Origin of the sequence: Cyclobacterium xiamenense, from assembly GCF_900109255.1 — a bacterium.
GTDB classification, from domain to species: Bacteria; Bacteroidota; Bacteroidia; order Cytophagales; family Cyclobacteriaceae; genus Cyclobacterium; species Cyclobacterium xiamenense.
Map to the genome: position 1 here is coordinate 1 of NZ_FNZH01000006.1, position 57,671 is coordinate 57,671.

General features: G+C 46.9%; 43 protein-coding genes and 1 pseudogene (1 of these 44 running past the window's edge). 5 read left to right on the top strand and 39 right to left on the bottom strand.

Going from position 1 to position 57,671, the window contains the following annotated elements; translation table 11 throughout:
• Positions 1 to 592: 592 nt before the first annotated feature.
• From BMW71_RS17305 to BMW71_RS17320, 4 genes are read right to left on the bottom strand one after another with little or no spacing between them, the layout of a single operon-like run.
• Positions 593 to 2,176, bottom strand: coding sequence for a 3-keto-alpha-glucoside-1,2-lyase-like domain-containing protein (locus BMW71_RS17305; protein WP_092176906.1), 1,584 nt, complete (start codon positions 2,174 to 2,176; stop codon positions 593 to 595).
• Positions 2,177 to 2,217: 41 nt separating this feature from the next.
• Positions 2,218 to 4,410 (bottom strand): outer membrane protein assembly factor BamB family protein, encoded by a 2,193-nt coding sequence (locus BMW71_RS17310; protein WP_092176909.1) that lies wholly within the window; start codon positions 4,408 to 4,410, stop codon positions 2,218 to 2,220.
• Positions 4,411 to 4,430: 20 nt separating this feature from the next.
• Positions 4,431 to 5,039, bottom strand: a complete 609-nt coding sequence (locus tag BMW71_RS17315; protein WP_092176912.1) for a Uma2 family endonuclease — start codon at positions 5,037 to 5,039, stop codon at positions 4,431 to 4,433.
• A gap of 25 nt (positions 5,040 to 5,064) precedes the next feature.
• Complete coding sequence (locus tag BMW71_RS17320; RefSeq protein WP_092176915.1) at positions 5,065 to 5,385, bottom strand: hypothetical protein; 321 nt, start codon at positions 5,383 to 5,385, stop codon at positions 5,065 to 5,067.
• 669 nt (positions 5,386 to 6,054) lie between these two features.
• Here BMW71_RS17320 and BMW71_RS24145 point away from each other — a divergent pair.
• From BMW71_RS24145 to BMW71_RS17335, 3 genes and pseudogenes are all read left to right on the top strand, one after another.
• Positions 6,055 to 6,189: pseudogene (locus BMW71_RS24145) on the top strand (T9SS type A sorting domain-containing protein); the annotation flags it as partial.
• Positions 6,190 to 6,230: 41 nt separating this feature from the next.
• Positions 6,231 to 6,821, top strand: a complete 591-nt coding sequence (locus BMW71_RS17330; protein ID WP_092176921.1) for a hypothetical protein — start codon at positions 6,231 to 6,233, stop codon at positions 6,819 to 6,821.
• On the top strand, positions 6,821 to 7,261 hold the full coding sequence (locus BMW71_RS17335; protein WP_092176924.1) for a transposase: 441 nt from the start codon (positions 6,821 to 6,823) through the stop codon (positions 7,259 to 7,261). Before BMW71_RS17330 ends, BMW71_RS17335 begins: the two co-directional genes overlap by 1 nt.
• A gap of 193 nt (positions 7,262 to 7,454) precedes the next feature.
• Here BMW71_RS17335 and BMW71_RS23760 read toward each other — a convergent pair whose 3' ends face one another.
• From BMW71_RS23760 to BMW71_RS17435, 20 genes are all read right to left on the bottom strand, one after another.
• Positions 7,455 to 7,724 (bottom strand): PIN domain-containing protein, encoded by a 270-nt coding sequence (locus BMW71_RS23760; protein ID WP_177179693.1) that lies wholly within the window; start codon positions 7,722 to 7,724, stop codon positions 7,455 to 7,457.
• Positions 7,725 to 7,803: 79 nt separating this feature from the next.
• The gene (locus BMW71_RS17345; protein WP_092176930.1) at positions 7,804 to 8,412 is read right to left on the bottom strand and encodes a Uma2 family endonuclease; all 609 of its coding nucleotides are present in this window, start codon (positions 8,410 to 8,412) and stop codon (positions 7,804 to 7,806) included.
• Positions 8,413 to 8,672: 260 nt separating this feature from the next.
• The gene (locus BMW71_RS17350; protein ID WP_092176933.1) at positions 8,673 to 8,942 is read right to left on the bottom strand and encodes a PIN domain-containing protein; all 270 of its coding nucleotides are present in this window, start codon (positions 8,940 to 8,942) and stop codon (positions 8,673 to 8,675) included.
• Positions 8,943 to 9,021: 79 nt separating this feature from the next.
• Positions 9,022 to 9,630 carry a Uma2 family endonuclease gene (locus BMW71_RS17355; protein WP_092176936.1) on the bottom strand — a complete coding sequence of 203 codons (609 nt, stop codon included), beginning with the start codon at positions 9,628 to 9,630 and terminating at the stop codon, positions 9,022 to 9,024.
• 192 nt (positions 9,631 to 9,822) lie between these two features.
• Positions 9,823 to 11,748, bottom strand: a complete 1,926-nt coding sequence (locus BMW71_RS17360) for a sulfatase family protein (protein WP_092176939.1) — start codon at positions 11,746 to 11,748, stop codon at positions 9,823 to 9,825.
• Positions 11,745 to 13,379, bottom strand: coding sequence for a sulfatase family protein (locus BMW71_RS17365; RefSeq protein ID WP_218145600.1), 1,635 nt, complete (start codon positions 13,377 to 13,379; stop codon positions 11,745 to 11,747). Before BMW71_RS17365 ends, BMW71_RS17360 begins: the two co-directional genes overlap by 4 nt.
• A gap of 99 nt (positions 13,380 to 13,478) precedes the next feature.
• Positions 13,479 to 15,188 (bottom strand): RagB/SusD family nutrient uptake outer membrane protein, encoded by a 1,710-nt coding sequence (locus BMW71_RS17370; RefSeq protein ID WP_092176942.1) that lies wholly within the window; start codon positions 15,186 to 15,188, stop codon positions 13,479 to 13,481.
• A gap of 18 nt (positions 15,189 to 15,206) precedes the next feature.
• Entirely contained in the window at positions 15,207 to 18,530 is a 3,324-nt protein-coding gene (locus BMW71_RS17375) for a SusC/RagA family TonB-linked outer membrane protein (protein WP_244891209.1), read from the bottom strand.
• 159 nt (positions 18,531 to 18,689) lie between these two features.
• Positions 18,690 to 19,796 carry a FecR family protein gene (locus BMW71_RS17380; RefSeq protein WP_092176945.1) on the bottom strand — a complete coding sequence of 369 codons (1,107 nt, stop codon included), beginning with the start codon at positions 19,794 to 19,796 and terminating at the stop codon, positions 18,690 to 18,692.
• Between the two features lie 153 nt (positions 19,797 to 19,949).
• Positions 19,950 to 20,555 (bottom strand): RNA polymerase sigma factor, encoded by a 606-nt coding sequence (locus BMW71_RS17385; protein ID WP_092176948.1) that lies wholly within the window; start codon positions 20,553 to 20,555, stop codon positions 19,950 to 19,952.
• A gap of 701 nt (positions 20,556 to 21,256) precedes the next feature.
• On the bottom strand, positions 21,257 to 22,264 hold the full coding sequence (locus tag BMW71_RS17390; RefSeq protein ID WP_092176950.1) for an amidohydrolase family protein: 1,008 nt from the start codon (positions 22,262 to 22,264) through the stop codon (positions 21,257 to 21,259).
• A gap of 196 nt (positions 22,265 to 22,460) precedes the next feature.
• A complete protein-coding gene (locus BMW71_RS17395; protein WP_092176953.1) occupies positions 22,461 to 22,838 on the bottom strand; it encodes a hypothetical protein in 378 nt (125 codons plus the stop codon).
• Between the two features lie 60 nt (positions 22,839 to 22,898).
• Positions 22,899 to 24,317, bottom strand: coding sequence for a sulfatase (locus BMW71_RS17400; RefSeq protein ID WP_092176956.1), 1,419 nt, complete (start codon positions 24,315 to 24,317; stop codon positions 22,899 to 22,901).
• Between the two features lie 49 nt (positions 24,318 to 24,366).
• The gene (locus BMW71_RS17405; RefSeq protein WP_177179694.1) at positions 24,367 to 26,970 is read right to left on the bottom strand and encodes a DUF4962 domain-containing protein; all 2,604 of its coding nucleotides are present in this window, start codon (positions 26,968 to 26,970) and stop codon (positions 24,367 to 24,369) included.
• Positions 26,967 to 27,419, bottom strand: a complete 453-nt coding sequence (locus BMW71_RS17410) for a DUF1961 family protein (protein ID WP_092176962.1) — start codon at positions 27,417 to 27,419, stop codon at positions 26,967 to 26,969. The genes BMW71_RS17405 and BMW71_RS17410 overlap by 4 nt, the downstream gene beginning before the upstream one ends.
• A gap of 272 nt (positions 27,420 to 27,691) precedes the next feature.
• Complete coding sequence (locus tag BMW71_RS17415) at positions 27,692 to 29,494, bottom strand: RagB/SusD family nutrient uptake outer membrane protein (protein ID WP_092177327.1); 1,803 nt, start codon at positions 29,492 to 29,494, stop codon at positions 27,692 to 27,694.
• A gap of 29 nt (positions 29,495 to 29,523) precedes the next feature.
• Positions 29,524 to 32,847: a SusC/RagA family TonB-linked outer membrane protein gene (locus tag BMW71_RS17420; RefSeq protein WP_177179695.1), complete on the bottom strand. Its 3,324-nt coding sequence runs from the start codon at positions 32,845 to 32,847 to the stop codon at positions 29,524 to 29,526.
• A 147-nt stretch (positions 32,848 to 32,994) separates the two neighbouring features.
• Positions 32,995 to 34,089, bottom strand: a complete 1,095-nt coding sequence (locus BMW71_RS17425; RefSeq protein ID WP_092176969.1) for a FecR family protein — start codon at positions 34,087 to 34,089, stop codon at positions 32,995 to 32,997.
• A 76-nt stretch (positions 34,090 to 34,165) separates the two neighbouring features.
• Complete coding sequence (locus BMW71_RS17430; RefSeq protein ID WP_092176972.1) at positions 34,166 to 34,762, bottom strand: RNA polymerase sigma factor; 597 nt, start codon at positions 34,760 to 34,762, stop codon at positions 34,166 to 34,168.
• A 145-nt stretch (positions 34,763 to 34,907) separates the two neighbouring features.
• Positions 34,908 to 35,234, bottom strand: coding sequence for a hypothetical protein (locus BMW71_RS17435; RefSeq protein ID WP_092176975.1), 327 nt, complete (start codon positions 35,232 to 35,234; stop codon positions 34,908 to 34,910).
• Positions 35,235 to 35,267: 33 nt separating this feature from the next.
• On the opposite strand from BMW71_RS17435, the gene BMW71_RS17440 reads away from it, so the two are divergent.
• Both BMW71_RS17440 and BMW71_RS17445 read left to right on the top strand, forming a co-directional pair.
• Positions 35,268 to 36,314, top strand: coding sequence for an amidohydrolase family protein (locus BMW71_RS17440; protein ID WP_092176977.1), 1,047 nt, complete (start codon positions 35,268 to 35,270; stop codon positions 36,312 to 36,314).
• 36 nt (positions 36,315 to 36,350) lie between these two features.
• Entirely contained in the window at positions 36,351 to 37,670 is a 1,320-nt protein-coding gene (locus tag BMW71_RS17445; protein WP_092176980.1) for a Gfo/Idh/MocA family protein, read from the top strand.
• Positions 37,671 to 37,854: 184 nt separating this feature from the next.
• Here the strand turns inward: BMW71_RS17445 and BMW71_RS17450 are convergent, their stop codons facing one another.
• The 15 genes from BMW71_RS17450 to BMW71_RS17520 all read right to left on the bottom strand — a co-directional run.
• Complete coding sequence (locus tag BMW71_RS17450; protein ID WP_092176983.1) at positions 37,855 to 38,988, bottom strand: DEAD/DEAH box helicase; 1,134 nt, start codon at positions 38,986 to 38,988, stop codon at positions 37,855 to 37,857.
• 898 nt (positions 38,989 to 39,886) lie between these two features.
• On the bottom strand, positions 39,887 to 40,999 hold the full coding sequence (locus BMW71_RS17455) for a hypothetical protein (RefSeq protein WP_143057668.1): 1,113 nt from the start codon (positions 40,997 to 40,999) through the stop codon (positions 39,887 to 39,889).
• Positions 41,000 to 41,025: 26 nt separating this feature from the next.
• Positions 41,026 to 42,390 (bottom strand): FAD-dependent oxidoreductase, encoded by a 1,365-nt coding sequence (locus BMW71_RS17460; RefSeq protein WP_092176989.1) that lies wholly within the window; start codon positions 42,388 to 42,390, stop codon positions 41,026 to 41,028.
• A 66-nt stretch (positions 42,391 to 42,456) separates the two neighbouring features.
• Complete coding sequence (locus BMW71_RS17465; protein ID WP_092176992.1) at positions 42,457 to 43,902, bottom strand: RagB/SusD family nutrient uptake outer membrane protein; 1,446 nt, start codon at positions 43,900 to 43,902, stop codon at positions 42,457 to 42,459.
• Between the two features lie 19 nt (positions 43,903 to 43,921).
• Positions 43,922 to 47,227 carry a SusC/RagA family TonB-linked outer membrane protein gene (locus tag BMW71_RS17470; RefSeq protein ID WP_092176995.1) on the bottom strand — a complete coding sequence of 1,102 codons (3,306 nt, stop codon included), beginning with the start codon at positions 47,225 to 47,227 and terminating at the stop codon, positions 43,922 to 43,924.
• 146 nt (positions 47,228 to 47,373) lie between these two features.
• Complete coding sequence (locus BMW71_RS17475; protein WP_092176998.1) at positions 47,374 to 48,417, bottom strand: FecR family protein; 1,044 nt, start codon at positions 48,415 to 48,417, stop codon at positions 47,374 to 47,376.
• Between the two features lie 42 nt (positions 48,418 to 48,459).
• Complete coding sequence (locus tag BMW71_RS17480) at positions 48,460 to 49,092, bottom strand: RNA polymerase sigma factor (RefSeq protein WP_092177001.1); 633 nt, start codon at positions 49,090 to 49,092, stop codon at positions 48,460 to 48,462.
• 224 nt (positions 49,093 to 49,316) lie between these two features.
• Positions 49,317 to 49,823, bottom strand: coding sequence for a DEAD/DEAH box helicase (locus tag BMW71_RS17485; RefSeq protein ID WP_317041161.1), 507 nt, complete (start codon positions 49,821 to 49,823; stop codon positions 49,317 to 49,319).
• A 144-nt stretch (positions 49,824 to 49,967) separates the two neighbouring features.
• A complete protein-coding gene (locus BMW71_RS17490; protein ID WP_092177004.1) occupies positions 49,968 to 51,413 on the bottom strand; it encodes a sulfatase in 1,446 nt (481 codons plus the stop codon).
• 170 nt (positions 51,414 to 51,583) lie between these two features.
• Positions 51,584 to 51,982 (bottom strand): arsenate reductase family protein, encoded by a 399-nt coding sequence (locus BMW71_RS17495; protein WP_092177007.1) that lies wholly within the window; start codon positions 51,980 to 51,982, stop codon positions 51,584 to 51,586.
• Between the two features lie 172 nt (positions 51,983 to 52,154).
• The gene (locus tag BMW71_RS17500; RefSeq protein WP_092177010.1) at positions 52,155 to 53,147 is read right to left on the bottom strand and encodes an aldo/keto reductase; all 993 of its coding nucleotides are present in this window, start codon (positions 53,145 to 53,147) and stop codon (positions 52,155 to 52,157) included.
• Between the two features lie 136 nt (positions 53,148 to 53,283).
• Positions 53,284 to 54,564, bottom strand: a complete 1,281-nt coding sequence (locus BMW71_RS17505) for an MFS transporter (RefSeq protein ID WP_244891210.1) — start codon at positions 54,562 to 54,564, stop codon at positions 53,284 to 53,286.
• Positions 54,565 to 54,643: 79 nt separating this feature from the next.
• On the bottom strand, positions 54,644 to 55,294 hold the full coding sequence (locus tag BMW71_RS17510; protein ID WP_092177016.1) for a GntR family transcriptional regulator: 651 nt from the start codon (positions 55,292 to 55,294) through the stop codon (positions 54,644 to 54,646).
• 71 nt (positions 55,295 to 55,365) lie between these two features.
• The gene (locus BMW71_RS17515; protein WP_092177019.1) at positions 55,366 to 56,403 is read right to left on the bottom strand and encodes a Gfo/Idh/MocA family protein; all 1,038 of its coding nucleotides are present in this window, start codon (positions 56,401 to 56,403) and stop codon (positions 55,366 to 55,368) included.
• A 1-nt stretch (position 56,404) separates the two neighbouring features.
• A protein-coding gene (locus BMW71_RS17520) for a four-carbon acid sugar kinase family protein (protein WP_092177022.1) crosses the window boundary here: on the bottom strand, positions 56,405 to 57,671 show its 3' portion. Its footprint extends 113 nt past the window's final position; the window shows 1,267 of its 1,380 coding nt (coding positions 114-1,380); its start codon lies beyond the right edge, outside the window; its stop codon occupies positions 56,405 to 56,407.

Consider the following 57,671-nt stretch of genomic DNA (forward strand, 5'->3'; position numbering starts at 1 on the left):
TCCAAGTGTCCTGTTCCAATGGTTGCACGCTTCTGGAAGGATAACCCGGGCCAAATGAGAACCAACATTAAGCATAACGGGATAATTTGGATGCAGAATTGAGGGTTGACTTTTTAGCGATTGGCTATTATCTTTAAAATGTTGGTTTTCAAAGATGTTTGAACGAAGCTATTGGGTATTCCGGTGATGTTGCCACTATTCCGGAAGGGTACCCTCGAGAATAAATCCCCGGACAACGTTTATCTACCAGTTCCCGAAAATCATGAATAACACGCTCAAAAACGGAAAACTAAGAAATCGATTTATAATCGGAAGTATTGGCATGGCCCTTTTATTGATGGTATTTGGATCGTACGGGTCTTTTAACCCTTTTGAAATCGGTTTTTACACCTCGGTAGGGGCTGCAATAGCATGGTTCTATTTAAGCTATTATGGCTTTAAATGGTTGCTGGGAAGGAATAAAACCTGAATAATTTGTTTATTCACCTTCTGACAAAATACGTTTCATCCGTAGCAGGTTCAAACTAGTGGACCTGCTACTTTTTTATTCCAAACCGGTTGGGTTTGAAATTAATAAGGAGTGCGGATTCAGCTACTCCCCGAAAAACTCCTTCCAGACTTCCGCCTTCAGGGTCTTGTCTTCGGTGCCGGTATAGATCAGCAGGCGGTAGCGGATGGTTTCCGACTCTCCGGCAGCCAGGCCCCAGTCGCCCAGTATTTGCCGGGAAGGTCCCAGGCCCATTTGGCTGTCTACCCGCCAGGGGGTAGGGAAAGCCGCATTGTCCGGATGATCCAGAATGGCAATACGGGCAAAGTCATCCCGCCCGTCTAGCTGTATCCCGATATCGCTCCAGATGGCCCGCTGTCCCTCCAGCTCCATGCCCCGGTGTCCGGAGGCACTTACGATCTCTCCCACCGTCTCCGGTATCCAGGGCATGCGTACAAAAAGGCCTCCCACATAGAATTTTCCCATCACCACATCCATTTTGGCCTCCCCCTGCCATTCCAGGTCCAACAGGTAACGATCGGCATAGGCCTGCAGGGACCAGTTTTGGGTTTCTATCATCAGTATGTTTCCTTCCTCATCGAGCATCTCGTACACGGTCTGCCAACGAACCGTTTCCCCATCGTCCTGAAGAACGTCTGCCGATACCCGTCGCCAATAATCCCGGTTCCAGTTCATAAAATAATCGCGCTCGTTTACCCGCTTTAAGCCCCAGTATATGCCCGTTTGGTGGGGATGGTGGTCCGGACGGTACTCGGTTAGCTCTCCCCTGCCGTCCGGAGCCAGAATGGGATGCAGGTAGGGCCGTTCTTCCGGTTTTGCCCGTTGGGTCAGGATGGGTGCTGATTGGTCTCCCGCATGGACGGCGATACGGCCTGCTTGCCGATCTTGTTCAATGCGAAGGGAAAGGGGATTCTCCGCCCGGGGAGCCCCGGAGGAAGGCAGCAAGCTGACCACCGGCACCTGGTCTTCCATTGGGCTGAGATTCAGGCTTCCCTGCTGTATGCGGATGTTGCGAAACCGAATGGAAAAACTTCCCTGCGGATCGTTTTCATTGTTGGCATGCAGCTGCAGACCGATAAAGCCCCGGAGGTAGCGATCGTCTTCCAAATGGGCTACGGGCACCCCATTCACCCAGGTTCGAAGTATCGGGCCCACTGCTTCTATGCGGTAATGGTTCCATTGGTAACCGTTTTTATCGTCCCGTTTGAAAGCGGCCTTTGCTTCCGGGCCCATTTTTTCCGGCGGGTAGATCCAGCCACGCTCGGCCCCTTCTTCGTAGATGGCCCCTCTCCACTGCTGGGGCTTGGGATCGACTTCCATCTGATAGCCGTGCACCCGGCCGTTTTTGTATTCGGGATAGCTCTGAGAACGAAATTGAATACCCGAGTTATTCATCAAGGTATCCACGGATACTTCCAGCTCGAGCACAAAATCTCCAAATTGCTGTTCGGTACACAAAAATCCGTTGGGTTGGCCCGGAACGGTGCTCCCAACGATCATCCCGTCCTTTACCTCCCATTTATGGGCTCCGTTCAATTCCTTCCAGCCGCTAAGATCCTTGCCGTTGAAAAGGGATTGCCAGGTCTGTTCCTGAGCCAGGAGAGAGAATGGCGCCAGGAGGGTTGCAAACAGGAGCAGTACAAAGGGAGCAATGCGTGTTATCGTCATCGTTTTTTTGGGTTTATGGTGGTAGTAAATGCGCTAGTCCATCAATCGGGCAGGGCAAAGGCAATGACCGAATCCCCGTGTGGGGTGCCGTTTTTCCCTCCCCCGCCGGCGGTAATAACCAGGTATTGTTTTCCAGCTACCTGGTACACGCTGGGTGTTGCGTAACCGCCTGCCGGGAGTTGGTATTCCCACAGTACCTGCCCGGAAAAGGTATCAAAGGCCCGGATCTTTTCATCGGGCGTTCCGGCGATGAATACCAGGTTTCCGGCCGTCGCCACCGGACCGCCAAAGCTTTTGGCGCCGGTGTTTCGAATGCCTTTGGCCACCAACTCGGGGTATTCACCCAGCGGGACTTTCCACAGGATTTCACCCTTATCCAGGTCCACGGCGTTGAGGGTTCCCCAAGGTGGAGCGATGGCGGGATAGCCATTCTGATCCACAAAGAAGGGGGCTACGTTGGCGTAGCGGGGTGCTTTGGTCGGGTTGGAGCCGGATTCTGCGGGCTGGTCTTCCTCTAGCTGCCCGGGGCTGCTTTCCAGGTAAACCAGCAAATCATCCAGCTGCCTATCCGAAAACTGGCCAAAAGCGGGCATCATGCCCCGGCCATAGCGCAATACGGATTTGATGGAATCCCCGCCAATCTGCGGGTTTTGAAGGGGCGGGTACAAGGGAGGATTGCCGACTTTGTCGATCCCGTGACAGGCGGTACAGGACCTGTTGTACAGGGCTTTTCCGCGTTGAAGCGGGGAGGCCGAAGCGGTATCTGATTCGGCGTCCATAGGTACCAGGCTGTGAATGGTAGGTGCTTCGTTGATATTGACGTATAGGACATTGGTGCTGGGATCAAAAGCCGCTCCACCCCATTCGGCTCCGCCCTGATGCCCGGGCATGGTGATCACCCCTGCCCGGGAGGCAGGGGTATACAGGGAGCCGGTTTCGTGCTTTCGGAAAATCTCTAAAACATATTCCCGGGTTTCGGGGGTAATGTTACTCAGGTCGGCTTCCCGAAGACTGGTCCGGTTGAGTGGCGGTGGTTTTAGTGGAAAGGGTTGGGTGGGCCAGGCTTCTTCTCCGGGCACCTTCGAAGGAGGAACGGGCAGATCGACTACCGGAAACACCGGTTCTCCGGTTTCCCTATCCAGAACAAAGGTAAATCCCTGTTTGGTCAGTTGCACCACGATATCCCGGGCCGCACCGTCTGCCGTGACAGTGGCCAAGATGGGGGCCGGAGGCAAGTCGTAATCCCAGATGTCGTGGCGCAGGGTTTGGTAATGCCAGATACGCTTTCCCGTGTTGGCATCGAGTGCGATCACGCAATTGGCAAAGAGGTTTTCTCCCTTGCGCATGCCACCATAGATAAAATCCGGCGCGGGGGAACCGGTGGCCAAGAAAACCCAGCCCCTTTCCTCATCCACGGTTAGCCCGCCCCAGGGATTGGTACCGCCATAGCTTACGCCATCTTCAAATTTCCAGGTATCGTACCCAAATTCCCCCGGCTGGGGTATGGTATGGAATATCCAACGAAACTCGCCGGTTAGTGCGTCGTAGCCCCGGACGTCCCCGGGAGTGGAAGGCGCTCCTTCGGGCGTTCTTCCCCCAATGATAAGCATGTCTTTATACACCATGCCCTGGGTGGTGGCCTCAAAGTCTACTTCTTCCGGATCCTGGGGCAGGTTTTTGCGTAAATCGATCCAGCCGTTTTCACCAAAGGAAGTGATCAGATCACCGCTGATGGCATCGATGGCATAGACCCGATCCTTTACGAAGTTCAGGATGCGTTTATTTTCTCCCTTTTCGTCTTCCCAGTAGGTGAGTCCGCGGTTTCTACCCCGAAAGGGGCGTTCGTCGTTTCGGTAGGTATCCGGGCGAAACACCCACACTTCCTCCCCGGTGGTGGCATCCAATGCGACGGCATTTACTTCCGGCGTGGTGAAATAAAGCAGACCGTCTATAATGATGGGATTGGCATACATGCCCGGTCCCACGGGATTGCCGTGCTTGTATTCCCAGACTTTTTCCAGTTGCTGCACATTTCCGGCATGGATTTGATCCAGCTCGGAATATTGGATACCGGAGGAGTGGCCCCGGTAAATCCCCCAGTCCGAATGGTTGTTAAGCCGGCTTTGGTAAGCCGGATCCGGGGAGGTGTCGGGCTTATTCGGGGCACAGGCAAAAAAAAGCAGGGAACAAAGGAGAAGAGGCAGGTAGTAGCTTTTTGGGTTCGTAGTTCTCATTTAGGTCATTGATTTAAAAGCTATTCCATATCTCCAAAAAACTCCTCCAGATCCAATGTAAAGCCGATGAGAACCGTTGACTCCACCACATCTCCTGAAGTAAAAAGCCGTGAGGGAACGTATTTTCCGTCGACGAGGCTGTAGATAAGCAAATCCTGCGTCTCGGGGTGAATGATCCAATATTCGCGGACACCGTTGGATTCGTAGAGGGTAAATTTATGTTTCAATTCGACTTTACTATTACCGGGAGACAGGATTTCCACGATCAGGTCGGGGGCTCCGATACAGCCCCGGTCATCCAGTTTTTCGGTATCGCAAATGACACAGATGTCCGGTTGTACCACATCGTGAATTTTTTCATCCTCTTTTGAGACCTTTGGAAAACGCACATCAAAGGGGGCATCGTAAACTTGACAGGGCTTGTCTTCCAGAAAGTAATATAGTTTAGATGCCAACTTTATTGAAATATGCTGATGATTGCGCTTCGGGGCAGCGGCTGCCTTTTTAAAAATTTTTCCCCTAATCAGTTCCACCACTTCCTCCATCTGCCAAGTCAGGTAGTCAGCATAGGAATAATGGGTGTATTCCAAATCCGGTTCTTTGACGGTATCGTCTTTTTTGGCATTCATAAAATAAATATAATGAATTCAGCCATTATTTGCCACCATCAATCCACCTTTCGCCGCTCAGGAAATAGGGCAATGGCATCATCGATGATGCGCTGGGGATAGCCCAATCCAGTTCCGGAATCAGTCCCACATCCCTGGTCTCCACCATCCAGCGATCTAGTTCTTTAGACAGGCTTTTCACCCTGGCTTTGGATGCCGGCTGTTCGACAAGGCTATCTACCTGCCAGGGGTCTGGTCCTGTATCAAAGAATTGTTCCAGGGGTTTGGGTTCGTAAAATAGGGATTGAATTTCATTGGTATTCCCAGCCTCATAAGCCGCTTCATAGGCCCGCAAATTGGCTGGCACCTGTCAAGGCAGAACATCTGGAAACCAGAAGAAATGTGGGCATTAATAGTGCCTCATCCAAAGAAGCTGATGAGGATCAATCTGAAATAAGCATAGAACTCCCCAAAGGCGTATATACCGGTAGTAGAATTGGTTTTAAGATTGAAACTTTGCCATAATTCATAGGATAATAATTTTTTTCAGCGGTACCTCTTTTCAGACGGGTTAGAACCGTCTGACAAGTAATCACTTACGACCTGGGAGTCTCGCAATTATGAACATGCTGTTTTAAAAGTTAGCGGTTTAGCCATTCTGCTGTAGGGAAAAAATGAATCGCTTTGCTTTTACCTGTCTTCGACTGATTAAATGAACATTTTACCAATAACCTTTAGCATTTAATGCTGTATTAAAAGAATTTTACTTTACAGATATAAATTTTTTTAGTGTAATAGTGTTGTTTATTTTATTTATTGTAAATAAATTTATAAAAAAAATAATTATGAGTACTTTTACCCCCCCGCAATATTTAAATCGGCCAAGGTTTATTCTATTCTTAGTTTTGGCATCTATCTTTGTTGAAGATTTAATCGGACAAACTGTAAATATTTCAGGTCCGACAACTGTTTGCCCTAATAATTTCCACCCAAGTGGAAACCCAAACCTTAATGGGCATAATTATATGATAAACAGGAAAAATCGGTGCGTACAGCAGAATCAAGATCGGGAAAAGTGAACCTGGATACAAATAATCTGCAACCTGGCACTTATTTTCTTCATATCCATAATGGAAAAGAAGTTTTGACCAAACAGATAATCGTTAAATAGCTGGATTATGTTATGACTCAGCCAATAAAACTATAACCAAAATGTCACTAGCCAAAAAATATATATTCTGCGCTCTCATCAGCCTTTTGATACTTGCCGGGGATAAATTGCTCGCCCAGTCTGAGACAGAGAAAAAGGCCGATATTTTCACGGCAAAAAACTCCGTACATTCCGAAATACTTGGGAACTCTGGTGGCTATGCGCTTAATTATGGACGTATCCTTCACCAAAAAAACAGGATGAAACTTTGGGGAAGTGCGGGTTTTTCTTTGCGTCGTCGTGGAAGTAGTGAGCCCATATTTTCAGCCCATTGGATCCCATACTTTCCGGCAGAGATTACAGTTTTTTTGGGAAAGTCCAAGCATAATTTGGAATTAGGAGCCGGGTTCTATACCTTACGTAACAGATCCTATACCGTTGACGAAAGTTTGCCGAAATTTATTAGAGAAGAAATACATTGGGATCAGTTTATTCTGGCCAGGATAGGTTATCGGTATCAAAAACCTGAAGGAGGCTTCTTTTTCAGGGCTGCCTACACTCCCGGGATTCAATTTTTCAATTCAGAAACCAGGGGGAAGGAGGTGTTCTATAGTCCATTCCTGATTGGAATCAGTTTAGGGTATAGTTTTTAATGGATGTCACTAGCCAAAAAAACTATATTCTGCGCTCTCTTTTCTATCCTGAAAAGGTCTCGGTGGACAAACTATATGCCACCCGGCAAAATAGGAAATGGCTATATGAAAGGGGGATCAAAATATCGGCCAAGCCTTTGGGCAGGCCTTCGGCAAAGGCGGTGGAAAACCACATAAGCCCGGGGGAGCGTAATCCGATAGAGGGCCTGTTCGGCAGGGCAAAAACTGCTTACGGCATGGACCGCATCAGGACCATGTTGGCCAGGACTTCAGAATCGCGGATGGCATCAATTATTTTGGTATTGAAAAGCGTCTGTTGGATTTTCTCTCAACTGAAAATTGTTGTCACCCAGAAGAAGGATGGTTTGTTATTCAGGACCTTGGTCCATAAATGGCCAACCTTTTTCCTGGGCTTCAACAAAGTTACCCAACAGGAATAAATGCGAAAGACCGAATGGTTAGTTTTTGCAAAATTTTAAGGAATTGTAGCAGGGGATATAAAAACCTTTCTGTCCCCGACCTATAAAATCATCTGGCAGGTATTATCCGACCGTTTTTGAACCTTGCAAAAGGCTGACAGAAAACAGTCACGCTTTAGACCATTCCATGCCCGGTTGGCTTATCAGGGACAGATTAACTTGCTATGGCCCAATTTTCATAAACCAAATCAGGTACTCGCTGGAATTTCCTACTAATGTTTGTAATAAGGGTCATCTTCCTGGATATAGCCTGTGCGGCAATCTGAAGATCATAGGGTCCGATGCCTTGCCCCTTTCTTTCCAGTTTCGCACGAATTTCTCCACAGGCGATGGCATCGGCATCCATAAATGAAATAAATTCAAATGGAGCAAGAAATTGAATCAATGCATCCTCGTTTGTTTGCTGCCGTTCACTTTTTGCCACCCGGTTATCTGTAAACCAACCATTTGCAGGAAAAGAAATACATTTCCGTAGTAGGTAGAACACAGGTAACGTTTTATCGCTACTCCATATCCCGAAAAAACTCCTCCAGATCCAATGTAAAGCCGATGAGAACCGTTGACTCCACCACATCTCCTGAAGTAAAAAGCCGTGAGGGAACGTATTTTCCGTCGACAAGGCTGTAGATAAGCAAATCCTGCGTCTCGGGGTGGATGATCCAATATTCCCGCACGCCGTTGGATTCGTAGAGGGTAAATTTATGTTTTAATTCGACTTTACTATTACCGGGAGACAGAATTTCCACGATCAGGTCGGGGGCGCCGATACAGCCCCGGTCATCCAGTTTTTCGGTATCGCAAATGACGCAGATGTCCGGTTGTACCACATCGTGGATTTCCTTATCCTCTTTGGGTTTTTTCGGGAATCGGACATCAAAGGGTGCGAAATAAACCTCGCACTTTTTTCCTTTTAGAAACCCCGCCAATCGATAAGATAATTCGACAGATACTTTTTGGTGAATCCTTTTCGGCGCTGCGGCGGCTTTTTTAAAGATTTTCCCCCTAATCAGTTCGACCACTTCCTCCATCTGCCAGGTCAGGTAGTCGGCATAGGAATGGTTGCTGTATTCCAAATCCGGTTCGTTGACGGTATCGTCCTTTTTGGTATCCATGGTTAAATATAACGATACAGGCGATTTAATTAAAAAGAATTAACTTTTTATGGTTGTCCTCGCTTCTATCTAACGACCGAGTGGCAGGGTTTTCTCGAAATTTCCAGGAGTTGTAGCGAGGGATTTAAATACCTTTCTTTCCCCGACCGATTAAAGCATCTGGCGGGTATGATCCGACAGTTTTTGAACCTTGCAAAAGGCTGACAGAAAACAGTCACGCTTTAGACCATTCCATGCCCGGTTGGCTTGTCAGGGACAGATTAACTTGCTATGGCCCAATTTTCATAAACCAAATCAGGTACTCGCTGGAATTTCCTACTAATGTTTGTAATAAGGGTCATCTTCCTGGATATTGCCTGTGCGTCTATCTGAAGATCATAACGGCCGATGCCTTGCCCCTTTCCTTCCAGTTTCGCACGAATTTCTCCACAGGCGATAGCATCGGCATCCGTAAATGAAATAAATTCAAATGGAGCAAGAAATTGAATCAATGCATCCTCGTTTGTTTGCTGCTGTTCACTTTTTGCCACCCGGTTATCTGTAAACCAACCATTTGCCTGAAAAGGAATACATTTCCGTAGTAGGTAGGATACAGGTAAGGTTTTAGCGCTACTCCATATCCCGAAAAAACTCCTCCAAATCCAGTTTAAATCCCTTTATCACCTTTGACTCCACCACATCTCCTGAAGTAAAAAGCTTTGAGGGAACGTATTTTCCGTCGACGAGGCTGTAGATAAGCAAATCCTGCGTCTCGGGGTGGATAATCCAATATTCCCGCACGCCGTTAGATTCGTAGAGGGTAAATTTATGTTTTAATTCGACGGTGCTATTACCGGGAGACAGGATTTCCACGATCAGGTCGGGGACGCCGATACAGCCCCGGTCATCCAATTTTTCCAAATCGCATATCACGCAGATATCTGGCTGAACGACATCGTATATGCTTTTATCTTCTTTAGATGAGGTTGGAAACCGCACATCGAATGGGGCAGAATAAACCTGACAAGCTTTGTTTTCTAAAAAAACATAAAGCCTGGTAAGGAGTTTTGCCGAAATACGTTGATGGATGCGTCTGGGAGCAGCCGCAGCTTTCTTAAAAATCTTCCCTTTGATCAATTCGACCACTTCATCCATCTGCCAGGTCAGGTAGTCGGCATAGGAATGGTTGCTGTATTCCAAATCCGGTTCGTTGACAGTATCGTCCTTTTTGGCGTTCATGATCTAAATATATCGATTTTGAGCCAGTGAAGAAAGGCCGGCATCTTCCTCGGGGAAAACGTAACTCCCGATTTTTTTCAAAAGGGCTAACGGCCGGTTTTGGGGTACCTGTTTTATCAGAAGGCAAAGCGGATTTTACCCCTCCCGAAACCTCGATGGGATACTAATCTTTTTTAGCCGTTACTGTTTCCTTCAATACACCTTCCTCCGTTTTGGGAAAAGTGCGATTGCATCCTCGATAATGCGCTGGGGGTAGCCCAAATCAGATCCGGGGTCTCCGGATTCAAATTCTTTATCTTTAAATGCCTTCCAATGATCAAGGCTAAGTCGATCATCTGTGTGACTGTATTGGAACGCATGTAAGGCTTGAAGCAGTACATATCCATTGTCCGCAGCATGGGCTTCCCTCATGATTGCTTCGAAAGCGGTATCCGGATCCCCGACTACGGCGAGTGCCTGTGCGGCCATAATTCTATTAGCCGCAAATTCGTCCTTATCTACGATCGTTTTTAACTGGCGTTGAAGGCTATTGCGCTGATCCGGGTGAAGAAAAGTGCCGTAGGCTCCCCAATACCGGATGATGGGGTTTTTATCCGTTAGGTACGCCAGTAAATTTTCGGAGCTTCCGGCCGTTGCGGATTTGGCGGCCTCCAGTATTTTTTGAATGGGATAATCGCTGCTTTGAGCAAAAGCATGTAAGGTTCTATATTTCTTTCCTGCACCTATCAGTTCATGAACCATGGGTTCCGGAATCAGTCCCACATCCCTGGTCTCCACCATCCAGCGATCCAGTTCTTTTGACAGGCTTTTCACCCTTGCTTTGCTTGCCGGCTGTTCGACAACGTTATTTACCTGCCAGGGATCATTTTCTGTATCAAAGAATTGTTCCAGGGGTTTTCGCTCGTAAAATTGCGACTGAATCTCATTGGTTTTTCCAGCTTCATACGCAGCTTCGTAGGCCCGCCAATTGGCTTGTACCTGGTACCCGTACCTGGAATCCCTGCCCAGGGGACGGTGAGGCATGAAATTTCGGATGTAGTAATACCGTCCGTCGGTAATCGCCCGGGAAAAATCATACCGCTCGCCCATCCGGTCTCGGATAAAGTGGACAAAATCGGGCGATTTTTCGGCCTTGTCTCCCAAAAAGGCCCTTCCCTGCATATTATCCGGGATTTCACAACCGGTGATGGAAAGCAGGGTGGGCGCCAAATCCACAAAACTCACGAGGGATGCATCCACAGCTCCAGCGGGCACCGATGAGAGTTGTTTCCACTTGTCGGGAAGGTGAATCAATAAGGGTACCTGGGTACCCCCGTTGTAGATGTACCGCTTGGAGCGGGACAATTGCCCGCCGTGATCCGAATAGAAAAAAACTACGGTATTGTCGGCAAGACCTGCTTCCTCCAATTCATCCAGTAATTCCCCAACTTGCCTATCCATCAAGGTGATCAGGTCGTGCAAGCGTGCCCAATCTTCCCGGATCTCCGGCAAGTCGGGATGATAGGGAGGTAATTCGATGTCCCGGGGATCGATGCGGGGTTTTTCGGGAATCAGGTTATTTTCTACGTAATGGCGAATCCGGCTTTCGCTGAGCTGGCTTTCGTGGGTAACGGTAAGGTTGAAAACCGCAAAAAAGGGCTGATCGGACCGTCTGTTTTTGTAATGGGCGGTATTGCTGGATTCATCCCATAGTTCGGCGTCATCGTTGTACGGAGAATTGTAATCCTTTTTGCTGTTATTCGTGCAATAGTAGCCTGCATCCCGCAACAATTTCGGGTAAACAGGAATTTCTTCCGGTAAGGGTACCTTTGAACGCATCTGATGAGTCCCGATGGAAGACGCATACATGCCGGAAAGAATGGTGGATCGCGCGACTGCGCAAACGGGTGCATTGGCATAGGCCTGGGTGTAGCGAATCGAGCGTTTTGCCAGCCGGTCCAGGTTGGGCGTATGGGCCTGCACAAAGCCATAACTCCCCAGATAGGGACTGATGTCTTCACAGGTGATCCAGAGTACGTTGGGTCGGTCGGGGGACATTTCCCTGGCCAAAACCCCTTCAGCTAACAAAAGAACCAATAAGACAACAAATCCCTTTACGGGCAGGTGTAAATTGCTCATTTTAAGGTACTCCCTTCGATGGGTTTTGGAAATTCCCGCATGGGACTGTAGCGCAGGTAGGAGTCAAAGACCTCCGGATCAGGCCCCACTACCCGGGGATCGTTCGTTTCCCGGAGTTCGGCAAGTAAGGCCTCGCGCATGGTTTCTTTGATACCCGCATAGTCTGGGTCGTCTGCCAGGTTGTTCATGCATTCGGGGTCCGATTGGAGGTCGTAGAGGAGCACTTCCGGAATCTTTTCGAAAGCTGCTTCAAAATACGGACGCACGGTTTCATCGTTCCGGTTTTCTACCAGGTACGACTTGGTAGGTGCCGCATCCACGTCGGTAAATGCCCAATCGGAACGGTGCTCGCCGTTTTCATCTATTCCATAAAGGGGAAGCAACTCCTCCTCGTTGTCGGGATTGATGCGTTGGGGAGCTCCGGCGGGCCAGCGATCGGGTTTCATGTTCCAGATCAGCAAGTGATCCTGGCTGCGGATGACCCGCTGTGGGTAACCCCAATTTTGGTAGCGGGACGCAGAGTGTCGCTCACGACCGGAGAACACGTACTTTTTCGCTGGATCGACGGTCCCTTGTTCGGAAGACTCCAAAATGGGGCGAATGCTGACCCCGGTCATCGGCAGCATTCCTTCCGAAGGGGTTTGGGTCAGATCCAGAATGGTAGGCGCCAGGTCGATGAAGTTGATGGGATCGTCCACGGTGCGGCCTGGAGGAAAGGCCTCGGGATAGCGAATGGCCAGGGGAACGTGAATGCCGTAGTCGTAGCCATTGGCTTTGGCTCGGGGAAAAGCCATGCCGTTATCGGAAGTGACAATGACAATGGTATTGTCCAGTTCGCCTTTCTCTTCCAGGTAATTCAACATGTCTTGTAGATGCTGGTCAAACCATTCGATTTCGACGGCATAGTCCAGCAGATCTCCCCGGACAATGGGGTGGTCAGGCAGAAAGCCGGGAACTTCCGCATCGGATAGTTTTTTATCGGTGCGTTTCCAGGAATCCTGCTCAAATGCCCGGTGGGGTTCCGTGGCGCCGTACCAAAAGAAAAACGGATCATCGGCTTCCCGGACGTTTTCCATGAAGTACTTGAAATTCTCAAAATAATTCAGGGTATTGATTTGCGCGGCGGGGCGGGTATCTCCTTCGCTGCCGGCTTCGTAGCGAATCCGGCTATGTTCGATCCCGGCAGCATCCGTTTCCCTCCACAGGGAATCGTTTTCGTCCCGAGCATACCGGAAGGGGGACACCCCCTTTCCGGTACGACCGGTGGTATAGCCATTGTCGGCAAGCAGGTCCACAAAAGGCACGTGTTTTTTCAACCAGGGAGCGGCATGTTGACCGGATTGTTCGTTTTGCCAGTGGTGGCGACCGGTAATGATGCTGCTCCGGGAGGGCGCACATCCCGGAGAACCGGCAATGCAATTGGTAAAAAACACGCCTTCCCGGGCCACCCGGTCAAATCCCGGAGTATTGACAAATTTGCTTCCGGCGAAACTGGTATGGGCAAAGGACTGGTCATCGCTGATCACGAAGAGGATATTGGGGGAGCGTTTTTCGGTTTGTTCTTCTGCGGGCGAACAACCAAAAAACAATGGAACGGCGAGCAGCGCAAGTAGTTTTAATGTTTGCATCATGGAATAGGTACTTGGTTTCGGGTGTTACAGTGTTAATTGGGCATAAGATACTGAAATATTCGGTTATTTTCCGAATTTGTAGAACGAAGAAGCACCGACCTATTCGGCGGCATATCCGGGATTTTGTGCTAGTTGTGCTCCTGTATTTCTTTCAATCTCAGAAAAAGGGATGGGCCACAGGTTATGGTAAGGCTGCACGTCCACCCCGAAATTGGTCACATCGGGCCGGCCTTCGCAGTACCGGTTGGTCCGTTCGTAGAGTAGGCCCAGGCGGTTGAGAGTCAGACGCCGCTTTTCTTCAACCCCGAGTTCCCGCATCCGTTCATCCAATATAAAATCGATGTCCACTTCCTCCGGCGTTACCAGTTTAGCATTAGCCCTGGACCTGACCACATTGATGTCGTTGGCAGCTTCCGTCAATTGGTTATTGCCAAGATAGGCTTCTGCGCGGAGCAGATAGGTTTCTGCCAGGCGGATATGGTATTGGTCACTATAGGTAGTCCCTGCCGTTGAAGAGTTCAGCAATTTCAATGCTGCATCTACAAAGAGTTCTGGGGGATGCTGTCCGGGGGTAGTGACTTTGGATTGGTAGGGATAAAAATACCGGATGGTATCATCCAATGATTGTCGGAATAAAGGCATATGGTCAGAAATCTTTTGACCGTACCATACGGACTCAGGATTATTGAACAAAACGTCCCGAACAAAATTGTATTCAGAATTTCTCATATCTTCCCAATCGTAGTGCCAAATCCCATAATTAAAATGATTGGTACCTCTGAACCGGCCGATTCCCCGGCCACCCGTATAATCCGATACTCCCTGTGGGAGGAATGGGGCTACCCCTGATGGGTCACGAACGATAAAACTCCAGGGTCTGGGTGCATGGTCTCGCTCCAGCTGTGGACCTATTTTAGAAGATGAGGAAATAGCTCCGCCAGGTACATCCACTTCGTATTGCCAAACCCATATTCCTTCTGTGTTTCCCACGTTCCTATTTTGGTTAAACCTCCGGAACAGATCCCAGTACACGTCTCCTGGTTCGCTGGAAAGGGATCCAAAGCGTTCGGTCATTAATGCTGTATTTGGATCATTGATCACCATGCTGGCGGCCTCAATCGCGTCGTTCCACTGTTCCAGTGAAACGTACACCTCAGCCAACATATGGTAGGCAGCTAAGTTATTGATTTCGCCATCACGAACTTCGGTAATTCCAGGAAGGTGAGCGGCTGCAAAAGTTAAATCTTGAGCTGCCTGAAGGTAAACTTCCTCTCTGGTAGCCCTGACATAATCGGTTTTTGGAGAACTCACTTCCTCTAACTCCAAGGGCACCCCACCGTACAGATGAGCCAAATTTCGGTAGGCGAAACCTCGGAACAACCTTGCTTGCGCTTCAATAACAGTTTTTTGCTCATTATTCATTTGCGAGTTTTCCATCCGGTTTAAAATGGTATTAGCACCAGAAATTACCCGGTAATATTGCCGCCAATGGAATTCCACCATGCCGCTGGTGGGCAGTAAAGTGGCTAAATAAGAACCGAATCGCACATTGAGTTGATTGGCACCATTATAACCCAGATCGGTCCCATAGATATAATCCAGCGGCCGGTGCTCGCCATCGGATAAAATCACCCTGGATTGGTCATAAAGCGCATAAACGGCAGCATTAAAGTCAGAGAAGGTAATGTAGGAATTTTCCGGGCTGGCAAAATCCAACGGAACTTCTTCTAGAATGGCGGATTCATCACAACCCGAAATCCCAATGGCCAAAATTCCTGCACAAAGTATGATATAATTGAATATTTTCATGATTCCTTATTTTAGTGATTAAAAACTGACATCCAAACCTGCTGAAAAGCCTTTCATCACCGGCAAACCAGAGGGATCCAGGCCACTTCCTGTTTCAGGATCCCAGCCTACCCAATTGGTCCAGGTGGCCAGGTTTTTTCCACTGACAAAAAGCTTCAGGCCCTGGATACCAAACTGCTGGATCAGGTTCTGATCGAAACGATAAGCCAGTGTTACGTCCTGCAATCGTACAAAACTGCGATCCCCGTAATACCGGTAATCGATTCCAGCCACCTGGTCTTGTCCCCGGTACCTGGCGTCAGGGTTGGAAGGGGTCCAATAATCAGCTTCCACAAACAAATTCGATCTGCGTGCGTTGTCCGATTGTCCTAAACTCGGATTATTGGCGCCCAAATAACCATTCCGTCCACCTTGAATTGAGTTCAAAAAGAACCGAAACGTAAAGTTATTGTACCTGAGCTCGTTCATCAACCCAAAGCGAAAGGCTGGTTCGCTTCTACCAATGATGACCCGATCGTTCGCATCCACTACGCCATCGTTATTTTGGTCAATTATTTCATGCGTACCCACGAAAAATCCAGGAGGCGGCTCCTCACCCAACTGAATGATGCCGGCGGATTCGTAATCAAAAATCGAATTTATGGACTCTCCTATGAACAAACCACTTCCTATGAGGTCATCTTCGACCCCATTCTCATCTGCATCCAGCCCCAGTAAGGAAACGATTCGGTTTCGATTGGAGGCAATATTAAAATTGGCATTCCAGTTGAACCTATCAGAACTCATCACATCGCCTTTTACTACGAATTCCACACCTCTGTTGGCAATCTCGCCTACGTTAGTAGAAATATTATTGAAACCAGTAATTTCAGGTATGTTGATGCTGAATAGCAAATCATTGGTGGTATTTTGATAATAATCCAAGGTACCTGTCAATCGGCTATCGAATAAGGAAAAATCGAATCCAAAATTGTATCCTGTAGTGGTTTCCCAGGACAAATCGGCATTGGAAAGGGTGGTAACCCGCTGGCCAAAAATAGTTGATCCTCCCTCTCCAAAAACATAGGCTGGATACAACGCGACACGAGCTAAAGAAGAGTATCTGCTCGTAAGATTACCGTTCGTACCGTAGGAACCTCTGAATTTCAGGTAGCTGAATGGAGATTGGTCTAAAAAGCCTTCTTCACTCAATACCCAGCCCACACCTACGGATGGAAATATCCCGAATTTGTTATTTTCTGCAAATCCTGAGAAGCCATCCCGTCGAACGGTGGCCGTTATCAGGTATTTTTCACTGAAATCATAATTGACTCTAGCTGTTTGGTACAAATAACTTTCATCCCATGCGCTGGATTGAATCAATTGTAACTGTCCAATACTCAAATCATTGTATCCAAGGCCTAAATTTGCATAATTGGTACCATTTGCCTCAGTACCTTCGTTTTTCAATTCTCGTCGCCCAGCCACCATGGTCAGGTTGATGGTATGATTGTTATTGAAAGTTTTGCGATAGGTTAAAATATTATCCAAGGTCCAATCGTAGGCATGGTAATTACGCTTAAAGGCCAGGCCGGCAGCGCCAGCACCATATTCGTTGCTTCTGTAATGCCTTCTCCAGGTATAATTGTTTCCAAAATTCACGCGAAAATTCAACCCCTCAATGTATGGAATTTCAATATCCATATATACATTGGCGAATAAGTTATTCCTTTTGTCAAAATCATTGGACAATGGACTCAGGAAAGGATTGGCCCTTATGGCTCCATCAGGATTAAGAATGACGTTTCCATCTGCATCGTAGGGGACAACTAGAGGAGGTAAAGAAGTAATATTTCCCATAGCCGGAATTTCCCCGGAATTATCCGCAAAGGACCCAAAAGTCTGAACACCAAACCGAAAACCATCCAAAATTTGATGATCCAGATTGATCCTTGCTGTAATCCGTTCAAACTGATCATTCATGATAAAGCCTTCCTGTTTGGTATAGCCACCCGAAAGAAAATACGAGGTGGCTTCGGTAGCTCCCCTCACACTCAAGTTGTGATTATTTATATAGCCGGTTTGCGTGGCGGCATCCCACCAATCAAAATCCGTCCCATTCTGAAATCCTTCAAAAACAGCAGGCTCAAATAACGCGGCTACGTTGTAATCAGGATTGGGCTGGGTATAGTCGGGAGGGAGAAAAGACTGTTGCCAATCCTGATCTCTAACCTTTTGAAGAAACCCTTCCCGATCCATCAATTCAGGTCGATTGGTTGGTGTTTGAGTCGTATACGTACCCGTATAGTTGAAAATCGGTTTTTGCTCCACTTTTCCGCTCTTGGTAGTAATCATGATTACACCATTTGCGGCCTGCGCACCGAATATGGCCATGCTACTGGCGTCCTTCAATACATCGATCGACTCAATGTCATTGGGATTCAGGTCACTTAGGCTTCCGGTAAAAATAATGCCATCCACTACTATCAACACGTCCTGGTTTCCGCTAAGGGTTGTTCTTCCCCTGACTGAAATAGACGGGTTCTGGCCTGCCCGGTTAACCTGCCCTACGTTTAGTCCAGGCACTGAGCCCTGGAGCGATTGGGCAATATTGACATTGGGGGATTCGCGGAAAGCTTCAATATCGGCTCTTACAACAGACCCTGTGACGTCCCGTTTCTTTTGGGTTCCGTACCCGATCACCACTACCTCCTCCAATGAGGCGGCATCCTGCGATAGGCTGATGTTAAGGGTGGTTTGTGCGCCTACTTCTACCGTTTTTGATTCATAGCCAATGTACGAAAAAACCAGCGTGGCGCCGTCCGGAACGGAAATTGTATAGTTGCCATCAATATCGGTCACGGTCCCGGTGGTGGTGCCCAGCACGGTAATCGAAGCCCCGGGCAGCGGTTCTCCGCTCTCGTCGGTTACTATTCCGGATACAGTTACATCCACTACCGCCTCTGTAGTCAAAATTGGCTCTAGCGGCTGTGTATCCGGGGCTGCCCGTTGGACGTGGATATTGCGATTGACTTGTTTGAAATACAAGCCCGTCTGTTTGCCAATGACCGAAAGCACCGCATACAGACTTTGCGTCCCCTCACCGATGGTAACCCTTGGGATATCTCTCAATTCTTTATCCGTAAATACGAAACTAAATTCCGTGGTCTTTTCGATAAGCGAAAATGCCTTTTCGATTTTGGCATTGTCAAGGGAAATGGACACCATTACTTCTTCAATATCCTTCACCTGTGCATTGCCATTCCAGGCAAACAAAAAACTCATGGACAGGACTTGAATCAGAAATGCGTAGGTAAATAGTTTGGTCATGCGTATAACATGGAATAGTACAAGATTTTTCATACCTTTACGCTGTTTGTTTTAAAACTAAAGTGAATGGTTTTGGATGAACGAAATCCGGAAATTCCCTGGCAGGACCTTCCGGGAAATAATGGGCTGGGGATGTTGGCGCATTCCCGGCTTTTTTTCTATCAAGGGTCTTTGATCATAGGCTTTTTGGTCTTATTTCTTGAATTGAATGGTTACGTTTTCTTTTTCGATGGCAAAATTAAACCTGGCGGAAAATTTCAATCCTTCCAGTACGTTCTCCAAGGTCTCATCCTGAAACTTTCCGGAAAGCAATACCCGCTCTCCGGGTCGGTTTACGATGCGAATTTTGACCCCGTACCAGTTTTCCAATACCCGAATGGCCTCAATCAGGGGCGTCTCCTGAAAAATAATCCGTTTTTTGGTCCACCCGATTACCCGATCTGAGTCAAATGGACTTTTTACCAATCGGTCTTTCTCCGTGTCAATTTTAAGGGCTTCTCCAGGAACCAAAAGGACTGGCTCCTCCAACCCCCCCTCTCGCTTCACAGCCACTTTTCCACTCAGCAAAGAGACATCCAGTGTTTCACCTTCGTAGGCCTTCACATTAAAACTAGTTCCCAAGGCCGTAGTGGTGGTGTTTCGGGAATGGACCCGGAAGGGTCGCAGCGAGTCCTCGGCTACATCAAAAAATGCCTCTCCTTTCAAATAAACATTACGGTCGCCGGTGACGAAATCTTTCAGGTAGCGTAATTCACTTCCGGAATTAAGGATAACCCGTGACCCATCGCTTAGGGTGAGGTGAGATTTTACACCCGGAACGGTAGTATGTGTGAGAAAGTGAACCGTAGACGGCACACTTGCGCGCTGCACAGGGGGTTCCGAAAATAGCCAGCCGGAAAAGTACCCCAAACCCAGGGAAAGAAGCAGCACGCAAGCCACCCGGAAACCGAAATGCTGGTGAATTTTCCAACGAGAAATGGTTTGGGGCTTATTCCGTTCAAAGGTGCTTAAGGAATTCAATGGGACCACGTTATCTTGCCGGATCGCTGCTTGACCGGATGCTTTCTTTTCGATGCCCTTCCACAAACTCAAAATTTCTGTTTCAGAAAGCTGGGATTGATTCCTTTTATTCATCTCCAGGACGATCAAACGCGCTTGTTTTGCGGCCTTGTACCGGGAAGGGTGTTTGGTCAACAAGTTCTCCCAGAAACGATTGGATGCAGCATTGGGCTGCAGTACCCATTTTCTGAAAGCAGGATCCAATACAAAATCTTCTGTGGTATAGGAGGATATATCCATATCAATACAAATTCACCCACATAAGTCCCGGGAATAAAAAATCTATCCTATTTCGGCATAAAGTGGTTGAGATTTACATTAATTTTATAAAATATCGTATCCGGATAAAAACACGGTAAAATAAATTACATTCTGATAGAAAAATGATATACATCAGGCCAAAACCGCCAAAAGGAGCAGGCTTATCAGCAGCAGTCGTTTCTTTAAATTCGCAAGGGCCTTCCAGGCAAGGGTATAAACCGATTGTACGTTGATTCCCATGATGATGGAGATGTCTTCGTAGCAATGGTTTTCGTAGTACAACAGGTGGATCACTTCTTGTTGGCGGGAAGGAAGCGAATCCAACGCTTCCACAAGGTTTTTTCGGTGCTTTGGAAAAGCTAGCGAGCTAGTTCCTGCTTCTTCCGGTTCCGTTTGCAACGCATCTTCCAGTTCCGGATGTAGGTAGCTATACCGCTTTTTTTCCTTGCTTATTTCTTTGTGGATACGGTTACTCAGGCATTTGAAAAGGTAAAGCTTTGCATTATCGGTCGCTTTTACCGAATCGCGGTACTGCCAAATCTTCAAAAAAACCTCCTGTATGCAATCCTTAGCCAGGCTTTGGTCGCCCCTTATGGACATGCCCAACCGAAAAAGTTCCCGAACGTATTTCGTATACAACCCCTCCAAACCCGCCATTTCACCCGCTTTAATTTGGTTCCAAAGCACGTCGTCCTTGGAATCCGAGCCAACTCCATTCATTGAAGCTTCCTTGTACATTGCGGGTAAATTGGGTTTAAATCAAGCTAAACTAACAAAAATTTGACGGGTTTTAAAAGCATGTGGACCATTTTTCTCGCTATTTCAAACCCTATAGCGCATAGATGGCTGCTATTCCGACTTCATTTTGGACTGCCATAGCATGCAGCGGTCGTATTTTCTTCAGGCTCCCTTTGCGCATCGGTAGCTGCAAAAAACAACGGTGGCCTATTCGGAATTATCTTATGGCCCCCTAAAACGCGGTATATCACAGCCGCTCTCCATCGACAGACAGGTACCCATGTAGGCGAGGATTGATTGATCTGAAGATAGTGCGTACCGCTTACGCATTCTCCCCAAAAAACGCATCCAAATCCAGTTTAAACCCCTTGACCACATATGACTCCGCCACATCGTGAGAGGTCAGCAAGCCCAAAAGAAAGGTATTTTCCGTTGATACGGACGTAGACCAGCAAATCCAAAACACCCATCAGCAAGCCCCGAAAGCAGTCGGCCCATTCAAACCTGTAATGAGCAATGGTGCCCGAAGCTCAAACGGGCCTATGGGAATGTCCGGTGCTTTACTTCCTGTTTGTTTACCTGCTTTTCCCATGAATACGTAGTCACCATCCAGCCGATCGGTATGGATTTCAATACACCACTCACTCCGTGCAGGTATTGAGGGCGGTACAACATAGCATTCCCAATTCCACCGTATCTGTTTAGCTCCAGCCGAAAAGCTGTGCCGCATTAGCTCCGAGTATTGCTACCTGCTCCTGTGGCGAGAGGTGCGAAAGATACCCCAGCAAGTCTTGCCGGTAGCGGCGGTAGGAAGCTGGTGTTGCCTCTCCATTAAACCCCCCGCCATAAATCATCCGCTCAGCGCCCCATGCATTGGTCAATTGGCGGATGATCGGTCCTACATCCTGGTGAGGATAGCGCTCTTGTGGAGGAATCGATGAAAGCTTCATCACGGTGTTGGGAAAGTCAGCCCAGCGTATTACCCGGGCATGCTCTTCCGGTGATCCCTGAAACGGACGCCCAAGATGGTCGATGATCACCCTGGTATCAGCGAATTCCCGAATGTACCGCTCGAAGCCGGGAGCATAGCGGGGTTCGAAATGCAGTTGCACCGCAATCCCGGCGTCGGCAACGCTACGCCACCATTTACGGAGTTCCGGTTTCCCAAACGGGGGCAATCGATCGGGAGCGTACGCATGAACCCGGGAGGCTACGATGTTTCCTTGCCTTTCCCTCAAAAACGCCGGCATGGCTGCCAGCGATTTCGGCCGGTCAGCAAAAAACAGGCAGGTACCCTTCAATCGACCCCCACCAACTTCCAGGCAATGGTCCAGGTAGCGATGGTCGTCCTGGTAGGGTTCCGGATGGACGACAATCGCGTACGAAACCCCTGCTCCGTCCATACAGCTCAGCAGATGTTCCGGGGTGGCAGCGGAAACGGGTCGGTAAGGTCCATTGGGATGATACGGGAATTCCTGACTGTCAGCACCAGCAAAACAGTGCAGATGGGTATCGACGACCGGCGGATTATTCCGGGTCTTATCCAATCCCGACATCGAGGTCAGCGCAAGGCCCGCAAGTGATCCGCCTAAGATACCCAAACAGTCACGGCGGCTGATGCCATTGATCGGGTTGCTTCGCTTTGACGGGCTTCGTTGCCCGACGAAATAAACGGCAGTTGAGTTGTCATTGGTGGCAAAAGGTTTCATTCTCAAGGCTATATGGGTTTGGGATTACATGATTAAAAGTTACTACAGTCTTGTTTAAAAGCCAAATAAATAGAAGAATGAACCGGTATTAATTTTTTTCTTGGCAAAGCATTTGCCTTGAGTAGATACACCCGTACTGTATCAACGGGTTTATCTGGATTCATCCATTTCTTTGGCACTATCCCCGAGGTTTTCCCTAGGTCAGAAACCATCTTACCCCGAAATACCATTCGACAGGTACTTGTTGTTGGACCCTTTTCGGTTGCACCGCCGCTTTTTTAACCCGGATTATAAAGACCTTTCCTTCGACCCGTTCCAGCAACTCGCCCATCTTCCGGGTTCGGTAGTCGGCATAGAAAGGCTGACCATATTCCGGATCCGATACATTCAGGGAGTCGATTTTTTGGGCTGCCATGGACCAAATCAACCGATTTCGGTTAAAAAAAGCTGACCATTTGGATGGGAAAATTGCCTTACCGGATGGGAGCAGGTCCTTCAGGTCCACGACGTTCGTTATCGCTTGCTGGGACCGGGAGCGTTGACCCGGGCATCCGGCACTTCCATTCGTATCCATAGGCATCCGGACGAGAAGCAAGCAATAAACCTGGAACGATCTTCGGTCAAAAAAAACCCATCAGTAAGCGGTCAACTTTTTGAGCAATTGCGGATTCACTTCCTGCAGGTAGGCCTGAAGCTTCCTGTCCAGTTCCTCCGCCTTTCCGGGCTGGGAGGCGGCCAAATCCTGCGTTTCACCCAGATCATCGGACAGGTGATACAATTCCAGTTTGCCCGTTTTCCAAAACCGAATCAGCTTCTCGTCTCCCTGAATCAGGGCGGAGTGGGGGTAGCCATTGCTATACCGGTGAAAAACCAGGAAATCATTTTTTCTCTGGACCTCCCCGCTTCCTTGCGATTGCAACATGCCCGCAAAACTTCCTCCATCCAGGTTATCCGGTAGCCGACCGGTATATCCGGCGAGGGTAGCGAGCGTTGGTAAAATATCCCAACCGCCTACCGGTTCCCGACTGGTACTGCCCGCTGAAACCCCGGGACCTTTTACGATAAAGGGAACGCGTATCCCTCCCTCGTAGAGGGTCCATTTACCCGCACGAAGCGGGGCATTCCGCAGGGGGCGATCGAAGGTATCCGGATGCCGCAGTTTTTGGAGAGAGGGCACCGGGGGCAGCATTTCCACGGATCCATTGTCCGCCATCAGCAGGATGTAGGTGTTTTCGGAGATGCCCAGAGAGGCTACCCTATCCAAAACCTGCCCGATGGTGTGATCCATGTCCTCCAACATTCCCGCCCAGGCCGGATGCCTATGCTTCACTCCTTTTGGTTTGTTCCGGTATTTCTTCAGCGTAGCTTCGCGGGTTTGCATGTCTACGTGTACGGCATAGTGCGATAGCTGCAGGTAAAAGGGGTTTCCCGCACGCACCTGCCTTTCCATAAAGTTGATGCCCCTTCGGGTGATGGAGGAACTACGTTTGGGATCATTGGTAAGAAATACCGCCTCCCATTTATCGTCCTTTCCGGTCATTAAATTGCCGTGTGCATTCCGGGTATCGCCGTCGCTTTCGTCAAAACCCAAATCTTCGGGGAAAATTTCCGCCCGCAAATCCCATTTACCAAAGTGCGCGGCCCGGTACCGGGCATCAATGCCTTTCAGCATCGATGGAATGGTCAACTGGGGAGCATTCGACCGGGGATCATGCGCAGCAGGGAAGGTCTCGTCCCCCAGTCTGGCAGGTGTTTGTCCAAACAGGATGCTTCTTCGGGTGGGCGAACAGATGGCCGCAGGCGCATAAGCACGAGTAAAGCGCATCCCCTCCCGGGCCAGGCGATCCATGGAAGGCGTTTCAAAGAAATCGCTTTTGGATGCCGGAATCCGCTCGTCCATGCCAATAGAGGTGCTGCTCCAACCCTGGTCATCGGTGAGGATAAATATGAAATTGGGAGGAGCTGCTTTCTTCGTAAGCTCGTAGCGAGCAGAACCTGAGGAACCGAAAACCAGCAAAACGAGTAACAACAAGATCAAACGGCTATTTTTCATGATTATTGGGCTATATTTTTTGGCGTCGCAGGGTTTTTTCTATCGAATTCTATTGAGAAAAATTACCAGATGATTTTTCAAAGTACCGGAGTCTGGATTGCATTTCGGGTGGTAATTCGTCCTTTGCTTCAATAAACAATGGGGAACCATCTCTGATAATTCCCAGGATACTGCTTGCTGAATCACTACCGGAAAAGAATTGATCCCGTAAACGAAGTGACTTTCCATGGGATGAAAATACCGTTTCTGTTTTTTCATTATGGATGAGTAGGCCAGGTGCTGATGCCGAATCCAAGGATGCGCTAATTTTCCAGTTTCCAATTTCGATCTCGGCAATTCCATTGCGAAGCGTGCCGGAAAGTAACTCGGATTCATCCATTTCCTCCGCGACTTGGATCACGCCAAAAAATCGCATTTTGGTGGATTTTTTTGTTGGGGTTGCGCTGAGATGGAATTGGTTATCTTTGTAGGATTTCACACGACCATCCTCCCCGACCGATTTTCTCCAATTCACGGCTGCTACGTCAAACGTATCCCTGAAATGAAAAGACAGGTCCGCTGAAGCCCATAGCCGTCCCATTCCAATTGCATTTTCCTGCTGAACCCTAAAGGTTTGATTTTTCGTGTCAATTTCCATTGCATCAAGGCTGTGGATAAGCCAAGACCAATCCACCGCTTCGCCGGCCTCAAGTTCATCGTAAACAAGGATTACATCGGGTTTGAGTAAAACAAGGTGCCTAATGTTTTTTACGACCGAATAATCCTCTTCGGTCTCCTTACTCTGGTAGGCCCGGGAGGCATCCCCTTTGGCATAAGCAAGGTCATCTCCCTGCAAGAACCGGGCAACCCACCCAAAAGCCTCCGTACTATAGGGCTGACCTTCTCCGTCTACCAGGATACCATTCTGGCTTTTGGTATGCTGGTACCAGCCGGTACGGTGAGGATCTTTCATGGATACCTTGTAACCCGTTCTGTAAAACAACTTTTTGCCGCCATAGAGAATATTGAAAACGTTCTGATCAGAGAGCATGTGGCCATAGGAGCCAAAGGGGCTGGAACGCATGGCTACCATCAGGTTTTCTTTTGTGTTGCTGACATCACTGTGCATGGCCACAAGGCCCACATCAGAAAATAACCTTCCCATTGGCAAGTTAGGCAGGGCAGGTGGAACCGGGACGGGCAAATCACGGGTCTTTGTAAGCCGCACCCACCTGAGAATAGATTCCTCTGAAAGGTCTGATGTATCGTACTTCAAACATTCATTGGCATACCAGGCTGCTTTGGAATCCCCCGTTAGTTTTGCCAATCCCAGGGCAAAGGCGACATAATCTACACCAGGTAGATTCACTTCTTCTGCATTGTCCGCAAAACCATCTGATGCAGCACCCGGAGGGATGTGGTAGATCATCCAGTCGGCCTGGTTTTGGTACCAGGGATGGGCATTGATAAAATCAAATCCTGTGAATTTTTTAATGTACAAAGGAATATCTATCATGGTTTCCATATTCATTCGGAAATAGGAAACGCCTTCAGACCATCCCCCGTCCATACCACCCAATACAGGTGCTCTTGCCAGAAACAATTCATAGGCATAAGCCATCCAGTCGGCTGCCTCCGGCTCATCCCCATAAACGGCCAGGCTTGTTTGGAAAAAATAATGAAGAATATGTTGCCAAACATGACCGCTCAATACCTTGGCTTCTATATTGTTGATCCAGTTTTTATAAAAATGAGAGGCCCTTGGTTTAATGGATTGAAGCAAGGTTGATTTTTGATTTTCACTGAGCCTGTCATAAAAAGTATCATAGACCATCGCCATGGCGAGCATACAACGCGCATCACTAAAATCATTGGTACTAGATACGCCTCTTGGGTTCCATTGGCTTACCTCAAAGGCGATTTGAATGGCCTTCTTTGCATAGGCTTCATTACCGCTCAAAATATAAGCCTCGGATAAAGAGACTACAGCGTCGTAAACCTGAGTGCCAAGTTGCTTACTGGCATCAAGACGGAGCTTTCTTTGCTGTTCCTCTTCCTCACCTTTTCGTTGGGGCATTCCATCCTGCTCTTTAGGAATCCTCATAAGAAGTGCTTTCTCTGCCTGCCGTAAAATGGCCCGGGTATCTTCATTGGGCTGCAGTTGACGAAGTAGGGCAAGTTCTGATTGGGTAGCGAGAATTCTTGGATGCTGTTTTGGCAATGCCTGTAAAAAATGATCTGCCGAAGGCGATACCATTGGTACCGCTCCGTCTTCAACAACAAAATGCTGTACTTCAGACCATTCTTCCCCGCTTTTCCTGTATTGCCAGTACCAGAGCCCGGAGGCAAGTTTTTGATGGGGATTGAATATTGCCCATGGACTATCCTTTATTTCCAGTATTCTATCCGGGAGAGAAAAATCCTTCTCATCCGATAACCGAACGTCATACCTGATATTTTCCCCTTTTACTACCGGCCATCTCAAAACGGGAGGATTCAATTGAACGCTCATACCCGCAGCGGGTTTTGGGTAGTCCAGAAATCGGGGATGGACCACCTCCAATGTAAAGGGTGCTTCGCGCAGAATGATCCCATTATCTTCTTTAGCGCATCCCAGGAACAGGAAGCCAAATAAAACAAACAGACCGATTAATTTTTCTTTGGGGTATTTCATTTGGTAAGGGCCCATGCTTTATAGTTTTTGTAGCGAAAATGCGTCCACTGCATCTGTCTGAAACCTATTTTTCCTTCCTGTAAAATGGGACCATACTCATTCTCATCCGTCCAGTCTATGATTTTCCGGTCATCTACGTACATTATTATTCCGGAATCGTCCTTGATCAATTTGAGTTGGTGGACTTCCCTTGATGCTATTGGAAGGCCGGGTTCCTCTTGCTGCAGCAGATGGAAACCGCTGTTTTTTCTTAGGTGGGAGATTTCCCTTCCGGGCTTGTCTTCCCCGTTGGCATAATACGAAATATGGTAACTATTTATATGTTCGCTTTTGGTAAAGAGTCTGAACGTGCCATCTCTTGCTGGAAAAGAACTATCAAAAATATTGGCTCCATTTTTCCCCTTCGCTGAAAAGAAGAGAATCAGAAGATATAGAAGAAGTCGAGTCATCGTTGATTTGCGAATTCATTTATTCAGTTATGAAATTGTAAGGGCCAACCGGGTCTGGTGGGTATGACCTCACCAATAGATTAAACCCGAGGAGTTTTCGAAAATATAAGTAATCTCCCTTAATCGAACCCATTTTTTTTGAAAGTTATGTTTTGCAAATTCGACTCAGGCATTTTTTCCATGCTACTTCGATACCTCCAGATATACCCGAGTAAAATGCTTAATGAAAACGGGAAACCAATAGTTTCCCGTTTTACTGCAGTTCCGCACGATTAATACCCGGGGTTTTGTTGGAGAGGCGGCTGGGTTCGGTCTATTTCGTGTTGTGGAATGGGCCGAACCAGGTGTATCTCGGATAAGGCTCCATTTGCCCTCGTCCAGAAATTGTATTTTTTTGTTCGTTCCAACAACGTTCCCGTCCGTTTGAGATCAAACCAACGGTTGAATTCACCTATTAATTCCCGGGCGCTTTCGTCCAAAATCATGTCAATGGAAATAGTCGCCGCTGTGGCCCGGTAGGATTCGGTTTCCAGGGAACTAAGTATCTCTGGAAACTTGGCTTTTTGGGGATCCACTCCTGCGCCTACCGCCCGGTCCAATACGCGATTATAGTAGACTTCCGCGCCACCCAGAGCGCCGCCGGTAGCTCCTTTGACGATGGCTTCGGCAGCCAACAGATAGGCTTCAGCGGATCGGAACAAGCCAAAGTCAAAGGTTCCGTGCCCGTCTCCATAAGGAATATTTGGCTCCCAGAACTTCCACATCGTGGGTCTGAATGCCGTAAGTCTGGAAATGGCCTCACCGCTGATTAGCTGTTCGTGGTTCATGACCGCATACTTTTTGGTACCCCCTTCGTCAATACCCTTTTCCGCCCCAAATGCTGGCTGATTCCAGGGTGTCCAATACGCCACCGTATCTCCTACATCGTAGCTTACCGTCAGGCTTGGGTCGTCAAAACTATAGGAGAAATTGCTTACCGGCTGAAGGGCATAAATCACCCGCAGAAAATTATGGGCATACCGACTGTCTACCTGCGGATCAAACAATCGGTAAACGGAAGGCGTGGGCTCGTTTTGACCCAGGTGCCGGTTATAATCGCTCGTTCTCCCGTTGCTTCCCACCAATTCTCCGTTACCCGGAAAAATGGAATGGTAATAATTCCCCGGTTCCCGGCCATTTCCCTCCATGGCATTGGTAAGGACATCGTTGTTGAACTGAATGGCAAATACCACTTCGCTGTTTTTCGCATCCTGAGGTCCGGAATATTGGGTCAATGGATTTTCAGAACGGATCGGGAAAAGCTCCTTGTACGCTTCCACTAACGGATAGGCTTCGATTACTTTGTCGGCGTAGTCCAATGCCTTGTCAAAATCATCGGGGCTCCCGCCCAGCGAATTGTCATAATTCCACCCACGCGTCAAATAAACCTTCGCCAACAAAAACTGGGCAGCCCCTTTGGTCGCCCTGCCGTAATCGCTGGCTATTTCCGGAAGATCGGCCTCGGCCTCGGTCAGGTCTTTGATGATTTGGCTGTACACCGTAGCAGCCGACTCGCGGACCACGTTGGTATTGGCCGTAATGGTCTCTTCCAAAGGCATGGGTACATCTCCCCAGGTCTGAACCAGGTAAAAATAAGTCAGGGCCCGCAAAAACTTTGCCTCTCCTACCCTTGCCGCTTTACGGGCGGGATTGGCATAGTTCACGTTCTCAGCCCTGCTGATGGCCGCATTGGTTCGACCGATTTCCCGGTAAAAGATATCCCAGGGGCCAATAAAGGTTTCTGAAGTGATGTTTAGGTAGGTATCCAGGGCTGGTCCCTGTCCCACCGCTTTTTCCGTCCATAACCCGTTTTGGAATAGGTCGGTTCCCGGCAAGGCGATGGGATACTGTAGGATAAAATCCCGTAAAAGCGGGTAACAGGATTTTATCAAATCTTCATAGCCTGCTTCGGTGGTCACATAGGAATCGGTGGTAATGTTGGAAATGGATTCTTCTTTAAGAAAATCCTGACATCCTGTGGTACTGAAAATCAGCATCAAAAACAGGAGGGCATGGGGAAGGTTATATTTTTTCATTTTTTTATAGTTTAGGGAACAGAGGAACATTAAAAGGATGCACTTACCCCAAATTGGAAAATGGAATGCGGTACATCATCTTGATAGGTACCTGAGTTGAATTCCGGATCCATCCATGTATTTTTTTCTCTGGTGAAAACGAAAAGATTATTGGCTTGACCATACAACCTTAAGTTGCTGAATTTAATACTATTAAGTACGGTAGCAGGAAAGGTATAGCCCAGGGTCACGTTTGATATACGCCAAAAGCTGGCGTCTTTGTATTGAATGGCTTCCCGAAAAGGGTTGTTTTGCCAGACGCCGTAGTAGTCGTTCGTGGGATTGTTTTCCGTCCAATAGTTTAGGTTCAACCGGTTGTATCGATTACTAGTCAGGTCTCCCATCGTTCCCTGAAGCAAACTGTTTCGAAACTGGACTCCCTGACGGGTGTAGACGAAAACGGATAGATCCCATTCCTTATAGGTAAACATATTATTGAAACCAGCCATCCATTTCGGTAACTGATTTCCCAGAATGACCCGATCGTCGATTCCTTCCGAAGAGGAGATCAACCCATCGTTGTTTTGGTCCACTACTTTCACGGAACCGGGTACCTGCCCGTAAGCCAGCGCCTCTTCTGCTTCATCCAACTGCCATATTCCATCAAATTCATAGTAATAATTGGATCGTAGGGAATGTCCTACAAAAAGTCGGTTGGCAATATCCGCTTGCACCGTACCTCCATACAACTCGAGAATTTCGTTGTGATTGGATGAGAAATTAATGGTGGTATTCCACCTGAAATGTTGGGTTTGCACATTTACTGAGTTGACGGTCACTTCAATTCCCCGGTTAAGCAACTTGCCCACATTGGACGTCACGGCTCCAAAACCAAGGGAAGTTGGGATGGCCACGTTTTGAATCAAATCATTGGTTTCTTTCGAATAAAGCTCAACTTCTGCATTGATTCTATTTTCCAGAAAACCCATATTGATGCCCAAGTTAAATTCTTCACTGTTCTCCCATCTCAATTCTGAGTTTCCGATATTCCTGGGAGCATAGCCAAAGGCGGGGTTTCCGTCAAAATCGTATGCGGTCCGGTTTAGATATGCCTGTGTGCTATACGGGGCTACCACGTCATTTCCTACCCGTCCATAACTTAGCCGGATTTTCAAATCGGAGAATAAATTCATGTTCTGAATAAAGGCCTCGTCTCCAATCCGGTAAGCGATAGCCGCAGAAGGGAAAAACGCCCATTGGTTGCCTTCTGCCAGGACGGAGGAGCCATCGTACCTTCCCGTGAGGGTAAATAGGTACTTTTCATTGAAGATGTAATTGAATCTGCCCATATACGACAAAATGGATCGTTCAACCAGGTCACTCGCCACACCATTGATCTGCGCCGCCGTATTTAGGGCATAAAAGCTTGAATTATAGGCCAGGTTTTCGACCCGAATGCGAGAAGTTTCAAACCTTTCTTGAAGTGCACTTTGCACGGCTGTAAAATTAAAATCGTGCATTCCGGTCTTTAACTTGTAATTCAAAATATTGTCCCAGGTGTAGGAACCATTAAATGTAAAGTCATTTCCGGCACTTGGAAGTCGGTTTAACCTGCTTTTGGAATCGGAACCACGGAATTCGCCCCTTCGGCTATTAAATACAGAAGCCGACATGGAAGACCGAAAGCTAAGGCCTTCAAAAGGAGTCAATTCCACGTAGGCATTCCCTAAAAAGCTGGAAACGCGCGTTTCGTCCTGGAAGTTTTTGGCAGCTACCTCCGTCAGGGGGTTGTTGACCTGGGTGTCTTTGATTCCCATCCAGAAGGCATAGCCATCTACATTTTTATCGTTCGTTTCCGTAGGGTTAGTCAAATCATCGTAGTAAATGGTACCCGTTGGCCTTGCCCGGTAAGCGTTTCTCAACGTCTCAAACGAACCGGTATTCAGAATACTATACGTATAGTAGGTATTAAATCCCACTTTTACCACCTCGTTTAATTTGCTGTCGGCACTTCCTTTTAGGTTAAACCTTTCGAAACCGGTATGGAGTACATTGCCTTTTTCATTCAAGTAACCCGCCGAAAAATAATGGGTGGTATTCTCATTCCCTCCGGAAAGAGCAATCACATGACTGGTTTGGAGGGAAGGGTCAGTAACCTGATCCACCCAATTAACCGATCTTCCGTTTTGCACATTTTCCAATTGGGCCGTTGTCCAAATCACCTGGGCATTCGGGTTTTCTGCCAAGACGACGTCGTTATAGGCCGTGTAAAATTCCTGTGCATTCATCAAATCAGGCAAAAAAGCCGGGGTTTTCACCCCTGCGTACCCTTCATACGTCACTTTTGTTTTCCCTTGAACCCCCTTCTTCGTCGTAATAATGATCACGCCGTTTGCACCCCTGGCACCGTATATCGCGGAGGAGGAGGCATCTTTTAATACATCCATGGAGGCGATATCACTGGGATTTAAGGTATTCAATCTCCCTCCCATGACACCATCAATTACAACCAACGGTTCGTTGCTGAAGCCAATAGATTGCAGCCCCCGTATATCAATGGTATAATCAGCGCCTGGGCGGGAATTGATTTTGTTCACATTTACTCCGGCTACCTGACCTTGCAGTGCCTTTGCCGCCTGTACAGGATTTTGCCGGATGATGTCCTCTGAATTTACAGAGCCCACCGCTCCCGTTAAGTCGCTTTTCTTTACTTCACCGTATCCCACGACCACGACCTCCTCCAGTGCCGAGGTATCCGGCGCCAAACTGATATCGATAGTAGTTTGATTGCCTACTGTAATGCGCTGCGCCACGTATCCAATGTAAGAAAAGACCAGGGTTGCCCCTTCCTCCACCGTAAGGGAATAGTTTCCGTCCAAATCAGACACGGTTCCCGAGGTCGTTCCAAGTACCGTCACGGTTGCCCCCGGAAGAGGCTCCCCGTTTTCGTCGGTTACCCTGCCGGAAACGGTACTAGCTGCCAGTACAACAAGGGAAACTACCGCCTCTTCATCGGATTTTTTTACGTGAATGTTTCCGTCCACTTGTTTAAATCGCAAATCGGACTGACTGGAAATGGAAAGTAAAAGTTCGTAGAGGCTCTCCCCCTCACTAGTGACTGACACCAATGGACTGTCCCGGACTTCCCTACTGGCATATACAAAATTGAACTCCGTAATGCGTTCCAATTCTTTAAAGGCTTCTTCCACCTTTACCTCGGTTAACGAAAGGTGTACCGGTACTTCTTCGATGCTTTTCACCTGTGCATTGCCGTTCCAGGCAAGCAATAAGCTCATGCTGAGGCATTGTAGGGTGAAGGCGAGCGTAAATAATTTCGTCATGTAGATCACATGCTTTAGTAGGCATTTTTTCATATCTTTACAGCGTTTGTTTTGCATAAATAAACAGTTGTCGGATGAGGGATCGCCGTCCCGCATTCCGCTTACACTCGGGGACTTACTTGTTGACGCAGGTAGGTCCCCTTTCTTTTTTGACTCTTATCCTTTTTTCATAGGCAGTACTTAGTTAAATACCAGTGTTACCCGGTCTTTGTCGATGGTAAACTCAAAACGGGCCGAATAGCTCAGCCCCTCCAATACGTTTTTCAGGGTTTGGTCCTGAAACCGGCCCGAAACTTCCAGATTCGGGTGGGGTGAATTGGAAAACCAAATGGAAACTCCGTACCAGTTTTCCAACACCCGTTTTATCTCCCACATGGGGCTATGATCAAATACAATCGTCTTTTTGGTCCATGCCAGGACCCGGTCCTGATCAAAAATTATTCGTTTCATCCCCAATTTTTTTAAATCAATTTCCACCCCTTCTCCTTTTTGCAAATCAACCGGCTGGGAAAGAACCGAATCGCGCTTTACAAGCACCCTACCCGTAAGCAGCGAGATATTCATGGATTCGTTCTCGTACGCTTTGATGTTAAATGAGGTACCCAATGCTGTAGTGGAAACAGGTCCCGTTCTGACAGTGAATGGCCGTTCGGTTTCTTTTGCTACATCAAAAAACGCCTCGCCCCGCAACTCAACAATGCGCTGATGGGTTTCGAAATTTTTGATATACCGGAGCGAACTCCCGGAGTTAAGAATCACTTTGGAGCCATCTTGCAAGGTCAGGTTGGATTTCACTCCCGGGGGAGTAACGTGCTCTTCATAGATTACCGGAACCTCGGCTATCTTTGGGACCGGCTGAGGAAAGTAAAAATTAATCAAAAAAGACACCGAAAATGCCAAAAGCAGAATCCCTACCAATCGGTAAAATTGCGGGAAGCGGCGCTGACTGGACACCTTCTTTTTCTCAAATTGCCTGAGCGTACTGGAGGAGTCTAACGGAATGACCTTTTTGTCGGAATACCCCTGTTGAATTTCGTTTAGCGCATGATCGATGTTTCCCCAAGCCTTTTCAATACGGGAATCGTCTACCATTCGTACCTTTCTCGACAGGTGTAGCACCAGTTTCCGAGCCATCACGATTTCTGCGTGTTTTTCAGGATTTTCGCGAAGATACGCCTCCCAATAGGATTTGGTACCCGTATCGGGTGACACTACCCATTTTTGGAACTCGGGGTCCAATACAAAATCTTCTGTTTTATAACTTCGCTTACACATAACAACCGGTGTTCGTCTACTAGAGACGTATCGGGTAAAAAGTTATCCCCCGAAAGCGAAATATTTTTGATTTTTTTTACAGGAAGAGATGAAGTACCAATCCAAGCGTAATCAGTAGCTTCTTCAAACTGCTAAGCGCCTTCCAGGCAAGGGTATACACGGAACGCAAATTGATTCCCATCATTTTGGACACTTCTTCGTAAGAAAACTGTTCAAAAAATAGCAACTGTATGACTTGCTTTTGCCGAAAAGGGAGTTTTTCCAAACTACCGGCCAATTTTACCTGAAGATAGTGCTCACGCTGTATGCCGGCCTGTTCACTTTCGAAACTTTCTAGTCTAACGGGTAGTGTGTTTTCCAGAAGCGCTTCCGTTTTCCATTTGGATCTCTTTTTGCTTTCTCGGTAAAGTTTATGGGACAGCGATCGAAAGAGATATGCCTTCACATTTGCTGCCTTTCCCAGGGTATCGTGGTACTTCCACAAATCTATAAAGACTTCCTGTATACAGTCCTGTATAAAATCGGCATCATACACCAAGGCCAGGCCATACTTGAAAAGTTCATGGGCAAATGCCCGGTACAAACCTTCCAAACCCTTTCTATCTCCTTTTTGCAACAATAGCCAAAGCCCATCGCAATCAGTAAAGGAAATTATGTTTGCCTCGGATTTCACAATGGATATTTTGGGTTATTACTAGTTGAATTTCTAATAGTCGGTATAATTTGAAAAATTAGCAAATCTTATTCACAAAAACCCATTTATTCGCTAACCGGAAGTAACCGACGTACGATCAAAAGAAGGAATGGTCTTGTTGCCATCAAAATAATCCATTCACTACCGTTTTTTTGAAGAATAGTGTTTTTACACAAACTGATTCATTTTGCGCCGGAAACAGCATACCTTGCGGCAGGGCGAACGCTGCAATCTCCTCATAAATAAGTGCCAGTCCTTTCTTTTCACCCATAAATTCTCTAAAATTATACCAAAACGGGGATAAACTTCCTCGTCCGATCCTACAGTAAAGGGAACAGAACTGAAAAAAAGCCGTTACCACATTCCTTCGAAAACCATGAAAACAACGACCAAAATAGGCAAACCATTTGTTTTTTCTTTCTGTCTTTTCACCCTCACTTTTTGCTGTCAATCACCGAAAAGCAATCATGTAACGCCTGAAATCATGGAAGAAAGCTACTATTCCCTGGAAGATTTTGACCGAATAGAAAAAATCGATGCCCATGTACACCTAAGAACGGATTTCGATACCGTCTTTATACGTCAGGCAGCCCGGGATAAGTTTAGACTGCTGAACGTAAGTGTGTATACCTCTCCTAAACTCACGCCGGAAGCGCAAGAAAATTTTTCGTTGAAACTCATCGGCGAATATCCGGATATTGTGACCTATGGCACGACCTTTTCCCTGGAGGGATTTACCAACAACGATTGGGAAAGGAAAACCCTGGACTATTTGGAAAAATCCATTGGCAGGGGAGCTATAGCGGTAAAGGTTTGGAAAAATATTGGCATGGAGTTGAAAAATGAAAAAGACGAGTTGGTAATGATTACCGATCCTGCCTTTGATTCCATCCTGCAGCTGTTGGTGGAAAAAAACATTACTCTGTTGGGCCATCTTGGGGAACCGAAAAATACCTGGTTGCCGCTAGAGGAAATGACAGTGCAGGGGGATCGAGATTATTTTCGGGAAAACCCCCGGTACCATATGTATCAATTCCCGGATTTACCCTCGTATGAGGAGCAGATTGCTGCCCGGGATCAACTGCTGGCCAATAATCCCGATCTGCGATTTGTTGGCGCCCATTTGGGAAGCCTGGAATACGATGTGAATGAATTGGCAAAAAGACTGGATTCCTTTCCCAACATGGCCGTGGATATGGCCGAACGCATCTCCCATTTGCAACACCAGGCCGTCACCAATTGGGAAGGGGTGCGCGACTTCATCATTACCTACCAGGACCGACTCCTCTATGGAACGGATTTGCGCGCCGGAGCATCGGACATACAGGCGAAGGGATTAACGGAACCGGAAGAGATTTCCGAACATGCCCATCAGGTTTGGTTACGACATTGGCAATTTTTTACCGGGGACCAGGAAATGCAGGTACCAAAAGTCACCGGTACCTTCAATGGATTGAAATTGCCGAAGACGGTGGTGGATAAAATTTACCGGACCAATGCCGAAAAATGGTATCCGGGAATCCTCCAGTAGACTTCACGACGTGTTACATTTCAAATAAAAATTACGATGAATAATCTTGACCGCAGAAATTTCCTGAAGCTTTCAACGCTAGCCCTGGGAGGTATTTCAACCGGGTTACTGTCCAATCAATCGATGGCTTTGGGCCTCAAACGAAATCTGAGACTGGGTTTTGTGGGTATTGGGGGTAGAGGCTCTTACCACCTGGACACGGCACTTGGAATTACCGGGGTAGAAATCCCCGCCATTTGTGACATCGATCCCAAAAACCTGTACCAGGCCAAACGATGGATTGAGGAATCCGGTCAACCGAGCCCCAGGCTTTACGATAAGGGGCCAACAGATTTTATTCGGTTATGCGAGGAGGAAGATCTGGACGCCGTGATTTGCGCCACCCCCTGGGATACCCACGCTCCGGTATGCCTGGCGGCCATGAGAAATGGAAAACATGCGGCTTGCGAGGTCCCCATTGCCCAGACACTTGAAGAAGCATGGGAATTGGTAGAGACTTTTGAAAGTACCGGAAAGTGGGCCAGTATCGTATTGGGAGGTTTTGGAGACCTGACCATGTTGAATATGGTGCGGAAAGGACTTTTGGGAGATATCCTCCATGTAGAAAGTGGCTACATACATGACCTGAGGATGGTGAAGTTTAATCCCGAAGAAGAACCTTGGAGATTGCAGCCTGCCATCGATAAAAACGGCAATCTCTACCCCGACCATCCCATGAGAAACATGATGCCGGTGCTGGATATCAACCATGGGGACCGGTTTGACTACCTGGTCTCCATGAGTACAAAATCGGGCATGCTCAATGAATATGCCAAAGCCCAGTACGGGGAAAAACATCCGTATGCGACGAAAGAGATGGCGCTTGGGGATTACAATGCGTCGCTTATCCGAACCGTAAAAGGAAAAATGGTCACCCTGAACCACGACACGCATACCCCCCACCCCCGGGAAAGTTTCCGACTTCAGGGTACCAAAGGAATTTATTTAAAGGAAAGGGATGCCCAGCGAATTTATATTGAAGGTAGAAGTCCCAGGGAACATCAATGGGAACCCGCAGCGCCGTATCTGGAAGAATATGCGCATGAAATTACGAAAAATTACGCCCCACCCGAACGCAAAGGAGGAGCAATCCGCGGACATGGCAGTGGAGGAATGACCCAAACGCCGGTCAACTGGCACCGACTGGTACTTGCCTTGCAGGAAAATATTCGGCCGGACTGGGACGTGTACGATTCGGTAACCAGTGCTGCCATTATCCCGCTTACCGGAACCTCCGTAGCTGACAAAAGCAGACCGGTGGATTTTCCCGATTTTACGAGAGGAAAGTGGGAAACAAGAACCCCACTTTATTCCTGAAAAAGATTCCCTAAAATAATTAATCGATTGTTGCCAAAAGAAGCCTGCGGGACTGAAACAACACGAACCAAGGGTGAAAACCCCTGGACAAAAACAATCATCTCGTTTTTCAACCCCGTAGAGGATTGAATCGCTACTTTTAGGAAAAACATTCGTACATCTACTGTAGCCACGTTTTGACGTATCAAAAACCCAGGTTTTTTGAATCAATCAGTTCGACCATTCGTTTCATTTTTTTCTGAATGACCTTGAAATGATGCCTGTCTTCCTCCGATATCAGGGAAATGGCCTCTCCTTCTGATCCGGCCCTGCCTGTCCGACCGATGCGGTGAATGTAATCCTTTGGGGAACGAGGCAGTTCGTAATTGACCACATGGGGTAAAAACTGGATATCGATGCCCCGGGAGGCGAGGTCGGTGGCCACCAAAACCCGTAGGTTTCCCTGTTTAAAATTCCGAAGCGATTCCGTCCGGGCAGCCTGACTTTTATCCCCATGAAAGGACTGGGCTTGTATTCCGTGTTTTTTTAATTTGGCGGCGAGGTTATCTGCCGCCCGTTTGGAACTGGCAAAAACCAACACCTGGGTCCAGTTTCCCTCGCTGATTAGAAACCGCAACAAAGGCCCCTTGTTTTCGGGTGTTACCAAATAGGCCGATTGCTTGATTTGGACGGGGGAAACGGTATCTTGCCCGATTTCTATCCGGACCGGTTGGTGAAGCAGGTTGGCTGATAAGCTGGCTACCGACTCCTCCGTCGTCGCAGAAAAAAGGATGTTCTGCCGTTTTTTGGGCAATCCGGACAAGATTTCATCCACTTCTTCCTTAAAGCCCAGGTTCAGCATTTTATCGGCCTCGTCCAAAACCAGTATTTCCAATGCGGACAAGTCCACGGCCTTTTTTGAAAGCAAATCCAGCAAGCGACCGGGGGTCCCGATCAGGATGTCGGTTCCGTACAGGTGTATCATTTGGGGATTGATGGACACCCCACCATACACCGCCATGGATTTTACGTTCCTTGGCAAGCCGTTCGTAAAGGTTTTTACCGTTTGGTCAACCTGAATGGCCAATTCCCGGGTAGGTACCAGCACAAGCACAGCGACTGCCCTACTTTTTACAGCGGTTTTTCCCTGAAACATTTCCAGGATCGGCAATACATAAGCGGCTGTTTTACCAGATCCCGTCGGAGCCAGGCCCCAAACGTCTTTCTTACTTAGAATGGCAGGTATTGCCTGGATCTGAATGGGAAAGGGATCGGCGTAGTTTTCGTTTTGTACCGCTTTAAGTAAAGGCGGCGAAAGTCCAAGATCGGAGAAGCTCATGGCTAAAGGTACGCCTTTTTCCGGGGTATTGGTGTACCACCCCTTACCCGGTTGGGCATTGGAGACCGAGAGGAGGTTTTACTAAATGGCATGTACGGTTGTTATTCCTATAACCTATTCCCCTTCTGAAAATCTTCTGAGATTTATGGCTCAAACCGGAACTTTGCCCTCGGTATTGTCTACCTACCAAAAATTAGTCAAATCCAGGCAATCGTAATGGTCTTCGTCGAGCCGATTGGCTTGCGTAAAATTCATCCATACTAAATCGCACCTATGGGACCACAATTCTCGATTAGTTCTTGGTATTCTTTGGGGTTAATTGCTGCTAAATCTAACCTCATAAACAATTTTTACGCAGTTTCTGACTGGATCTGGATTTTCAGGATTCCTGGTTGTTTTCCAACACTCATTTTTCCTTCCACTTCCTCTTCGTTAACTGAAAAGCTTTGAATAAATCACAGAAAAAATCCTGTGGCCAGGTTATCGTGTTATCGGTTGCCATTCAAAAACGTGCTACTTAAAGGCAGTCGTTTAATACCTAACTGAATAAGCTTCAAAATGATCAGCCCTATTTTTGCAACTTTTCTCACTCTATCGTTTCTATCCAAAACCGGCTGCCATGCAGATCTACTGATTTATATTACTAATTTTTTAATAGTTTAAATCGGGGCTGTTTTTATTCGACAACACCATGGAAAATTTACTTCTCGAATGGGGATGAAGGTTAGCCGATAATAGGATGTGTGGACAAAAATAATTCTAAACTTAATTCGTATTGTTTCTTAGTCGAAAAAAGATGGTAAAGCTCCAAACAGCTTCCCATCTTTAATTTTGTGATATTTTTAGATTAAATTATTTAGAGCCTATAATATCAAAAGATTTGTTTAGTATCAACTTATTAATAAATTGTATTAGTTTGGGCACTTAAAAACGTTAAATAGAGACTAGCTTTGTTAGCCAAGTAGGCATTTTTTGAGCGACTAAGTGTTCGAGCCATCTTTATAGTTTCTTTGGATTGAATCTTATGAACCGTATAGATTTCTAATAATTTCACAATACTAGGAACATCCAACTGGGAAACTGCTCCATTGAATATGGTTGGAATATTACCGTGTAACTGTTCAGTATGCTGGAATAATTCCAAAATCCATTTTCTTTTGCCCGCATCCGTGCTTACAGCAAAATCGGCCAGATTTCGCTGCAAGGCAATATCCTCAAGATCAGCGGCAACAAGAACATGAATGGCTTTTTCTGAAAGTGTAAAATCAGCACCTTCGATAAATGAGAATAATTGATTTCTCAATTCGGGATAAAGCGTCAGTTTTCCCCGGATATTTTCCAGAACCCAAACAACATCCGAATAATTCTCCGACTGCAAGAGAGTTGTTAAAAATTCGGATGTGAAACTTTCCTTTGTCCAGTTGGCAATCTCTGTTTTTGTCGGTCCGTAGATGACTTCATACAATTTATGGGTGGTATACGCAGCCCCCTTTACCACAAATTCCAGTACTTCCTTGGAAGTGGCTCCTGAAACTCCGTCGACTTCCTCTGTAGTTGAGACCGCCTCCATAATCAGTTCCTTATACGAATATTGGCCCAAGGGAGAAGTTGGATTTAGCAATAATTCGTTCAGCCTCACATATTCTTCCTCAGTAAAGGGGTCGTGGTCCGTTTTGCTCAGGTACTCTTCCTCTGGCAACTCAAAACCCAAATATCTGCCTGTCAGATTCCAATAAACGATGATATCCAATAGCCTACATTTGTTGTCAAAGCAAACGTTGGTCCTTATATTTCTGGAGTAATAAATGGGAAATCCCTCGGCGGAAATGTACTGATAGAGCGTATCAATGGAAATTTCACTTTCAAAATCAACCACTCTCAAATTAACTTGCTTCACAGGTAAATTAAGCGTTCGCTGATTTAAATACATTATTTTTTCATCGCCCTGAAGGATTCCCGAAAACAACAAATATATGCCATAACATAGTGATTGGACACCAACTAACTGCATCTTCTATTCATCTTAAACTTTATTACCTATGCGCCGGGAACTATGCCCCCATGCGCTTCTACTAACTGATGGATATCAGAAATAGTTACATCCTTGGGCTGTTTGTTTTGGGTAATCGCCAAGCTGGCCACCGCACCTGCTGCTTGTCCCATCCCCATACAGGAGGCCTGCACCCGTAATGCTGAATTAGCCAAGCGATCGCTGCTTAGGCACCTGCCGGCAACAAGAAAGTTTTGACTGTTTTTTGGAATCAATGCACGCAGAGGTACAGTTGCAACTACCCCGTCTGCCAAATGCTTGGGAGTTACGCCATGTTCTATAATATGTAAATCAATAGGATAATAAGAGTACGATATAGCGTCTGAAAACAACTTTCCAGTTACATAATCCTCGTGCGTAATCTGATATTCCCCTTCGATACGATAAGTCTCCCGTACACCTGTTTCGGTCCGCATATCCACTATTTTTATTTCTTCACAACCTGGCATTCTTTTGAGAAATTTTAAGTGCTTTAGCAGCGACTCTCTTCCCTGTATATTTGCCAAGGTATGTGACTCTGAGGTGGTAGCATCAGCACCAGCCACGTGTTGGATATTGTCTCCTTTGCTTTTTAACAAGCCAACGATGTTTCCTCTAAACTCGGCTCTGACGAGCTCCCCGGACGCAATCGCTTTTTCGTATTCCTCTTTGATCATTTCCAAATCCAGCGAATCAAAATCATACCCCCCGATGGTGAAAATTAGCGTTCCGGGCTGCGATTCCGCCTCTCTCAACACAGGATACCCTGCCATAGAAGCCGCATAGGCATTACCGGAACAGTCAATTAGTTGCTTGCATTTGATTTCAGCGTGAATCCCCTTACCAATGGTTTCTACGTGCCAAAAACCGTTTTTGAAGGTAATATTGGTTGGTGTTTCGTAAAACCGGATATCGACACCCGCCTCTAGACATTTCTGTTCAATGATGATTGCATATAAGGCCCCATTTAATCTCACCTGATGCCTCCAATGCTGTCTGCCGTGGGGAATGGAAAAATTTGGGAGTGTATCGCCGTTTATAGCTACAGCTTCCTGCACCATCTCCCAACCAATTCCACCGATTATCTGCTTTCCCCAAGCAAAAAATATTCCCGGATAAGCCACTCCTGCCGTAGTAGTCGTACCTCCCAGTTGGCTGGCGCACTCAATTAAAGTAACCCTCTGTCCAGCACGGCCCGCCTGTATCGCAGCAACTACGCCTGCCGTTCCCCCTCCTACTACCAGTACATCCGTTTCGATGCTTTTCTTCCTTAGGGCATAAGGGGCTGCGTACACGTCATTACTTGCAAATGAAGCACCGCTGAGCCCTAAGGTAAGGGCTCCCATGCTTGTTATCATTTCTCTTCGTTTCATAGTAGATTTTTTTGTAACTCAGACCTGCCAGGTTTTCCAAAGCTAGCAGGTCTCACTAGCTAAATACTAATAACCCGGATTTTGGTCCGTGCTGGGGTCGATGGCTCCGTTAAAGTTTATTTCATCTAAAGGGAGAGGCCATAGGTAATGCGCTGGGGCAATGGTTATCCCTTTGTTCTTGGTCACAAACTCCTGAGCTCTGCCTGTTCTTTTCAGATCCAGCCATCGTTTACCTTCAAATTGAAATTCATAGGCTCTTTCCTGAAGGACAGCATCCAAAAACTCGTTAGTTTGTCCTGCTGAAAACTCAAAATCTACAGGAGAATTTGTTCCTACAGGATAGCCATAAGCCCTTCTTTTCACTTGATTTATGGCGTTTAACGCCTCGCCTGACACAGTACCTGAATGTCGAACTGTAGCTTCGGCAAAAAGCAATAACACCTCAGCATACCTATAGATGGGTAAGTCATTTCCCGCACCAGAATTTGAAACGGCAGACAGATCGGTATATTTTCTGCTAACAAGTGTGTTTGGACCTAAACCAAAATCAACATTATCCCAAAACTGCTTTCTAATATCCGCATCTTCCCATTCCACATAAAACGGGTTAGTGGCGTCACTATAATGTGCATAGGCTCCTCCAAAATTAAATTGGCCGGTACTAGGATGATTGAGTATAAAAAGTATGAAATTACCCTGACCTATTTCCCTTGCATATTTGAAATAAAATATTTCCTCCGAAGACGTAATCAGTTCAGGGCCATAGAGGTTTTGTTGATAATCTGCTACGCTATTGACTTGGACAAGCGAATATTTCCCGGACTGAATTACTTCAGCGGCCTTTTGGCTCGCCTCTTGATACCTTTCCAATTGGAGATAAACGTCTGCAAGCATGGTTTTTGCTGCAAACGTTGTTGGTCTGCCAACATGTTTGGCCGTCTCTAGAAGATTTGCTTCCGCAAAAAGCAAATCACTTAAAATAAGCTCATAAACCTGTTCCTCTGAACTTCGGGGAAGATCAATGTCGCGCATGTTATCCTCCGTCCTCAGGGGAACGCCTCCCCAATTGCGCACCAGATCAAAATAACATAAAGCCCGAAGAAATCTTGCCTCGGCCAAATTATAGTCGATGTCTTCCTGACTTATATTGGTTCCATTTGGGGTATTGAAAATAACCAAATTGGCATTTCTGATGGCTTGATAGAAAGAATTCCATCTCGCTCCGGCGGTATTGATGTTCGTTGCATTTAACCCCGCAAAATCATTATACTGAGCCCGGCTTCCGCGGCCGTACCCCCAGTCTGTATGAGCATCCAAAACCACGATTTGCTCGGCTCTCGTGGCCCTTATCGGTGAATAGATCGCATTTACCGCAGTTTCCACTTCTTCAGCCGTATTGTAAAATGTTTCGGCAGCAACAGTTTTCGGTTCTTCTACCAATAATCCTTCGCATCCACTTAGCATACAGGCAGGAGCAGAAATTAGCAGTATTATTTTTATGAAATTTTTCATTTTCTTATCGCTTTTATAATTAAAACCCGAGTCTAAATCCAAATGTAAGTGACTTGGGAATGGGGTAACTGTAATGGTCAATTCCCTGCTGTGTCCCAGCACCCCTTGAATTTACTTCCGGATCCCACCATGAATAATTGGTAAGTGTGATGAAATTTTGAGCACTTGCATAGACTTGTGCACTTCTAAACCAATTGCCATTGATGATATTCCTGGGTATTTGATATGCCAATTGGATGTTCCTAAACCTCAAAAAGGAGCCTTCTTCAACAAACCGATCAGAGACTCGGGCAGAAGTGCTTCTACTTATTCTCGGGTATTTGGCATTTGGATTTTCAACCGTCCAATGATCGTAATAAACTTCCCTTGGCATATTCAAGCCCTGCCCAAAATCCAAGGTACTTGGTATAGAACTTACGTTAAAAATATCATTTCCGTAAGATCCCTGAATAAACATACTAAATTCAAAATTTCTATAATTCATCGTGGAGTTTAATCCATAAATAAACTGTGGATTTGGATCGCCGATATAGGTTTTATCACCATTATTGATTGTACCATCACCGTTTAAGTCTTGGAACCGGATCTGTCCAGTTTCAGTGTATCCATCCTCCATAAAGCCATAAAATTGTCCAATTGGTCTGCCTTCCCGAAGGATGGTCAGATTATCCCCAATGACAAGCACGTTGACAAAAGCTCCCAGAATATCCTCTCCGTTGTTCAGACTTACTACCCTATTTCGATTGAATGCGATATTTCCAAAAAGATCCCACCTAAATGCTCCGGTTAAGACCTTCGCATCCGCACTGAATTCAATTCCTTTGTTTTGTACGGCTCCTATATTCTGAATCGTCGTAGTAAAACCCAATGAACTCGGCAGACGGACCGTATTGAGCAAATCCCTCGTATTTTTTATATAATAATCCGCATTAAATACAACCCTATCTTCCCAAAAGCCCATGTCCAAGCCAATATCAATCTGCTCTGTCGTTTCCCATTTTAAATCACCGGGAAGTATCGTACTTGGCGCAAAAGTATTGAATAACCGATTTTCAAATATTGTTCTTCCTGAGTTTAATTGATTCAGTGTGGCATAAGGATTAATGGCTTGGCTTCCTGTCAACCCCCAACTAGCCCTGAATTTCATGTCAGAAAGCAATGAGTTGTCGGGAAAAAAATTTTCATCAGAAATTCTCCAAGCAAAAGCACCAGAAGGGAAATACCCCCACTTATTTTCTGGGCTATATCTCGAAGATCCATCCGACCTGAAACTTGCCGTAAATAAATACTTGCCGTCAAAGGAGTAATTGACCCTTCCCAAATAGGACAAAAGTACCGCGTTCGAATATCCGGATGAAGGAATACCCGGTGTTGCCGATGCGGCTAAGCTATACGTCTCAAAAGCATCACTTAAAAACCCAAGACCACTGGCTCCCAAACTGGTGGTCAGGAAATCTTGGTAGGTGAATCCCGCAAGTGCATTAACCTGATGTTTGGTTCCTATTGTTTTGTTATAAGACAAGGTGCTTTCGCTCAGCAAACTCCTGAATTGAGAGGTATTAACACTTGCTCGTCCTGGCGAGTTTAAATAATTCCGTGTGGTATATGCGTCGTTACGGTTATCTCTATTTTCTATCCCTCCGGAAATTTTCAGGGTTAAATCCTCTATGGGATTATAGCTAAATGCCAAATTAGTCAATACGACATTCGACTTTGTTTCATTGGTTTGCTCGTTGATGAAATTAAGCGGATTAATAACGTCCACCGCAATAAATGGATATTCATTTCCCAGTACCCGATAACTTCCGTCATCATTGAAAGGCGAAGAAATGGGTGCTGCCGAAATCGCTGAACCAATCATGGAATTACCTCTAGAACCGCCCCCACTATCTCTTCTTTCCGTTGAAAGATGTGTAAGGGTATTTGAGAACGTCAGCCGAACTTTGTCGCTGATAGCATGATTGATATTGGTGCGAATAGAATACCGGTTGTAATCGCTTCCTTTAATGATTCCTTCTTGTCCAAAGAAACTTCCCGATATGGAATATTGGGTTTTGTTGTTACCACCACTCACATTCAACGAACTTGAAAGAATTGGCGCCTGCTGAAAAATCAAGTCTTGCCAGTCAAATCCCTCTCCGAAACCATCAAGCTGGGCTTGGGTAAAATAGGGGGTTAAATTGTCATTGGCTGCCTGCATGTTTTGAAGTTCTGCATATTCCCTACCGTTCATCAAATCCAGTTTTTTGCGGATGGTCTGTATACTATAGCTGGTCTCAAAATCAACGGTTGTTACTCCTTCCTTCCCCTGTTTGGTTGTAATTAATACAACTCCATTCGCTCCCCTTGAGCCATATATAGCTGTAGCAGAGGCATCTTTCAAAACCTCTATGCTTTCAATGTCAAAATTGTTCAGGTTGGTCGGATTACCTGAAAAAGGAAATCCATCAATCACGTAAAGTGGCTCGTTTCCGCCTTGAATGGAATTTGTTCCTCTTATCCGTACACTTATTCCCGCGCCGGGCGCTCCGGTGTTTTGTATCACCTGGACGCCCGCGGCCCTTCCAGACAGGGCTTGCATGATGTTTGAAGTAGGAAAAGCATTTATTTCGGCTGCTTTCACCTGAGATACAGATCCTGTCAGATCACTTTTCTTTACCGCACCATACCCCACGACAACAACTTCTTCCAAAGAGGATAAGTCCTCAGATAGAATAACATTGATGGCCGTTTGATTAGAAACGGTGATCCGTTTTGCACTATATCCGATAAAAGAAACTATCAATATAGCACCTTCGCCAGCATTTAACTCAAACTCCCCGTCTATGTTTGTTACCGTACCAATATTTGTACCTTCTACGAAAACCGTAGCTCCCGGAATTGGCTCTCCATTCTCGTCGATTACTCTACCATTAATTAATATATCCAAAGATCGACCTGCTTCTACAGAATTAGAATTTCCAATTTCCGACTTAACATGAATATTCTCGTTGACCTGCACAAAACTCAAATCTGTCTGAGTTGAAATAGATAATAATACTTCATATACAGATTTACTTTCTTCTACAACAGTGACCCGCTGTTTTAGATCTATTAAATTATCTGAAAACGTAAACTTAAAATCCGTCTTCGCTTCCACCAGCCTGAAAAACTGGCTCAATGACTTATCGGTGAGGTTTACGGAGATCTTTACCTCCTCAAGGGTCTTACGTTGTGCGTTCCCCGTACTGGCCAAAAGCACCGTACAGAAGAAAAACTGAATCAGAAACCCATATAGTACTCTTTTGGACAGCATAAGCAGTTGCCTAAGTATAGTTTTTTTCATAATATTGAATTGTTTAAGATTTGTACTTGAACAAGGCCTTGTCATCGTTCCACAGACGCAAGGCTGAAAGGAGGCAGTATCCCGTTCCCCCAAGAACGGATGCTGCCTTTGATGTTAACCACTGTCTAGATAGTCCATTTTTGGCGTTATTTTCGGTTATAAATGGTCACTTTCTTCCCCTCAATTTTATAGGCAATGCCTGAGGTATGGAAGATTCCGGCTAATACATTTTCTAACAATTCGTCACGGTAAATTCCGGTATATACCCAATTCTTGGGCATCCTGCCTTTTACCTGTATCTCCACTCCGTACCAGTTTTCGATTTTCCGCTGTACCGTGCCAAAGGCGTCCATTTTAAACACCAGGTGTTTGTCTTTCCATCCTAGTATCTCGAGCGAATCAAAACCCGTTTTGTAAAATTTACCGCCATCTTCCATCACCAGCATTTCGTTTGGCTCCAAGTTGACCTGATTGCCCTTTTCGTCATTTACCCGAACCTTTCCCGATACAAGGGCCACCGCTAGCTTGCCATCCTCCCCTTGGTTGACGTTGAAGGAAGTACCCAATACCTTGATTTGTGTACTGCCGGTGCTTACGATAAATGGCCTGTCAGCTTCGGATTGGATATCAAAAAATGCTTCTCCGGTTAGTTGAACTTCTCTTTTCTCAGCACTGAATTGCTTCGGGTAGTGCAGGGAACTGCCGGCATTCAGGTAAACCTTGCTTCCGTCGGATAGCGTGATCAATGACTTGATACCGGCCGGGTTAAATTTCTTGACAAGCGGTATCTCTACCGCAGCTATCGTTAACTCCTCTTGCTGAAACATCAGGGAATACCCCATCCAGCAGCAGAAACCTAGTACCAAAACGGCCACAAACTTTCGCAGGGAGAACAGATATAAAAAGGTTGATGTAGCCCTAGTTGAGGCAGTATTCCCGCTGGGAAGGTTAGTCGACCGAATAATATTTTCAAAGGATTCTACGTACATGGTATCCGAAAAAGCCTCCTTCTGTGTGTAATGTATGCCCCGTATAAGAACAGATGCCTGCAGGACCATCTCCCGCTTTTGGGGATACTCTTGGACCCATTTTTCCCAAAAATGACAGTTGTTGCTGTCGGGAAATTTGACCCACTGGATAAAAAATTCATCCATAAGGAAATCTTCCAATTCGTAATCACTATATCTCATTGATGTTGGATATTCCATATTATCTAGTACTACAATGAATGCTTATTTCTTTAAAAGATTCCTGAGGCTGTCAAGCGCCCGATAGATGATTTTTCGGGCCGATTTTACTTCATTCAAGTCCATCACTTCCGCTATTTCCTTGTAACTCATCCCCTCTTCATAAAGCAACAAAACTGCCTGTCTTTGCCTGACCGTGAGCTGATTGAGCGCCACTTGTATCTTTGCCATTTGTTCGCCTTCTTGTTCTTGCTGAATCAGTTTTGTTTCGAAGGAAACCTCAATGTGAAAAGAATCACCCTCCATAATTTCAGCATTGTATGTTGGTCCACCCTTCTTGTTTAACTCCCGGATCAAATCCCGCTGCAGGCATTTAAACAGATAGGCCTTAATACTTTTTACTTCGCTTAAACTGCCTCTCTTTCTACGCAGTCCAATAAATAGATTTTGGATGCAATCCTGAACCATTCCCTGATCCTTACTGATTTGGCTGCCAAACCCAAATAGGGAGGCCGCATGGATACGGTAGATGTAGTTAAAGGCCATCTCGTCCCCCGCGTCAAAGGCACTCCATATTTCCGTATCTGTTTTGTCCTTGAATAGCTCCATGGTTGCCGCATGCCGGTACGGCAAAGGGATGATGGGGGTGTTGGGGTTCTTTTTTGGGTTTATGTTCATGAGCGCTGGACATATCGCTTATATACTATAGAGGAAGATAAACGATAAAACGACCCCATAAAAATTATTATTTTTACAAATATTTTAAAATTAAAATTATATCCTGATTTTAGTTAAAATAAAAAAATATAATAAAAATACTTACCAATATACGTTAATATACCAATGATTATTTTAAAAAAGGATGACATACAACAATAAAAACATAGTGGAAATTACTATTTTCAAAAAAAAACTATGAAATATAGGTCCTTAAACCACCCGACTGTCCGTCTGCCATGGATCCGGGTTGGGTCCCATGGTTTCCTTAAGCGACCGGGGGTCCCGATCAGGATGTCGGTTCCGTACAGGTGTATCATTTGGGGATTGATCGACACCCCACCATACACCGCCATGGATTTTACGTTCCTTGGCAAGCCGTTCGTAAAGGTTTTTACCGTTTGATCGACCTGAATGGCGAGTTCCCGGGTAGGTACCAGCACAAGCACAGCGACTGCTCTACTTTTTACAGCGGTTTTTCCCTGAAACATTTCCAAAATCGGCAATACGTAAGCGGCTGTTTTACCGGATCCCGTCGGAGCCAGGCCCCAAATGTCTCTCTTTTTTAGAATCGCAGGTATCGCCTGGATCTGAATGGGAAAGGGATCGGCGTAGTTTTCGTCGCGAATTGCTTTGAGCAGTGGCGGCGAAAGACCAAGATCGGTAAAGCTCATGGCTACATTTTTGGTCAAAGGTAGGTCTTTTTTCGTGTTGTTCTTGAAGTGGGAGAATGAAAAGGACCGATTTACGGTATTCGGATCGTTGGAAATAATCACCAGCACATTCGGCTTTCGGGCAAATCACAAGAACGACCGACCACCACTCATCGTAAAAAATTAATCATTTAAAACACTGGGCACCGGAGCATGTACGGCTGCTACCCAATTTCTAAGTTTTTCCAACAGTTTTAGTGCCATTCCTGTTTCGCTGCCAGAAAGGTCCTCTTGTTCTGAACTATCCGTTCTCAGATTAAACAGTTCATAGCGATCGTATTCGTAATAATAAATCAATTTCCAATCGCCAGCCATGATTACCGAAGAGGGTACCGCACGCCAGTAATTTTTGGTTCCATCGAAAGCTGGCAATACCTCCACACTACCTCCCAGGTAAAGCGGAAAATGGAAAAAAAGTGAACGATCCCTGTCGAATGGCTCTCCTTTAAGAATTGGTACAAAGGAATCACCGTCCACCGGCTGGTTTTGCGGCAACTCCGCCGAGGCGATTTCTGCAAAAGTGGGCATAAAATCAACACCCGTTACGGGAATGTCGGATTTCGAACCGGCTTGGGTTACACCCGGCCATTTAATACAAAACGGTACCCGGATTCCCCCTTCGTAAAAAGTGCCTTTCCCCGCCCGTAAGGGAGCATTGTCCGTAACCGATGAAAGCCCCCCATTATCCGAGGTGACGATCACAACGGTGTTTTCTTCCAGATTCAACTCTTTTAATCTGTTCAGAACCCTGCCTACACTTATGTCTATCTGCTCCACCTCTGCTGCATATACCGGATCGTACTTTTTGGCTGACCCGCCTTTGAGCTTGTTTCTGTAGTAGGTTATCCGGTCCTGTCTTGCTACGAGTGGGGTGTGAACCTCCCAATGACTGAGATAAAGAAAAAACGGATGTTCTTTATTTTCTTCAATAAAATGGAGCGCCGCATCGGTCAGCCTTTCCGCCACATGATCATCGTTATAGTAGCGCTTTTCGTCTCCGTAATAATTGGTGATTTCGCCGATTTCACCCGCTGCGGATAACACATCGAAACCCTGATTATCGTCCCCAATATGCCATTTTCCAAGCCGGGCGGATACATAGTTCGACTTTTTCAGCATTTCAGCCAGTGATTCAAATTCCGGTGAAACCGTATTGATGCTCACCGGGATTGTATTGAACGTGGAGTTTTGGCCCTGAGTGGGCACTTTGAACCGCATTTTGGAAACATCGCCCCCCCTGGACAAACCCTGCGGAACATACACCTGATGACGTGGCGAGTACATACCGGTCAACAAACTCGCCCGCGTAGGGGCACAATTAGCAGCCGACGGGTAAAATCGGGTGAAGACCATTCCCTCGGAAGCGAGTTGGTCGATATTGGGCGTTTCGTAAAATTCGGTCCCATTGTACCCCACATCCATCCAGCCGAGGTCGTCGGCAAGGATAAGCACGATGTTTGGTGGTGTATTTTTTTCTCCAACAGTCTGCCCTTTCGCCTCCTCAGGAGAAAACAAATTCAAAAATAAAGCTACTGCTACACTACCGGTAATTTGGGGGTTAATGTTCATTTCTTACACATCAAATCAATGCAAAAAAATAGAAAATAATTTCATCAAAAAAGTAATGCCCCAAAGAAAAATTCCCTTTCAATACAAATTAAATTTCTCTTTACTTAAAAAATCAGAAATCTAAGACAGGAAAGATTCGTTTACATGCTACACTACCCGGAATAGAGCGTTTATGAATCGTTTCCGCTTATTTCATTGAAAACCATGTCTATCTGAATGGTATCCCTTGGATATTCTAAAACCGATGCCCCATTCGCTGAAATCAAAATAGGCGTTTTCAAAGCCGATTTCTCCTTAATCAATACCGTCAACAGATCGGTTTCATCCATATCTTTTCCTTGAATGTTTGCTTTGAAATGCTCAGATTTCTTGTCGAAAAGATCGATTATACGTTTGTTAAGTTTTTTGGCCAACTCTAAAATCTGGGTTGGGGTCAAATCATTTTTTGAGACATCCAATTCATTGATTACATGCTTATGTAGCGTCAAAGCATACGCAAAGGCTTCCCTGTCTTCCAACTTTTTACCGTTATAAAGAAATTTGATTTCGTTTTTGTCCAATTCAAACATGGTTTTACTAATTTTAGAAATCTAAAAAATGGAATCAATTGCATGAATGTCAACCATAAATGATGCCAGTATTTTCGGTCATCTTTTTTTGGTTGCCGAATCATTTATCCCCAAACCGCTCAAATTTCTATTTTATAGCAAAGAATGAGAAAGACCTCGGTTCCCTAAGAAATCAAATCACTCTACTGTCCGTCTGCCATAAATCCGCGTTGGGTCCCAGGGCTTCCTTGAGCGGACGGGTAGCCTCGTCCAGTGCGTTTATTAGTGCGGGTCTGAGCGTTACCTGCGCGCTCGCTGCATTTTTCCTGACCTGTGCCGCATTTCTGCCACCGACGATGGCTGCCGCCACGCCTTGCTGGTACAGTAACCAGGCCAAACTGATGTTCCCCATCGACACCTCCGCCTCTTTGGAAAGCTCCTTGATCTTCGCGATGGTTTGGAAGGTCAACGCTTCGCAACCATCCTCCTGGTGCCGGGATTGCGAACGTTCCTTTGTGAAATGCCGGGTTCGCGCCCGGTCGTCCGGAACTTCCATTTCAGAAGTGAATTTGCCGGTCAGCAATCCCTGCATGATCGGGGAATAACAGAGAATCGGTACCTCATCGGCGATGCATTGGGGAAGTATCGAATACTCAATGGCCCGAAAAAGGAGGTTGTAGGCCATTTGGTTGCTGCTGATGTTGAATCCGGATTCCTTGCAGGTATCCAGGCTTTGATTGCCGAAGTTGGACACCCCGTAGGCGCGGATTTTTCCTGCATCCCGGAGTTCTTGAAGCGCTCCCAGCGTGTCCGCCAAGGGGATCTCCGGGTTCGGCCAGTGGAGCTGGTACAAATCAATGTAATCGGTTTTTAGATTTTTCAATCCCCGTTCGCAGGCTTTCCTAAGGTTTTCCGGCTCGAAATCGGCCGGGCCGGCTTTTGACGCGATGATAATTTCCTTCCGCTTCTCCCCCAGCGCCCGTGCGAGCAGATTCTCGGAGGCGCCTGCCCCATAGGCTTCTGCTGTATCGAAGGTGGTAATGCCCTGATCAAAGGCGGTTTTGATTGCCGCCAGAGAATCCCGCTCGTCCTGAGGTCCCCAGTTGAAGCCGCCAACGATGGCCCAACAGCCAAAAATCAAGCGTGAAATTTCTAGATCGGAATGGGGCAATTGGTAGGTTTCCATGGGTATCAGTCAACGGTTTTTTTCAAAAAAAGGGAATTTACACACAAAATCAAACTCCCAGGTCCAAACAATTCGAAACGTTTTCGTTACATACCCCTTTCTTAGCTAGCGGAATTGGAGCTTATGCATGAAAGTCCTAGACTTTTTTAAATTTTATTGGCTGATCGGGTTTGACATTCAACCACATTAGGATCGCGAGTAGATTCAACACGGTCCCGATGATAAAAAACGGGGTGACCGATCCGGTCCAATCCCGCAGGTACGGAAACGCAAGCGCCGTAACGAAGGATCCGATATTTCCGGCCATATTCATGGTGCCCGAAACGGCACCTGAATGCGATTTCCCGATATCGTTGCACAGGGTCCAGGATGGGCTGATGGTCATATCGGCTCCAAAGATCGCAACCGACAGAAACAAAATCGCCAGGGTGACTTCCGTTGCAAATAAGCTGGCTAGCAGGCCTCCTGCCGCCAGGGTAAACCCGATAGCAGCCGGGATTACACGCGACCACTTAAAATGACCGTTTTTATAAATGGTGTCCACCAGCCAGCCGGAAAACATGTTTCCAAATGCACCCGCCACCAAGGGCAGGGAGGCATATACCCCTGCCTCCAGGTTGTTTAGCATAAACTGTTCCTTCACGTGTGGAAAAAGCCAGGTGAGACAAAAGAAGAACGTGAAATTACTGGCAAAATACTGCCCCATGGCCAACCAAAGGTTGCGGGATTCCACCAGCGACTGCACGGCAAAGGTAGATTTCGCCTCCACCCCTAACTTCGACAGGGAGAGCCGGATTTCCTCCTTCTCAAACGCGGATACCCGGGGGTGCTCCTCCGGATCATCCCGGAAAAGCAGGTACCATGCCAGTGCCCACAGAATCCCCAGAAAACCCAGGGTAAAAAACGTGGTTCGCCAGCCAAGGGAATCAATCGCCAGCGCCACCAACGGAAGGGCAAAAGCGGCACCAAACCTACCTCCGGAGAAATTGATCCCGTTTACAATGCCACGCTCCCGAATGGGAATCCAATGGTATACGGCCTTGGCTATTCCGGGATAGGCGCCCGCCTCCCCTACCCCAAACAAAAACCGGATGACAAACAGCGAGATAAAGCTGGTGACTGCCCCAGTCAACGCCGTAAACAGCGACCACAAACTTACCACGGCAGCCAGGGCTTTCCTGGGACCAAATCTATCGGATAGGATACCAAGCGGTGTCTGAAAAAGCGCATAACCCAGGGCAAACATGGACAACACCCAACCAAACTGCTTGTCACTCAACTGCAGGGCTTCGGTCATCGGACCCTTTGCCACGGAAATACCGATGCGGTCGACGTACACCAGCATGGACAAGAGAAAGGTACCCGCCACCATAAAGTACCTACTGGGAATAAAGGGCTTGTGATGTAAGTTGTGCACGGTTATTTTGGGTTAGGTGGATCGTATTTTCCGGGCAGAAATCAGGCATCGATCCCAACCGGCGTCGGACAGGGGTCGGTTAGGTGTTCTGATTCATGGCATGCATCAATTTTTTTTCAATGACCTCCCTGGACTTGGTTAAATGCGATTTCATCGCTTTTTCCGCCGCTTCGCCGTCTCTGTCCAATATGGCCTCCACAATATCGAGGTGGTCTTGCAGGGTTTCTTCGGGCGGACGAATCAATCCGATTCGCTCGATATAGGTGATGAGATTCCCTTGCTTAAACAGCTTGTACAGGTAGTTATTCTTGCATTTTTCTACAATGAAGTTATGAAATTGGGTATCGGTTTTTTTGTACGCTTCGTAGTCTTCTTCCTGACCATCCTCCGGGGGGTGAAAAAAACGACGGAGTTTGGCCGCCTCTGCCGGTGTATAATTCTTTGCCAGAATGCCGGCAGCAGTGGATTCCAGCGCTATCCGGCAATCAAATATTTCCAGAATCTCCTTGTCATCGATGGTCTTGACCTTAAATCCGGTCTTGTTTTTGGGCTCTATCAGGTTTTCGGCCTCCAGCATGTGCAAGGCCACGCGCAGGGGCGTACGGCTTATCCCCATTTGGGCGGCCAACTTTTCCTGGATGATTTTCTGCCCGGGGGCCAATTTTCCATGAATGATCATCTTCCGTAGCTCACGGTAGGCCTGAATTCCTAATTCATCGTTTTTTAACATCTTCTTACGATTCGATTGGCACAAAAACCTTTAGTATACGGTATACCAAATACCAAAATACGCATTTTCACTTATTTTATCCGGTTTATTGGTACATTACTTTTTAAACGGTCGGATTGATAAATCGCTTCGACCACTTTTAGGGTCTTCATGTATTCCTGAATACCGGTTTCGAATGGGGAATTGGTGACAATACCCTGGATAAAATGTAACTGACAGGCATACACACTGTCTCCGGAAAACCCATTTTCGGTGGGTTTAAATGGGGTTTTATAGGCGGCAAGTCCCAGGGGTTTGTGGGAAATTTCGCCATTGGTATGCAGTATCAGACTGCCCTGATCTCCCTCGACCAGCATTTCTCCAAAGGTAAAGCGGACATTGTTGTGAAGGGGTTCGTTGTAGCGGTTGGCATCGAAGAGCGCCGTACAGCCGGACTTAAAGCGAAAAAAAACCATGCCCGTATCCTCCCCCTTGATGATGGGATTGAGCGTTTTCAGGTTGGCAAAAACCTCCGCAACCTCGCCTTCCAAATAGCGGAAGGTATCTACGAAATGAACACCCGTTTCGTGTATTAGCAAGCGAGGCATGGTCCGAAAATAAGGCTGCCGATCCAGGTAGGCATTCTCGCCCCAGCCATCTCCCAGGCGCATCTTGAAGGTATATTGAAAAACCTTTTTGCCGATCTTCCCGGCCTGTATCAGGGACTTGATTTCCCGGTACCAGGGCTGAAAGCGCCAGTTTTCATGGACCATAAAACGAACCTTAGCACCTTTTACCAGGTTGCAGATTTCCCGGGCTTCCTTGTACGTATCGGCCAGCGGTTTTTGGCAGATAATGTGGATCCCTTTCGCAAGCGCGAGCTCGATAAGGGACTTGTGGCTTACGGGAGGTGTTACAATATCGATAAAGTCGGGCTTTTCCTCTTCCAACATCGCCGCTACATCCGCATACACGTTGGGAATCTTAAAGCTCTTTGCATACAACCTGGCCTTTTGGATATCCTTGTCGGCGACCCCCGTGATTTCTACCTCCTCCATACGGGACCAGGCGTCTCCATGAAACTGACTGAAGTATCCCGCTCCTACTATTACCCCTTTTAGTTTCTTCATTTCAGCGATGGGTTGAGGTAAACAAATCGTACACCCGGGCAAGGCTTTCTTCATCCCCGACGTTTCCAGGGTACACCACGTAGGGAATGCCTGGAAACTTGGTTTCGTCTCCCAATTGCCATACCGGAACGCCCGGAATCACCTGCCCCAAAACCACCGCTCGCTTCATCCCAAGCCCTTTGACGGCGATATCGTTGGAGGTGATGCCACCTTTGGCAATCAAAAATCCGGGCTGAATACCGAGCATATCAACCATTTGCACCAAAAATCCGGTTACCTTTTCGCCTATGGCCAGGCTGGCCTCTGGACTGTCCCCCGAAACGAGGGTACGAGAAGTATACACCACGGCGTTTACACCCGAGTCCAAACACTTTTCGACGGTTTCCACGACCTGTTGCAGAAGATCCCGGTTGGCACCTTCGGAACCGATGACTGCTTCCACCGATACCGGAATGGCCTGTATACCTGGTTTTTTTACTAGCTGCTCCAGTTGGGCGGTGGATTTTTTGACATACGAGCCCACGATGACCAAACCGCCCCTGCCCGGTATCCCAGCCGAAGGTGTCCAGGCCAGGGCACCCATCCCGCTGAATGCAGAAACAAAGGAAGCGGCGGTTCTGAAATTGAACCCCTTGCCGCTTTTTACCAATTGATGCAGCGCCAGGCAGATTTTTTCCAATTCCCGGTAGGACGTGTTGTTGATCACCATCACTTCATTGCCGGCAAGTCCCTGCAATTTTTCGAAAATCGCCGCCTCTCCTGCGGCGATATCTGCAAGGGTGAGGCTTTTCACGGCTTCCTGTTTTATTTTCCCGCCTGACTTCTCCTCCACCCATTTGGTCAGGTCGGAATGGGTGTAGCCAAAGCTCTTGTCCTTAGCAAAAACCGTCTCCGATACCGGCACCTTGTGCCCGCTTTCCACGATGTAATGTACGTTGTTCTCGGTGATTCTTCCCCCTTCAAAAAAAGCGGGGACTAGTAAGGTTGGAAGATTACCCAGGCCTGCCCCCTGGCTCAGGGCTTCGACTTCTGAGGGAAAATAGCCCCGCAGCGTGGAATCACTCCTACTGATCAGCAGGAAGCGCCGACCGGTTTTTTGTGACGCGTAAACCAGATTTTGGCCGATTTCCCGGGCGCGTTCGGTAGCGCTTGCCTTGGGCAGGCTTCGGGTATTGGCCAACACAAAAAACAAGGGTGTTTGCTGCGTAAATTCATAAATAAACGCTTCCCGGGTCCAATGGCCCAAAACGGGAACATCATGGGCCGTC

What these genes read in the sequence shown, in the direction of transcription:
- BMW71_RS17305 (WP_092176906.1), bottom strand. Translation starts at nt 2,176, where the DNA reads ATGACGATAACACGCATTGCTCCCTTTGTACTGCTCCTGTTTGCAACC.
- BMW71_RS17310 (WP_092176909.1), bottom strand. Translation starts at nt 4,410, where the DNA reads ATGAGAACTACGAACCCAAAAAGCTACTACCTGCCTCTTCTCCTTTGT.
- BMW71_RS17315 (WP_092176912.1), bottom strand. Translation starts at nt 5,039, where the DNA reads ATGAATGCCAAAAAAGACGATACCGTCAAAGAACCGGATTTGGAATAC.
- BMW71_RS17330 (WP_092176921.1), top strand. Translation starts at nt 6,231, where the DNA reads ATGTCACTAGCCAAAAAATATATATTCTGCGCTCTCATCAGCCTTTTG.
- BMW71_RS17335 (WP_092176924.1), top strand. Translation starts at nt 6,821, where the DNA reads ATGGATGTCACTAGCCAAAAAAACTATATTCTGCGCTCTCTTTTCTAT.
- BMW71_RS17345 (WP_092176930.1), bottom strand. Translation starts at nt 8,412, where the DNA reads ATGGATACCAAAAAGGACGATACCGTCAACGAACCGGATTTGGAATAC.
- BMW71_RS17355 (WP_092176936.1), bottom strand. Translation starts at nt 9,630, where the DNA reads ATGAACGCCAAAAAGGACGATACTGTCAACGAACCGGATTTGGAATAC.
- BMW71_RS17360 (WP_092176939.1), bottom strand. Translation starts at nt 11,748, where the DNA reads ATGAGCAATTTACACCTGCCCGTAAAGGGATTTGTTGTCTTATTGGTT.
- BMW71_RS17365 (WP_218145600.1), bottom strand. Translation starts at nt 13,379, where the DNA reads ATGATGCAAACATTAAAACTACTTGCGCTGCTCGCCGTTCCATTGTTT.
- BMW71_RS17370 (WP_092176942.1), bottom strand. Translation starts at nt 15,188, where the DNA reads ATGAAAATATTCAATTATATCATACTTTGTGCAGGAATTTTGGCCATT.
- BMW71_RS17375 (WP_244891209.1), bottom strand. Translation starts at nt 18,530, where the DNA reads ATGAAAAATCTTGTACTATTCCATGTTATACGCATGACCAAACTATTT.
- BMW71_RS17380 (WP_092176945.1), bottom strand. Translation starts at nt 19,796, where the DNA reads ATGGATATATCCTCCTATACCACAGAAGATTTTGTATTGGATCCTGCT.
- BMW71_RS17385 (WP_092176948.1), bottom strand. Translation starts at nt 20,555, where the DNA reads ATGTACAAGGAAGCTTCAATGAATGGAGTTGGCTCGGATTCCAAGGAC.
- BMW71_RS17390 (WP_092176950.1), bottom strand. Translation starts at nt 22,264, where the DNA reads ATGAAACCTTTTGCCACCAATGACAACTCAACTGCCGTTTATTTCGTC.
- BMW71_RS17395 (WP_092176953.1), bottom strand. Translation starts at nt 22,838, where the DNA reads ATGGATACGAATGGAAGTGCCGGATGCCCGGGTCAACGCTCCCGGTCC.
- BMW71_RS17400 (WP_092176956.1), bottom strand. Translation starts at nt 24,317, where the DNA reads ATGAAAAATAGCCGTTTGATCTTGTTGTTACTCGTTTTGCTGGTTTTC.
- BMW71_RS17405 (WP_177179694.1), bottom strand. Translation starts at nt 26,970, where the DNA reads ATGAAATACCCCAAAGAAAAATTAATCGGTCTGTTTGTTTTATTTGGC.
- BMW71_RS17410 (WP_092176962.1), bottom strand. Translation starts at nt 27,419, where the DNA reads ATGACTCGACTTCTTCTATATCTTCTGATTCTCTTCTTTTCAGCGAAG.
- BMW71_RS17415 (WP_092177327.1), bottom strand. Translation starts at nt 29,494, where the DNA reads ATGAAAAAATATAACCTTCCCCATGCCCTCCTGTTTTTGATGCTGATT.
- BMW71_RS17420 (WP_177179695.1), bottom strand. Translation starts at nt 32,847, where the DNA reads ATGAAAAAATGCCTACTAAAGCATGTGATCTACATGACGAAATTATTT.
- BMW71_RS17425 (WP_092176969.1), bottom strand. Translation starts at nt 34,089, where the DNA reads ATGTGTAAGCGAAGTTATAAAACAGAAGATTTTGTATTGGACCCCGAG.
- BMW71_RS17440 (WP_092176977.1), top strand. Translation starts at nt 35,268, where the DNA reads ATGGAAGAAAGCTACTATTCCCTGGAAGATTTTGACCGAATAGAAAAA.
- BMW71_RS17445 (WP_092176980.1), top strand. Translation starts at nt 36,351, where the DNA reads ATGAATAATCTTGACCGCAGAAATTTCCTGAAGCTTTCAACGCTAGCC.
- BMW71_RS17450 (WP_092176983.1), bottom strand. Translation starts at nt 38,988, where the DNA reads ATGAGCTTCTCCGATCTTGGACTTTCGCCGCCTTTACTTAAAGCGGTA.
- BMW71_RS17455 (WP_143057668.1), bottom strand. Translation starts at nt 40,999, where the DNA reads ATGCAGTTAGTTGGTGTCCAATCACTATGTTATGGCATATATTTGTTG.
- BMW71_RS17460 (WP_092176989.1), bottom strand. Translation starts at nt 42,390, where the DNA reads ATGAAACGAAGAGAAATGATAACAAGCATGGGAGCCCTTACCTTAGGG.
- BMW71_RS17465 (WP_092176992.1), bottom strand. Translation starts at nt 43,902, where the DNA reads ATGAAAAATTTCATAAAAATAATACTGCTAATTTCTGCTCCTGCCTGT.
- BMW71_RS17470 (WP_092176995.1), bottom strand. Translation starts at nt 47,227, where the DNA reads ATGAAAAAAACTATACTTAGGCAACTGCTTATGCTGTCCAAAAGAGTA.
- BMW71_RS17475 (WP_092176998.1), bottom strand. Translation starts at nt 48,417, where the DNA reads ATGAGATATAGTGATTACGAATTGGAAGATTTCCTTATGGATGAATTT.
- BMW71_RS17480 (WP_092177001.1), bottom strand. Translation starts at nt 49,092, where the DNA reads ATGAACATAAACCCAAAAAAGAACCCCAACACCCCCATCATCCCTTTG.
- BMW71_RS17490 (WP_092177004.1), bottom strand. Translation starts at nt 51,413, where the DNA reads ATGAACATTAACCCCCAAATTACCGGTAGTGTAGCAGTAGCTTTATTT.
- BMW71_RS17495 (WP_092177007.1), bottom strand. Translation starts at nt 51,982, where the DNA reads ATGTTTGAATTGGACAAAAACGAAATCAAATTTCTTTATAACGGTAAA.
- BMW71_RS17500 (WP_092177010.1), bottom strand. Translation starts at nt 53,147, where the DNA reads ATGGAAACCTACCAATTGCCCCATTCCGATCTAGAAATTTCACGCTTG.
- BMW71_RS17510 (WP_092177016.1), bottom strand. Translation starts at nt 55,294, where the DNA reads ATGTTAAAAAACGATGAATTAGGAATTCAGGCCTACCGTGAGCTACGG.
- BMW71_RS17515 (WP_092177019.1), bottom strand. Translation starts at nt 56,403, where the DNA reads ATGAAGAAACTAAAAGGGGTAATAGTAGGAGCGGGATACTTCAGTCAG.